Source organism: Streptomyces sp. 71268, assembly GCF_029392895.1.
Lineage (GTDB): Bacteria > Actinomycetota > Actinomycetes > Streptomycetales > Streptomycetaceae > Streptomyces.
The window spans coordinates 5,462,501-5,520,171 of sequence record NZ_CP114200.1 but is presented as its reverse complement, the minus strand read 5'-3'; the positions used below and the strand labels follow the sequence as shown (position 1 = coordinate 5,520,171).

The 57,671-nt window shown below is 72.1% G+C and carries 32 protein-coding genes, 2 rRNA genes, 1 other RNA gene and 3 pseudogenes (1 of these 38 cut by a window edge); 11 read left to right on the top strand and 27 right to left on the bottom strand.

Annotated features, from left to right (window positions below; all coding sequences use genetic code 11):
- From OYE22_RS21785 to ftsE, 10 genes and pseudogenes are all read right to left on the bottom strand, one after another.
- Positions 1–1,319, bottom strand: partial view of an NAD-dependent malic enzyme gene (locus tag OYE22_RS21785; RefSeq protein WP_277321977.1) — the 5' portion only. 103 nt of this gene lie to the left of the window's left edge; the window shows 1,319 of its 1,422 coding nt (coding positions 1–1,319); its start codon is at positions 1,317–1,319; the stop codon falls past the left edge of the window.
- A gap of 427 nt (positions 1,320–1,746) precedes the next feature.
- Positions 1,747–4,236 (bottom strand): UvrD-helicase domain-containing protein, encoded by a 2,490-nt coding sequence (locus tag OYE22_RS21780; protein WP_277324255.1) that lies wholly within the window; start codon positions 4,234–4,236, stop codon positions 1,747–1,749.
- 624 nt (positions 4,237–4,860) lie between these two features.
- A complete protein-coding gene (locus OYE22_RS21775; protein WP_277321976.1) occupies positions 4,861–5,457 on the bottom strand; it encodes an ABATE domain-containing protein in 597 nt (198 codons plus the stop codon).
- 177 nt (positions 5,458–5,634) lie between these two features.
- Positions 5,635–6,888, bottom strand: coding sequence for a uroporphyrinogen-III synthase (locus tag OYE22_RS21770; protein ID WP_277321975.1), 1,254 nt, complete (start codon positions 6,886–6,888; stop codon positions 5,635–5,637).
- 531 nt (positions 6,889–7,419) lie between these two features.
- Positions 7,420–7,790: a transfer-messenger RNA gene (gene ssrA, locus OYE22_RS21765) on the bottom strand.
- Positions 7,791–7,927: 137 nt separating this feature from the next.
- On the bottom strand, positions 7,928–8,407 hold the full coding sequence (gene smpB / locus OYE22_RS21760) for an SsrA-binding protein SmpB (RefSeq protein WP_176161904.1): 480 nt from the start codon (positions 8,405–8,407) through the stop codon (positions 7,928–7,930).
- A gap of 18 nt (positions 8,408–8,425) precedes the next feature.
- Positions 8,426–9,079 (bottom strand): annotated as a pseudogene (locus OYE22_RS33475) (S41 family peptidase); the annotation flags it as partial.
- A gap of 444 nt (positions 9,080–9,523) precedes the next feature.
- A pseudogene (locus OYE22_RS33470) lies at positions 9,524–9,664 on the bottom strand (PDZ domain-containing protein); the annotation flags it as partial.
- A gap of 478 nt (positions 9,665–10,142) precedes the next feature.
- Positions 10,143–11,054: a permease-like cell division protein FtsX gene (gene ftsX, locus OYE22_RS21750; protein WP_277321973.1), complete on the bottom strand. Its 912-nt coding sequence runs from the start codon at positions 11,052–11,054 to the stop codon at positions 10,143–10,145.
- A gap of 9 nt (positions 11,055–11,063) precedes the next feature.
- Positions 11,064–11,753, bottom strand: a complete 690-nt coding sequence (ftsE, locus tag OYE22_RS21745; protein WP_176161906.1) for a cell division ATP-binding protein FtsE — start codon at positions 11,751–11,753, stop codon at positions 11,064–11,066.
- Between the two features lie 312 nt (positions 11,754–12,065).
- Between ftsE and OYE22_RS21740 the strand changes: the two genes are divergently transcribed.
- A complete protein-coding gene (locus tag OYE22_RS21740) occupies positions 12,066–12,254 on the top strand; it encodes a hypothetical protein (protein ID WP_277321972.1) in 189 nt (62 codons plus the stop codon).
- Between the two features lie 248 nt (positions 12,255–12,502).
- Here the strand turns inward: OYE22_RS21740 and OYE22_RS21735 are convergent, their stop codons facing one another.
- The 4 genes from OYE22_RS21735 to OYE22_RS21720 all read right to left on the bottom strand — a co-directional run bounded on the left by OYE22_RS21735 (position 12,503) and on the right by OYE22_RS21720 (position 18,446).
- Positions 12,503–13,294 (bottom strand): hypothetical protein, encoded by a 792-nt coding sequence (locus OYE22_RS21735; protein ID WP_277321971.1) that lies wholly within the window; start codon positions 13,292–13,294, stop codon positions 12,503–12,505.
- A gap of 444 nt (positions 13,295–13,738) precedes the next feature.
- On the bottom strand, positions 13,739–14,845 hold the full coding sequence (gene prfB, locus OYE22_RS21730) for a peptide chain release factor 2 (RefSeq protein ID WP_277321970.1): 1,107 nt from the start codon (positions 14,843–14,845) through the stop codon (positions 13,739–13,741).
- Between the two features lie 190 nt (positions 14,846–15,035).
- A complete protein-coding gene (locus OYE22_RS21725) occupies positions 15,036–16,337 on the bottom strand; it encodes a serine/threonine-protein kinase (protein WP_277321969.1) in 1,302 nt (433 codons plus the stop codon).
- A gap of 390 nt (positions 16,338–16,727) precedes the next feature.
- Positions 16,728–18,446, bottom strand: a complete 1,719-nt coding sequence (locus tag OYE22_RS21720; protein WP_277321968.1) for a serine/threonine-protein kinase — start codon at positions 18,444–18,446, stop codon at positions 16,728–16,730.
- Between the two features lie 607 nt (positions 18,447–19,053).
- On the opposite strand from OYE22_RS21720, the gene OYE22_RS21715 reads away from it, so the two are divergent.
- The 6 genes from OYE22_RS21715 to OYE22_RS21690 all read left to right on the top strand — a co-directional run bounded on the left by OYE22_RS21715 (position 19,054) and on the right by OYE22_RS21690 (position 29,107).
- Complete coding sequence (locus OYE22_RS21715) at positions 19,054–23,016, top strand: FtsK/SpoIIIE domain-containing protein (RefSeq protein ID WP_277321967.1); 3,963 nt, start codon at positions 19,054–19,056, stop codon at positions 23,014–23,016.
- 771 nt (positions 23,017–23,787) lie between these two features.
- Entirely contained in the window at positions 23,788–25,086 is a 1,299-nt protein-coding gene (locus OYE22_RS21710; RefSeq protein ID WP_277321966.1) for an extracellular solute-binding protein, read from the top strand.
- A gap of 21 nt (positions 25,087–25,107) precedes the next feature.
- Positions 25,108–26,592, top strand: coding sequence for a sugar ABC transporter permease (locus tag OYE22_RS21705; RefSeq protein ID WP_277321965.1), 1,485 nt, complete (start codon positions 25,108–25,110; stop codon positions 26,590–26,592).
- Positions 26,589–27,470, top strand: coding sequence for a carbohydrate ABC transporter permease (locus OYE22_RS21700; RefSeq protein WP_277321964.1), 882 nt, complete (start codon positions 26,589–26,591; stop codon positions 27,468–27,470). Before OYE22_RS21705 ends, OYE22_RS21700 begins: the two co-directional genes overlap by 4 nt.
- A 135-nt stretch (positions 27,471–27,605) precedes the next feature.
- Positions 27,606–28,103, top strand: coding sequence for an FBP domain-containing protein (locus OYE22_RS21695; protein ID WP_277321963.1), 498 nt, complete (start codon positions 27,606–27,608; stop codon positions 28,101–28,103).
- A gap of 98 nt (positions 28,104–28,201) precedes the next feature.
- Positions 28,202–29,107: a sigma-70 family RNA polymerase sigma factor gene (locus OYE22_RS21690; RefSeq protein ID WP_277321962.1), complete on the top strand. Its 906-nt coding sequence runs from the start codon at positions 28,202–28,204 to the stop codon at positions 29,105–29,107.
- A 139-nt stretch (positions 29,108–29,246) separates the two neighbouring features.
- Here the strand turns inward: OYE22_RS21690 and OYE22_RS21685 are convergent, their stop codons facing one another.
- On the bottom strand, positions 29,247–34,319 hold the full coding sequence (locus tag OYE22_RS21685) for an NAD-glutamate dehydrogenase (protein ID WP_277321961.1): 5,073 nt from the start codon (positions 34,317–34,319) through the stop codon (positions 29,247–29,249).
- A 491-nt stretch (positions 34,320–34,810) separates the two neighbouring features.
- Between OYE22_RS21685 and OYE22_RS21680 the strand changes: the two genes are divergently transcribed.
- Positions 34,811–35,377, top strand: coding sequence for a DJ-1/PfpI family protein (locus OYE22_RS21680; RefSeq protein WP_277321960.1), 567 nt, complete (start codon positions 34,811–34,813; stop codon positions 35,375–35,377).
- Between the two features lie 68 nt (positions 35,378–35,445).
- Here the strand turns inward: OYE22_RS21680 and OYE22_RS21675 are convergent, their stop codons facing one another.
- Positions 35,446–36,108: an HAD family hydrolase gene (locus tag OYE22_RS21675; RefSeq protein WP_277321959.1), complete on the bottom strand. Its 663-nt coding sequence runs from the start codon at positions 36,106–36,108 to the stop codon at positions 35,446–35,448.
- Positions 36,109–36,286: 178 nt separating this feature from the next.
- The gene (locus OYE22_RS21670) at positions 36,287–36,793 is read right to left on the bottom strand and encodes a hypothetical protein (RefSeq protein ID WP_277321958.1); all 507 of its coding nucleotides are present in this window, start codon (positions 36,791–36,793) and stop codon (positions 36,287–36,289) included.
- 498 nt (positions 36,794–37,291) lie between these two features.
- Between OYE22_RS21670 and OYE22_RS21665 the strand changes: the two genes are divergently transcribed.
- The gene (locus OYE22_RS21665) at positions 37,292–37,795 is read left to right on the top strand and encodes an Rv3235 family protein (RefSeq protein ID WP_277321957.1); all 504 of its coding nucleotides are present in this window, start codon (positions 37,292–37,294) and stop codon (positions 37,793–37,795) included.
- Positions 37,796–38,083: 288 nt separating this feature from the next.
- Here OYE22_RS21665 and secA read toward each other — a convergent pair whose 3' ends face one another.
- A complete protein-coding gene (gene secA, locus OYE22_RS21660; RefSeq protein WP_277321956.1) occupies positions 38,084–40,939 on the bottom strand; it encodes a preprotein translocase subunit SecA in 2,856 nt (951 codons plus the stop codon).
- 624 nt (positions 40,940–41,563) lie between these two features.
- On the opposite strand from secA, the gene OYE22_RS21655 reads away from it, so the two are divergent.
- Positions 41,564–42,154, top strand: a complete 591-nt coding sequence (locus OYE22_RS21655) for a GNAT family protein (protein ID WP_277321955.1) — start codon at positions 41,564–41,566, stop codon at positions 42,152–42,154.
- Positions 42,155–42,584: 430 nt separating this feature from the next.
- A complete protein-coding gene (locus OYE22_RS21650; RefSeq protein ID WP_277321954.1) occupies positions 42,585–43,805 on the top strand; it encodes a crosslink repair DNA glycosylase YcaQ family protein in 1,221 nt (406 codons plus the stop codon).
- Positions 43,806–44,063: 258 nt separating this feature from the next.
- Here the strand turns inward: OYE22_RS21650 and OYE22_RS21645 are convergent, their stop codons facing one another.
- From OYE22_RS21645 to OYE22_RS21600, 9 genes and pseudogenes are all read right to left on the bottom strand, one after another.
- Positions 44,064–44,807, bottom strand: a complete 744-nt coding sequence (locus OYE22_RS21645; RefSeq protein ID WP_277321953.1) for a response regulator transcription factor — start codon at positions 44,805–44,807, stop codon at positions 44,064–44,066.
- Positions 44,808–45,163: 356 nt separating this feature from the next.
- Positions 45,164–45,859: a ribosome-associated translation inhibitor RaiA gene (raiA, locus tag OYE22_RS21640; protein WP_277321952.1), complete on the bottom strand. Its 696-nt coding sequence runs from the start codon at positions 45,857–45,859 to the stop codon at positions 45,164–45,166.
- A 1,289-nt stretch (positions 45,860–47,148) separates the two neighbouring features.
- A pseudogene (locus OYE22_RS21630) lies at positions 47,149–47,430 on the bottom strand (ComF family protein); the annotation flags it as partial.
- A gap of 306 nt (positions 47,431–47,736) precedes the next feature.
- A complete protein-coding gene (locus OYE22_RS21625) occupies positions 47,737–49,536 on the bottom strand; it encodes an LpqB family beta-propeller domain-containing protein (protein ID WP_277321951.1) in 1,800 nt (599 codons plus the stop codon).
- A 312-nt stretch (positions 49,537–49,848) separates the two neighbouring features.
- Positions 49,849–52,008 carry an MtrAB system histidine kinase MtrB gene (mtrB, locus tag OYE22_RS21620; protein ID WP_277324254.1) on the bottom strand — a complete coding sequence of 720 codons (2,160 nt, stop codon included), beginning with the start codon at positions 52,006–52,008 and terminating at the stop codon, positions 49,849–49,851.
- Between the two features lie 134 nt (positions 52,009–52,142).
- Positions 52,143–52,820: a two-component system response regulator MtrA gene (gene mtrA, locus OYE22_RS21615; protein WP_277321950.1), complete on the bottom strand. Its 678-nt coding sequence runs from the start codon at positions 52,818–52,820 to the stop codon at positions 52,143–52,145.
- Positions 52,821–52,883: 63 nt separating this feature from the next.
- Positions 52,884–54,041 carry an S-methyl-5-thioribose-1-phosphate isomerase gene (mtnA, locus tag OYE22_RS21610; RefSeq protein ID WP_277324253.1) on the bottom strand — a complete coding sequence of 386 codons (1,158 nt, stop codon included), beginning with the start codon at positions 54,039–54,041 and terminating at the stop codon, positions 52,884–52,886.
- Positions 54,042–54,210: 169 nt separating this feature from the next.
- Positions 54,211–54,327: ribosomal RNA gene (rrf, locus tag OYE22_RS21605) — 5S ribosomal RNA — on the bottom strand.
- A gap of 72 nt (positions 54,328–54,399) precedes the next feature.
- Positions 54,400–57,525: ribosomal RNA gene (locus OYE22_RS21600) — 23S ribosomal RNA — on the bottom strand.
- Between the last annotated feature and the right edge of the window lie 146 nt (positions 57,526–57,671).

Below are 57,671 nucleotides of genomic sequence, written 5' to 3'. Positions count from 1 at the left end.
GCGTTCAGTTCGTCGTCGAGCACCACGTCGGCCAGGGCCCGGGCGGCGGCCAGCATCATCTTCGTGTTCACCGTGCGTGACTGCGCGTCGAGCAGACCGCGGAAGACGCCCGGGAAGACGAGCACGTTGTTGATCTGGTTCGGGAAGTCCGAGCGGCCCGTGGCGACCACGGACGCGGTCTGCCTGGCCACCGCCGGGTCCACCTCGGGGTCCGGGTTGGCCAGCGCGAAGACGATCGCGCCCTCGGCCATCGCGGCCACGTCCTCGCCGCCGAGCACGTTGGGCGCGCTGACGCCGATGAAGACGTCCGCGCCGACGACGGCCTCCTTGAGGGTGCCGGTGACGTTCTCCGGGTTGGTGTTGTCCGCGATCCAGCGCAGCGGCGAGTCCGGGTCGGCGTCCACGAGGTCGTGCCGCCCGGAGTGCACCACGCCGTGGATGTCGGCGACGACCGCGTGCCGCACGCCGGCCGCGATGAGCAGCTTCAGGATGGCCGTACCGGCCGCGCCCGCGCCGGACATGACGACCCGTACGTCCTCGGTCTTCTTGCCCACCACGCGCAGCGCGTTGGTCAGCGCCGCGAGCACCACGATGGCCGTGCCGTGCTGGTCGTCGTGGAAGACCGGGATATCGAGCGCCTCGCGCAGCCGGGCCTCGATCTCGAAGCAGCGGGGCGCCGAGATGTCCTCCAGGTTGATGCCGGCGAAGCCCGGCGCGACGGCCTTGACGATCTCCACGATGGCGTCGGTGTCCTGGGTGTCCAGGCACAGCGGCCACGCGTCGATCCCGGCGAACCGCTTGAACAGCGCGGCCTTGCCCTCCATGACCGGCAGCGCGGCCTTGGGACCGATGTTGCCGAGGCCGAGCACGGCGGAGCCGTCGGTGACCACGGCGACGCTGTTGCGCTTGATGGTGAGCCGGCGCGCGTCCTCGGGATTCTCGGCGATGGCCTGGCAGACCCGGGCGACGCCGGGTGTGTAGATCATGGAGAGGTCGTCACGGTTGCGGATCGGGTGCTTGGACGACATCTCGATCTTGCCGCCGAGGTGCATGAGGAACGTACGGTCCGAGACCTTGCCCAGGGCCACGCCCTCGATGCCGCGCAGCTTCTCGACGATCTCGTCGGCGTGCGCGGTGGACGTCGCGGCGATGGTGACGTCGATCCGCAGCTTCTCGTGTCCCGAGGCGGTGACGTCGAGGCCGGTGACCGATCCGCCGGAGGACTCCACGGCGGTGGTGAGCTGGCTGACCGCGGTCCCGCTCGCGGGGACCTCCAGCCGGACCGTCATCGAGTACGAGACGCTAGGCGCCGTTGCCATGGCCGACTTCCTCTGCTTTCCCTTGTTCCCTTGGAACGCGGCCACGCCGGGCGGGCCGCGTCTGTTGATGCTCCCACTTACCAGTCGGTACTCGGTAACCACCCCACGTCCAGCAGATGGCGGAAACGGCTTTCCACGATACGAGATCATCTGAACCGCCCGGAAGTCATTTCCGGCCCTCTACGACGGCATCTCCGGACGGGATGGGCTTCCGCGCCGAGTTTGTTAGCCTTGAGGTGACGCCGGCCCGATCCAAGCCCCCGGGCCCAACCATCGTCGCTACGAGCGACCACTTGCCGCGAGGCGAGCATGGCGGGTCGGCGTCACCTAAGCGTTCGGATCGGGCGCCTCACCCAGGTGAGGCGCCCGACGCGCGTTCCGGCCCCGGGCGGACGCCGCCCGGGGCCAAGCGCGGTCCGGTTGGCGGCTAGTCCCGCAGCAGGTCCGGCACGCCCGCGGCGTCGGGCTCGTCCCGCTCGCCGGAGAGCACGGTCAGTCGCTGGGTGGCCCGCGTCAGCGCCACGTACAGCACGCGCAGCCCGGCCGGGGACTCGTCGGCGATCTCCGCCGGCGAGACCACCACCGTGGCGTCGTACTCCAGACCCTTGGCCTCCAGGCTGCCGAGCACCACGACCCGGCCGCGCGGCTCGCCCGCGTCGCCGACGCCCGCGCCGGCGGCGGCACCAGCGTCCGTGTCGCCCCCGGTCAGCTCCGCCAGCCAGGCGCGGGCCTCGCCGCGCCGCTCCATCGCGACCACCACGCCGACCGTGCCGTCCACCTCATCCAACAGCCGCCGCACCTCCGCGCGCAGCACGGCGCCCGGGTCGTCGCCGAGCACCACGAAGCGCGGGGTGAGACCGGTGGAACGGACGGCGGTCGGGGGCACCGTGCCGGGCATCGCGAGGGCCAGCACCCTGGCCGCCAACTCGGCGACCTCGGCCGGGTTGCGGTAGTTCACGGTGAGCTGGAAGCGGCGCCGCGGGCGGGTGCCCAGCGCCTCGTCGCGGGCGGCGGCGGCCTCGTCCGGATCGGACCAGGAACTCTGCGCCGGATCGCCGACCACCGTCCAGGTGGCCTGCCGGCCCCGCCGCCCCACCATGCGCCACTGCATGGGCGTCAGGTCCTGCGCCTCGTCCACGATGATGTGCGCGTAGTCCGTGCGCCCCTCCTCCCGCAGCCGCTCAAGCCGCTCCGCCTGGCTGGGCCGGCTGGCGAACCGGTCGGCGTAGGTGGACAGCTCCTCCAGGCCGGTGAGCTGGTCCAACGGGTCCGCCTCGCGCCTACGGGGCCGGGCCGGGGTGCCGAGCAGCATGTGCAACTCGTCGACGAGGGCCACGTCGTGCACCGACAGCGGGCCGCTGCCGTCGGGGGCCAGGCGCCGCAGCGAGCGGGCGACCAGCCGCACCTCGCGCTGGGTCAGCACCCGGCCCCGGCCGCCACCGCCCGCCCCCGACCAGCGGGCCAGCCGCTTCTCGTCGGCCATCGCGGCCAGCACCCGGCGCGGCGTCAACTCGGGCCACCACGCGGCGAGGAAGTCGGTGAACTCCGTCTCGGTCGCGATGTCCTCGTCGAACGCCTCGCGCGCCTCGGCCGCCAACTCCGGGTCCTGGTAGCGGCGCGGCCCGCCCGAGGCCGACCACAGCGCGTCGAGCAACAGCCGTCTCGCGCGCGGGCGCATCAGGTTCACCGGCGCGGAGCCGCTGAGCACCGCCTGCCGGATCTGCCGCAGCTTCTGCGCGTCCAACTCGATCCGGGCGCCGAACGCCACCACCCGCAGGCGGTCGGGCGGTCCGGCGTCCGCGCGCTGGCCTTCGGCGCCGAGCCCGTCGAAGCTGAGCTGCCCCTCCCCCTCGCCGTCCTCGTCGGCGCCGGTCAGCGGCGTGGGCGCGGGCAGCGTGAGCGCGCCCCTGGCCGCCTTGCGCAGCACCTTCGCCATCCGGATGGAGCCCTTGACCCGGGCCACGGCCGGCTCGTCGTACGCCGGCGCACCACTGCCACCGGCGCCGCCCCGCTCGGACGGCTCGGCCGCCTCGGAGAGGGAGCCGAGCGCCCGGATGGCGACCTGCCCCTCCTCACCGAGCGAGGGCAGCACGCCCTCGGTGTACGCGACGAGCAGCGGGGTCGGGCTGACGATGAGGATGCCGCCCGCGTACCGGCGCCGGTCCTGGTACAGCAGGTAGGCGGCGCGGTGCAGGGCCACGGCGGTCTTGCCGGTGCCGGGCCCGCCCTCGACCTCGGTCACGGAGTTGGCCGGCGCGCGGATCACCAGGTCCTGTTCGGCCTGGATGGAGGAGACGATGTCGCGCATGGTGTGCCCGCGGGCCCGGCCGAGCGCGGCCATCAGGGCACCGTCGCCGATGATCGACAGGGGCTCCCCGTCGAGCGAGGCGGTCAGCTCGGGGCGGAGCAGGTCGTCCTCCACGCTGAGCACCTTGCGCCCCTTGCTGCGGATGACGCGCCGGCGCACCACCCGCCCCGGAGCGACCGGGGTCGCCCGGTAGAACGGCGCGGCCGCCGGCGCGCGCCAGTCGATGACCAGCGGCGTGTACTCGGCGTCGAGCACGCCGAGCCGCCCGATGTGCAGCGTCTCGGCGATGTCGGCGTGCGGCTCGCCGGCGTCGTCGGCGCGTACGGCGTCGTCCGCGGGCTCGACGGAGGTGTACGCGCCGTCCGGGCCGCGCTTGCCGTCCTTGCCGAGCAGCAGGTCGATGCGGCCGAAGAGGAAGTCCTCAAACTCGTTGTTCAACCGGTTCAGGTGAACCCCGGCGCGGAAGACCTGCGCGTCGCGCTCGGCGAGCGCGCCGGGCGTGCCCACCTGACCCCCCTTGGCCGCGTCGTCCATCAGGTACTCGGCCTCGTGGATCTTCTCCTCAAGACGCCGGTAGACCCGGTTGAGATGTCGCTGCTCGACCCGGATCTCCCGGTCACGGGCACCCTCGTTCCCGGGCTCGGCGTGCCGGGACGTGACGGATGCTGCGTGCGTGGCGTTGTGCGCGGCCACCCAGGCCCCCTTCTGTGTGCGTAGGGCAGCCGTCAACCGTACGCGAACCGGGGCACTCCGCGCACGCCTCGGTGCCCGCCCAGTGGAGCACGCGGCCACTCCGCCGCCCTCGCGGCGCCACCCGCACCGGCTCGGCACCGCGCCGCGAGCCGCCCGAGCCGGCACCTGGGGCCGCGCGCGGGCCCCGGGCCTCGGGCTCGGCCTCACGCGCCGACCCGGGCCCAGCCTCGGAGGCGGCCACGCGGGGGCGCACGTCAGGGGGCGGGATCACACCCGGAAGGCCGCCCGGCTGCCGCCCGGGGCGCGGGCGGCCAGGCATGGGGCCGGCCGCCTTCACCTTCCGTTACGCGGCGGTCAGTTCACCACCCGTAGCGGCCAGGACATGAAGGCACCGCAGACCCGCGCACACAGGCCCCGGACCCCCGACCGGGGCCTGTGGCTCCTCCACGTTCTCACATCAACTCCTGTTGTGCGTCCATTAATTGATGACACATCAGGAACGTCCGACTCCGCCTCGCGCACGGCGAACGCCTCACGCGGTCAGCTCCGGGCGGCCACCGCGCGTCTGCGGTGGCGGGCCACCCGCTCCCGGTTGCCGCACACCTCGCTGGAGCACCAACGGCGGCGCCGGCCGCGCGAGGTGTCGAGGTAGATCACCGCACACGCCTCCCCCTCGCAGCGGCGCAACTGCCCGCGCGCCCGCTGGTCGGTGAGCAGGTCCACCGCGTCCCTGGCGATCTGGGCGAGCAGCGCGCCGCAGTCGGGGCGGGCGGCGAGCGTACGCACCAGGGTGCCGTCCGCGGCCCGCACCGCCCGCACGACCGGCGGCGCGGCGCTGGCCAGCGCGTTGACCCGGGCCACGTCGGCGTCGGTGGCCCGCCCGTCGAGTTCGGCGCGCACGACGCGGCCCAGCAGGTCCCGCAGCGCGTGGAAGCGGGCGAGCCAACCGGCGTCCACGGCGTCCAGGCGTACGCCCGGCGGCAGCAGACCCGCGCCGAGCAGCCACTGGCCGAGCCGGCCGGGCTCGTCAAGCCGCTCGACGGGCTCGTCGCCGAGCCGGCCGCCGACCGTGGCCACCAGGTCGAGACAGACCCGTCCGGCATCGAAACGCAGCTCGTAAGAGGCCGAGACCGCCATCCGCCCACCACTCCCTCAGTGCCCGGGCCGCACGGTGCCACCGGACGCCCGCGAGGAACCTCCGCTTCCAGAGTGCCGCCCCCGGCCCCCGGCCGGAACCCTCCCGACACACCCGAGCGCGACACGCCACGGCCCCACCCGGCCACGGGCGGCTTCGGGCCGCGGCGCCCCGGCGCGCTAGGCGTCGCCGAGCCACGCCCCTGCGTCCGGGTCCGGCTCCGGCGCCGCCAGCCGGTACCCACCGTCGGCGACGGCCTCGACCAACCCCGACACGCCGAGCGCGGCGTCCAGCCCGGCCACCGCCGCCCCGACCGCGCCCTCGCCGCCCACCGGGTCGGGCAGCGCGCGCGACAGCTCGGCCGACGCCACCACCTGGCCCGGGCGGCGGGAAAGCGCGCGCAACAGGGCGGCCTGGGCCGGCGTCACCGCACGCGGCTCGCCGTCCACGAGGGCCACCCGCCCCCGCACCGCCACACCGTGCCCCCCGACCCGCAGCACCGGCGCCCGCGCCGGAAGCTCCTGGCACAGCAACTGCACCAGCGGCCCGAGCCGGAACCGCTCGGGCGCCGCGGTGGGCACCTCGTACGCGGCCAGCGGCCGCGCGGTGACCGGGCCGACGCAGGCCGCCAGCACGTCGCGGCGCAGCGCGTCCACCAGCGCGTCACGCAGGCCACGCTGGTGGGCCCGGTCCAGCAGGCTGGTGGCGGCGGGCGCGCTGGTGAAGGTGATCGCGTCCACGGTACGGGCGACCGCGGCGTCGATCAGCCCGTCGAGCGGGCCCGGGTCCTCGGGCGGCAGCCACCGGTAGACGGGCACCCCGACCACGTCGGCGCCCGCGTCCCGCAGCGCCGCCACGAACTCCGTGAGCGGCTCGCCGTGCAACTGCACCGCGATCCGACGCCCGGCCACGCCGTTGGCCAGCAACCGGTCGAGCACCTCGGCCATCGATTCGGAGGCGGGCGACCAGTCCTCGGTCAGGCCGGCGGCCCGGATCGCGCCGCGCACCTTGGGCCCGCGGGCCAACAGCTCCGCGCCGCGGAACCGGTCGAGGAGCGCGTCACCCAGGCCCCAGCCGTCGGCGGCCTCGGCCCAGCCACGGAAGCCGACGGCGGTGGTGGCGATCACCACGTCGGGCGCGCGCTCGACCAACTGCCGGGTGGCGGAACGGAGTTCACCGTCGTCGGCGAGGGGGACGGTACGCATCGCGGGCGCGTGCACCACCGTGGCACCGCGCCGCTCCACGAGCGCGATCAACTCCTCCGCGCGCCGGGCCGCCGTCACGCCGACGGTGAACCCGACGAGCGGCGTCCCCCCGCGCCCCGCACCCCGCTCCTGGTCCCCGTCTTCCCGCACGCCCGCCTCGCCCCCGCCGTGCCGCTCGGGCCCGCTCGCCCCGTCGGCTCCGGTCGGCTGGTCGTGATCCGCCTGCATCTGCCTCGCCCCTACCCGTCGTCCACCGCGCGCCGCCCGGCCCTGGCCGACGCCGAGATCCGAGCCCACCAACGCCTCGGCGGACTCGATCCGCCAGTATTTCCCGCCCGATACGCCACCGGCACCCACCACAACACCCGCCAAAGGCCGACGCCCAAGCATCCACGACCGATGCCCACCCCCACACCGCGACCGCCCCCGCGTAGAACGAAGCTCACGCGCCCCCACCCGCTGGCCTCCCCCGCGTAGGACGAAGTCCACGCGCCCCCGCCTCACCGCGTAGGACGAAGTCCACGCACCCCCACCCCTGGCCACCCCGCGCGTAGGACGAAGTCCACGCCAGCCCAACAAAAAAGCGAGGCCCAAGGACCTCGCCACCAACACCCGCAACCCGACCACCCACCGCAACCACCCACCCACCCCCGGGGGGCCGCGGGTGGCGAAGCCCCCGCCCGCGCGGACGAAGTCCGCGCAGAAACGACGAAGGCGAGGCCGCCTGCGCTTTCCGCAGGCACACCTCGCCTCTCGCCTTCGTGGAGATGGCGGGAATCGAACCCGCGTCCAACGGTGCGGAATCAGGGCTTCTCCGTGTGCAGTTCGCTGCGCTTTTCTCGGCCCCGGAGATCACGCGAACAAGTCTCCGACGGGCCCAGCCACTGTTTGGTTTCCCACCAGACCCCGTGGCCGGATCTGGTGGTTTAGTTCCCTAGCTGATGCCAGGATCCGGGTCGGGAACAGCCCCGGGCTGACACTTCGCGCAGTCGCTACTTAGGCAGCGAGGGCGAAGGAATCGCGCTTGGAATTGGCGATTATTGTTTTCGGCATATGGTTTACGAGATCATTGCCGCTTTCTCGACACGCTTCCCCTGCTTCGACAGCCGCTGTCGAAACCGATCATCCCCATGTGGTGTTTTCAATGCGCTCCCCTTGCGGGGGTGCCCCGACTGAGCGGGGCGAGTGCCATCGTACGTGAACAGCAACCGTACGTGCCAGCCTATTCCCGCGGCCCTCGGGCGGAACGTCGGCCGAACGGTGTGCGTCAGGCCCGCTGGCGGCGGCGTACGGCCGAGATGGCGCGCTGTGCCTCGCGCTGGTCCTGCTTCTCGCGCAGCGTCTGCCGCTTGTCGTACTCCTTCTTGCCCTTGGCCAACGCGATCTCGACCTTGGCCCGGCCGTCCTTGAAGTACAGGGCCAGCGGGACGATGGTGTGGCCCGTCTCCTGGGACTTCGACTCCAGCTTGTCGATCTCCGCCCGGTGGAGCAGCAGCTTGCGCTTGCGCCGGGCCGAGTGGTTGGTCCAGGTGCCCTGGGTGTACTCCGGCACGTGCACGTTGTGCAGCCACGCCTCGTGGCCGTCGATCTGCACGAAGCCGTCCACGAGGGAGGCCCGGCCCTGACGTAGCGACTTGACCTCGGTGCCGGTCAGCACCAGGCCGCACTCGTACGTGTCGAGGATGTGGTAGTCGTGTCGCGCCTTCTTGTGCTGCGCGATCAGCTTGCGTCCCGTCTCTTTAGCCATAGCGCGGCCATTGTCGCACTAGGCCCCGCCCCCGAGGCCACTCAATACTGACTGGGCCCGCTGTTCGGCGTCGTCGCCCACGGTCAGGTCGGGGGTGATGCCCACGCCCTCGACTCCTCGCCCCACGGGGGTGCGGTAGTGGCCCACGGTCTCCTGGGCTACCGAGCCGTCCGGGCGCTCGGTGGGCATCTGGACCGAGCCCTTGCCGAAGGTTCGCGAGCCAATCACGACGGCCCGACCCCGGTCCTGCAACGCCCCGGTCAGCAGCTCACCGGCGCTCATCGTGCCGCCGTCCACCAGCACCACCAGCGGGGTCTGGGTGTCGCCGCCGGGCTCGGCGTTGACCACCCGCTGCTCTCCGCGCACGTCGTAGGTGGCGACGAGGCCGCCGTCGAGGAAGGCGGAGGCCGCGGTCGCGGCCTCGGTGACCAGGCCACCGGAGTTGCCGCGCAGGTCGAGCAGGAGCGCGTCGCCCTCGGGGGCCGCGCGCACCGCCTCGCGGACCTGTTCGCCGGTGTTCTTGGTGAAGGCGTCGACCTTGATCCGGGTCGCGTCGGGTTCGCCGCTGGTGAGCCGGCCCACCGTGACGTTCCTGGTGACGAGCCGGGAGCGGCGCAGGGACTCGGTCCACTGGCGGCCCGCGCGCTCCAGGCCCAGCACCACCCGGCTGCCGGCCGGGCCGCTCGCGGCCTCGGGGCCCGCGTGGTCGCCCGACCTGGTCGCGCGCTGGGCCGTGCCCCGGCGGTCCGCGGCGCCGTCCCCCGTGTCGCGGGGTGGCCGCGCGGCGTCCTCGGTGTCACTGGTCGCGGCGCCCTGGCCCGGCCCGGCGTGGCCTCCCTCGGCGTGCTCCGGAGAGCCCTGCGGCGGCTCGGCCGCCGGGTCGGCGGGGTCGGCCGGGTCCACGTCCGCCGGCGGGGCCGTGTCCTGGGGGGCCGTGGTGTCGCCGCCGGGGGTCGTCCCCGTGGCCCGCTGCGCCGTTCCCGGGGGGGCGGGCCGCTCGGCGTCTTGGGCCGGTTCCCGGTCGGCGCCGGGGGTCGCCGCCCGGCGGGCCAGAGGGGGCTCGCCGTGTTCGGCTTCGGCGGCCGTCGGCTCCTCGGCCGGGAGGTCGCCGCGCAGTCGGGCGACGACCTCGGTGACGGGTCTGCCCGTGACGGGCACGCCGTCGACGGATCTGAGTCGGTCGCCGGGGCGGACCCCGGCTCGGCCCGCCGGGCTGCCGGGCTGGACCCGGTCCACCACGACGGCCCCGTCCGGCATCCGGCGCGCCCACAGCCCGACGCCCACGTACTGGCCTTCGAGGCCGCGCTGGTACCCCTCGTACTCGCGCGGCGAGTAGACGGAACTCCAGCGGTCGCCGCTGCGGCTCACCTCGCGCGTGGCGCCCTCGTGCTCGGGCGGGGACGCCGCGGGGGCGCCGCCGTGCGAGCCGGCGGCGGGGCGGGAGTTGGTGGCGGGGTCCGCGGGGAGGTGGGGGGCGCGCCGCGACTGCTCCGCCGAGGCGGACTCCTCGGTCCAGGTGCCGGTGGCCGCGCCGGTCGCGAGGACGCTGGCGAACACCAGGGACAGGGCGGCCCCGCGATGGGTACGGCGAGGCCGGGGCTCGGCGTCCACGGGCTGTCTGCCAGCCGGAGCGGAGCGGAGCGGACGATTCATCCACAGGCCCGACATGCCGGCGAGTCTAGGCCACGGCCGGGCGCCGCACGGGGTGTTGGCCGTACGGCGCCCTGGGCGTACGTCACACCTTGAGGTACTTGCGCAACGCGAAGAAGGCGGCAAGAGCGGGCATGAGCAGGCCGATCGCGAGCACCAGCGGGAGCTTGGAGACCACCGCGTCCCAGCCGATGAAGTCGATGACGCTGATGTGGTCCGCGAGCCAGCCGTTCACCAGCACCTGCTGTCCGGTGACCAGCAGCACGCAGGCGAGCACCGCGCCGATCAGGCCGGCGATGGCCGCTTCCATGATGAACGGCATCTGGATGTAGAAGCTGGAGGCGCCCACGAGCCGCATGATGCCGGTCTCGCGGCGGCGGCTGAACGCCGAGACGCGCACCGTGTTGACGATCAGGAGCAACGCGACCACGAGCATCAGCGCCATCACCCCGAGCGCCGCGAAGTTCATGCCGCTGAGCAGGTTGAAGAGGGGTTCGAGCACGGCTTTCTGGTCCTGCACCTCCTGGACGCCCGGTCTGGCGGCGAAGGCGCTGGAGATGACCTTGTACTGCTCGGGGTCCTTGAGCTTGACCCGGAACGACTCCTGCATCTGGTCGGCGGTCAGCGAGCTGGCCAGCGGGGAGTCGCCGAACTCCTCCTTGTAGTGCTTGAACGCCTCCTCGCTGCTCTCGAAGTGCACCGTCTCGACGAGGTTCATCCGCTCCAGCTCGGAGCGGATCTCCTTCTTCTGGTCGTCGGTGACGGCGCCCTTCTCACAGTTGGGCGAGGTCTCCTTGTCGTTCTTGTTGCAGAGGAAGATCGATACGTTGACCTTGTCGTACCAGTAGCCCTTCATCGAGTCGACCTGCTCGCTCATCAGCAGGGACGCCCCGAACAACGCCAGGGAGAGGGCCACGGAGACGATCACGGCGAAGGTCATCGTCAGATTGCGGCGGAGACCGACGCCGATCTCCGACAGGACGAACTGGGCGCGCATGGCGTCCTTTCAGTGCTGGTAGCCGTAGACGCCGCGCGACTGGTCGCGTACGAGACGGCCCTTTTCAAGTTCGATCACGCGCTTGCGCATCTGGTCGACGATCTGCTGGTCGTGGGTGGCCATGACCACCGTCGTCCCCGTCCTGTTGATCCGGTCGAGCAGCTTCATGATGCCGACCGAGGTCTGCGGGTCGAGGTTGCCGGTGGGCTCGTCCGCGATCAGGAGCATCGGCCGGTTGACGAACGCGCGGGCGATGGCGACCCGCTGCTGCTCACCACCGGACAGCTCGCCCGGCATCCGGTCCTGCTTGCCGCCGAGGCCGACCAGGTCGAGCACCTCGGGCACCGTCTTGCGGATGGCGCCGCGCGGCTTGCCGATGACTTCGAGCGCGAAGGCGACGTTCTCACCCACGGTCTTGTTGGGCAGCAGTCGGAAGTCCTGGAAGACCGTGCCGAGCTGGCGGCGCATCTGCGGCACCTTCCAGTTGGACAGCCGCGCGAGGTCCTTGCCCAGCACGTGCACGGCGCCGTGGCTGGCCCTCTCCTCGCGCAGCAGCAGCCGCAGGAAGGTGGACTTGCCCGACCCGGAGGAGCCCACCAGGAAGACGAACTCGCCCTTGGCGATCTCCAGCGAGACGTCACGCAACGCGGGGCGGGTCTGCTTGGGATAGGTCTTGGAGACGTTGTCGAATCGGATCACGAATGCACCACGGTCGACCTGTATAGGGGGTACGGGCTGCCGCTGGCGCGGCTCCCGTCGGTGAGCGTGACCATACGCGAACCGCGCGGGGGCGCGCAGTCGGCGTCGGTGGTTGGAGCGTTTATCGCGGGCCGCACCGGGGACAAAACGACGGCAACCCGGACGGTGTACGGCCCGCCCGCTGGGCGATTCGCGCGGAGCGCGCCGAAGTGGGCGGAAGCTGGCACAGTGGGAGAGGAACAAGCGCTCGTACCGAAGCGTTTGCCCAGTGGGAAGACAGCGGCCGCGCCGCACGCGGGAGGAGGAGAGCGCATGACGTACGACAGGCTTGTCTGCGCCAACTGCGCCAGTCCCGTCAGCGAGGGTCGCTGCCCGGTCTGCCGGGCACAGCGGCGCACGCGGCAGGAGGGCCCGCTCGCCGGGCTGACGCCCGCGGCGTTGATCGCCCTGCTCATAGCGCTGATCGCGGTGGCCGCGGTGGCCCACGAGGTGGCCGTCTAGCGCACGACGACGGCCCGCGGTGGACGCCCCGCCGAGCCGACGCACTCGTTCCGTCCAGTACCGCACGCGTTTCGACGCGTACGGGCGTTGACGCCTGCCCGCGCGGCCCTTCGCCGCGCGCGCCGGCGCCCGGAGTGCGACGAGGGGCCCACGGCGCGTAGTGCGTCGTGGACCCCTCGCCGTGGTGCGGTGGTGTGCGCGGGGCGCGCCGGCTCAGCCGGTGTGGCGCGCCCCGCTCACCGCCTCGGTCAGGCCGCGGCGGCGTTGCGGCTGATCAGGCGCGGCATGACGCGGAAGCCGATGCCGCCCGCGATCATGGTGGCCGCGCCGACGACCAGGAAGGTCGTCTCGGAGGCGCCGGTCTCCGCCAGCTCCTCCTTGGGCTTGCTCTGCTGCACCGGCCGCGCGCCCGCGCTGTCGGTGTCGGTGTTGTCGTCCGCGCAGTCGGTGCCGTCGGTGCCGACCGGGCAGGTGCCCGCGTTGTCACCGTTGTCGCCACCGGTGCCACCGGTGCCGCCGCCCGGGGCGGTCGGCTGGGTGGTGGGGCTACCGGTCGGCTGGCCCGTGGGCTGGCCGGTCGGCGGGTCGGTGGGCTCACCCGTGGGCGGGTTCGTCGGACCACCGGTGGGCGGGGTCGTCGGGCCGCCGGTGGGCGGATTGGTCGGCTCACCCGTCGGCGGGTTGGTCGGCGGGTTGGTGGGCGGATTCGTCGGCGGGTTCGTCGGCGGCTTCGTCGGCTCACCCGTGGGCGGGTTCGTCGGCGGGTTGGTCGGCGGGTTCGTGGGCGGGTTCGTCGGCGGCTTCGTGGGCTCGCCGGTCGGGATGCCGGTCGGCTCCTGAGTGGGGGTCGGCGGCGGGTCGTCCACCGCGACGCGCGCCTCCACCCCGTCCTTGTCGGCCTCGGCCGTGACTCCCACCCCGCCCACGTTGACGTCGATGCCGACGGCCGAAGCGGCGCCCGCCGCGGTGAGCGACGCGCCAGCGGCGATCACCGTGCCCGCGACGATCCGCGCAACGCGCAACCGCGTCTTTTTGGTCATCTGCCTGCTACCCCCAGTAGCTGTACTCGTCAATGGAGCAGCTATGCACGGGGCCACGGCCCGGGGCTGCGTCTCGCGGCACGGGCCTTGCAACAGACCAGCCGCGGGCCCCACTCGCACGTGCCCCGATTCATACGCATGCCGCGCGCCAGCCTTCCCACTGAACCCACCACCGTCAAGGTCGTTCCGTGCGAGATGTCCGCCTTGCAGCGAGTTGACGACCACCACGGGACGTAACCGTGACCTAAATGCCGGCCGGGACGGGCCCGTTGACAGACCGTCGGCCGGCGGCCAGGGGGCGACGGGCGGGAAGCGGAAGGGCCCGCCGCGCAGCGGACGGGCCCTTCGTGGGTGGAGCGGGGGCGACGGATTCGCGCCGTACCCCTGGTCGACGCGGCGGCTCGCCGTGACTCGGGGCGGCGGTGGCACCGCGCCGTGGTGGTGCTACTTCTCCTGCTGCTTGCGCCAGCGGATGCCCGCCTCAAGGAAGCCGTCGATCTCGCCGTCGAGGACGGCCTGCGGGTTGCCCACCTCGTGGCTGGTCCGCAGGTCCTTGACCATCTGGTAGGGGTGCAGGACGTACGAACGCATCTGGTTGCCCCAGGAGTTGCCGCCGTCACCCTTGAGCGCGTCCATCTTGGCCTGGTCCTCCTGGCGGCGCCGCTCAAGGAGCTTGGCCTGCAGGACGTTCATCGCGGTCGCCTTGTTCTGGATCTGCGAGCGCTCGTTCTGGCAGGAGACGACGATGCCGGTGGGGATGTGGGTGAGGCGCACCGCCGAGTCGGTGGTGTTGACGCCCTGACCGCCGGGCCCGGACGAGCGGTACACGTCGATCCGCAGGTCGGACTCGTCGATCTCGACGTGGTCGGTCTGCTCCACCACGGGCAGCACCTCGACGCCGGCGAACGACGTCTGGCGGCGGCCCTGGTTGTCGAAGGGCGAGATGCGCACCAGGCGGTGGGTGCCCTGCTCGACGGAGAGCGTGCCGTACGCGTACGGCACCTGGACGGCGAAGGTGGAGGACTTGATGCCCGCCTCCTCGGCGTACGAGGTGTCGTAGACCTCGGTCTTGTAGCCGTGCCGCTCGGCCCAGCGCAGGTACATCCGCTGGAGCTGCTCGGCGAAGTCAGCGGCGTCCACGCCGCCGGCCTCGGCCCGGATGTTGACGAGCGCCTCGCGGGCGTCGTACTCACCGGACAGCAGCGTGCGGACCTCCATCTCGTCCAGCGCCTTGCGGACCGAGGTCAGCTCGGCCTCGGCCTCGGCGCGCGCGTCCGCGTCGTCCTCGGCCTCGGCCAGTTCGAAGAGCACCTCGAGGTCGTCGATCCGGCCGCGCAGTTCCTCGGTGCGGCGGAGCTGCCCCTGGAGGTAGGAGAGCTGGCTGGTCACCTTCTGCGCGTTGTCCGGGTCGTCCCAGAGGGACGGCGCCGCGGCCTGCTCCTCAAGCACGGCGATGTCGGCCCTCATCTTGTCCAGATCGAGGACCGCCTCGATCGACCCCATGGTGGAGGAGAGGGACTTCAGCTCTTCGGATACATCGACGACTGCCACACCCCCAGCCTAACGGTTACCCGGCCTCGCCCCGCCCGGCCGCGTACCAACCCCGGCCCGTACGCCCCTGAGCTGGAACGATGAGCCGGTGGCGACGGTGTGGGGGCGCCGCGTCGGCGGGGTGGCGGGCGTGGCGGGCCGTTCGAGCGCGCCCGGGGCGGGCGCCCGGGCACGCGCGCGGCACGCGCCGTTACGGAGTGCGCTCGGACTGGTGCACGCCGGGGGACTCGGTGTCACCGCCGTCGTCCCCGCCGACCGCGAGGTAGCCGCCCACGCCCGCGGCGATGAGGGCGGCAGCCGCGGCGGCGCCGAGCTTGACCCGGCGGCGGCGCACCGCCTCCAGCTCCGAGCGGTGCCGAGCCGACCCGGCGCGGCGTTGGCCGCTGGCGCGCGGGGCGCGGGCCGTGCCGTGCGCGCCGCCCGCCAACTCGGCCGAGGTCGGGGCGCGCATGCTGGTGTGGGTGTCGCGGCTGGAGTCGGCGACGGCGCCCGGCACCAGCGGCACCGCGCCGCGCCGGCGCGGCTCGCCGACCGGCGGCTGCGGGGCGCCGGCGCCGGCGCCGTCCTCGTAGCTCCCGTACCCGCCCTCGTACTCACCCGGCGACTCGTCGCCCGGCTCGTCGATGTCGAGCGGGGGCATGCCGGCGAGGCTGGGCAGCAGTTCGCGCAGCCGGGCGGCCAGCTCGGCGGCGCGCAGCCGGGAGGCCGGGGCCTTGGCCAGGCACTGGACGGTGAGCTGCCACAGCTCGTCCGGGATGCCGGGCAGCGGGGCCACGGTCTCGGTGACGTGGCGCCGCAGCACCGCGCCGGGGTGGCCGCCGCCGAACGGGGTGAAGCCGGCGAGCAGTTCGTACAACACGGTGGCCAGCGCGTACACGTCCACGCTGGCCCGTGGCGGGAGGCCCTCGATGATCTCGGGGGCGAGGTAGTCGGGGGTGCCGATGACGCTGTTGCCGCTGGTCGCGCGGGCGCCCTCCTTGGCGCGGTGTCGGCCCGGCGCGTCCACCAGGCGGGCCACGCCGAAGTCGGTGAGCAGCGCGGGGTGAGCGCCGCCGGGTCCGAGCGGGCCCTGCATGTCGAGGAGGACGTTCTCGGGCTTGACGTCGCGGTGCACGATCTGCGCGGCGTGGGCGGCGGCGAGCGCGTCGGCGACGTCGGCGACGATCGCGACGGCCGCCTCGGGGGCGAGGCGGCGTTCGTGGTTGAGCCGGGTGCGCAGGTCGGTGCCCCGGATCAGGTCCATGACCAGGGCGAGGTCGTTGCCGTCGATCACCAGGTCGCGCACGCCGACGACGCGCGGGTGGTCCAGGCTCAGCAGCGCGGCGCGCTCGTGCACGAAGCGGGCGACGAGTTCCTGGTCGGCGGCGAGCTCCTCGCGCAGCAGCTTGATGGCGACCGGCCCATCGGGACCCTCGCCCAGCCACACCGTGCCGACGCTGCCGCGCCCCAGGACCTGGCCTGCGGTGTACCGGCTACCGATCTTCCGTGCCAAGGCTGCTCCGACTGTCGTCTGAGGGTGTCCAACGGTCCGGCGGTTGAGCGCTGCGGCGAGCCCCGCCGACCGCCGTTGGGGCTCGGCCGCGCTCATCGCTTCAACGCCGTGCGCGGCGCCAGCCGCGCGCCCCGACGCGCGTGGGCCGGGGCAGCGACAAAGTTACGCGGCCGGTGGCCGATTGCGGGGCCCGGAGCAGCCCAACTGTCCACTACGGGGTGATTTACACCGTTGGGGTGTCGACAAATCGCCACAGTCAGCGCGCGGTTTGGTATACGCGCCCCACGACCCCGCGCGCCTCGCCTCCGACCGGCTCGGGAGCCGGGGAGGCGAGGCGGGCGGGGCGGGTAGGGCAGGTGGGGCGGGACTGCGGGGCGGGCAGGGCGAGGGTCAGCTCGGCCCGCCGAGGTCGGAGATCCAGTCCTTGACCTCCGTGGTCCAGTCCTTGGTCGCCTGCCAGAAGCTCTTCCCGTCCGCGACCCAGTCCTGCAACGGCGTCAGCTCCCAGACCAGCCAGGCGCCGACGACCAGGATGATGATCACGAACAGGCAGCCCTTGAGGCAGCCCAGGCCCGGAATCCGCATCGCGTTGGCGCTGCGCTGGCGCGGCTCGCGGCGCGGCGCCGCGGGCTCGGGGGCCGGCGGCGGGGGCGCGTACCGCTGCGGCTGGGGCTGCTGCTGCCGCCGGCGCGGCTGTTGCGGCTGCGGGTGCTGTGGCTGCTGCGGCGCGTACGGGGCGGGGGCCGGGCCGCGCTGTTGCTGCTGTGGCGGGTAGGGCTGCTGGCCGTACGGCTGCTGCGGGGGCTGCTGCCGCTGCGGTGGCTGCTGCGGGCCTGGGCGGCGCTGGGGGCGGCGGCGCAGCGGGTCCTGACTCGGGTCGAGGTACTGGACCTGGGTCTGGTCGTTGCGGTCGCGGGCCGCGCGCATCTGGTTCTGCCAGGGGTGGTCGCCGTCGGGCTGGCCCGGCTGCCCACCAGGACCCGGCGGCACCGGCGGCATGGCCCGGGTGGCGCCTTCGGCGCCGGCCGGACCGGAGCCGGCGGGCAGCACCTGGGTCGGGTCGGCGTTCGGGCCCGGGGCGCCGGTGTGCGGCAGCACGCTGGTCGGGGCGGCCGGGTCGTAGCCGCCCGCGCCCGCCGACAGGACCTGGGTGGCGTTGTCGTTGCCGCCGGTGTCCGGGACCTGGGCCGGGCTCGGGTCGGGGGCGAGCAGCGCGGCGACGCCGAGCGCGGCCTCGGCCTGGGTGGGCGAGGCGTGCACGCCGACGCCGGCGGCGACGGTGCGCAGCGCGCGGGCCAGGCTCTCCGCGCTGGGCCGCTCCTCGGGCCGCTTGCGCAGGCAGCGCTCTATGCAGATCCACAGCGGCTCGGGCACGGTCGACGGCCGGCGCGGCTCCTCGCTCAGGTGCCGGTGCAGCACTTCGAGGGCGGTGTTGCCGGCGAACGGGGGCCGGCCGGTGACCAGTTCGTACAGCAGGATGCCCGCGCCGTAGATGTCCACGGCGGAGGTCTGCGGCCGGCCCTCGGCGGACTCGGGCGCCACGTACGAGGGGGTGCCGACGAACTCGTGGGTGCGGGTCAGGCCCGGGGAGTCGGCGAGGCGCGCGATACCGAAGTCGGTGAGCATCGGGTGCATCTGCTCGCCGTCCGGGCCCGTGGCGACCAGCACGTTGGCGGGCTTGAGGTCGCGGTGCACGACGCCGTCGGCGTGGCTGGCGGCGAGCGCGTCGGCGATCTGCGCGGTGAGCAGGGCCGCGGCCACGGGCGTGAACGGCCCGTTGGTCTGTAGGTACTTGTGCAGGTCCGGGCCCTCGACCAGGTCCATCACCAGGGCGAGCAGGTCGCCCTCGACGACCAGGTCGCGGGTGCGGACGATGTTCGGGTGGGTGAGCCGCAGCAGCACCGAGCGCTCGCGCAGGAAGCGCATGACGATCTCGGGGTCGTGCGCCAGCTCCTCCTTGAGGACCTTGATCGCAACCGTCTCGCCGGGCTGCCCGGCCACGGCGGCCTCGGCGCCCGCCGCCTCGCGCTGGCGGGCCCGCCAGACGGTGCCAGTGGCTCCGCGCCCGAGCGGCTCCTCTAGCAGGTACTTGCTGCCTACCGGCCGCACGTCATGCGCTCCCTGATCGTGGTCTACCTGATCGTGGTCTGTTTCCCAGCTCCGTGGCCCTGTGCTCGGCCGCCCGCCCACTCTAGTGCCGCGTCGGCGACCACCGGGGAGCCGCTGGCCGCACCCTGGCACGCGGGGCTCCGGGGGAAGACGCGGGAAGTGGCCGGATGGTTGCTGTCCGGACGACCTCTCGCGCGGCGGCCGGCCCCCGGCGGAAGGGGCGACCTGCGGCGGCCCGGCGTTCCCGGGCCGGCCGAGAACGGCGCGATCTGGCCAGCTGACGCCGGTCGCCCCGGACATCGGGGCGGCCGGAGCGACCGGCGGACGCCGGGAGGTCGGGCGGTCGCCGCCGGCCCGCCACGGCGGCCGGACCGGTCGCCGGGCCGTTCGTACGCGGATGGTTTTGGCCAACCGGAGGGCCGATCAAGATCGCGGAGCGGCACTCGCCAGGCGCGTTGTCAGTCGTGGATGCGAGGATGCACGCAGCACATGGGGGGCGGGAGGAGGGGCCCGTGATGTGTGTCCTGTACGTGCTGACGCGCCTGGGCGCGGTGGGGGGAGCAGCTTCCCCGCCGGGCATCCGGGGCAGAAGGGACCGCTGGCGGCGATGCAGATCCGGTTGACCGTCCTCGGGCCGCGCAGCGGCCTCCCCGGCCACCAGGCGCACGCCTGCGACGTCCTCGTGACGGCCCCCGTCGGCACCGCCCTGGCCTCGGTGACCAGCGGCCTCGCGGCAGCGGTCGCGGCGGCCGGCGCCGACGTGGGCAGTGGCACGGTGGCGGTGTACGCGGGGGCCGAGCGGCTCGACGCGCGGCGCTGCGTGCTCGGCGAACCACCGCTCGTGGACGGCGCGGTGCTCGCCCTCCAGGCACCGGCCGCCCCCGAGGAGCAGCCGCACCCCTACCCCGCCCTGTGCTCCACCGCGCCCGCCCGGCTGCACGTGGTCGCGGGCCCGGACGCGGGCGGCGTGCACCTGTTGCACGGCGGGCAGGCGCGGATAGGCCGCTCCAGCAACGCCGACGTGCCGCTGGACGACCCGGACGTCTCCCGCGCGCACTGCGCGGTCTCCGTCTCGGACGACGGCCGGGTGACGGTGGTCGACCTCGGTTCGACGAACGGCACCCACCTCGACGGCATGCCCGTCGGCGACCAGCCCGCCCCGCTGCCGCCCGGCGCGCTGCTGCGCATCGGCGAGTCCGCGCTGCGGCTGCACGCCCCGCCGCCCGGGCTCGCGCCCCACGCCGAGCCGGCCGCCGCCGGTCAGTACGCGGCGCAGGCGCCCGCCGGCGCCGGGGGCCAGCCCTCCGGCTGGGGCGCCGGCCCCGCGCCGCTGGCCACCCACCCGGACGGCGAGGGCCACCTGCGGGTCGCGCCGGGCGGCCGGACGCCCACCGAGCCGACGACCGGCGCGCCCACGACCGACACGGGAGCCGGCACGCGCGCCGGAGCGGGCAGCCCGCCGACGTCACCAGGCGGCACGGCGGCCGACCCGCCCGACACGTACGGGTACGGCGGGCCGGGGCAGCGGAGCGCCGGAGCGGCGCCCGCCCCGGCCCCGAACCGGGGGTACGACACGGCTCCGGGCGGCGCGCGGTCCGAGGCCGGCCACGCCGCGCCGCCGCCGGCGGACCCGAGGGGCCTGCCCGGCGGCGCGGGCCCGACCGGGTACGCGACCGGCGCGGGCGGCCCGGCGTACCCCGCGACCGGCGACCCCGGCGCCACCCGCCGGATGACGCGCCCGGGCGCCCATGGCGCCGAGGGCTTCGACCGCTGGCCGGGCCCCGAAGCCGCCGACGGCTATGACGTACCGACCCACTCCGGTGACCTGCACGCCCCGCGCACCGAGCGGCGGCGCACGGGCCTGGGGGCGTGGGCGCGGCGGCTCGCCGGTGGCGGCCGGGTCGTCGAGCGGGCGGACTCCGGTGAGGGTTGGGGCGCGGACCCAGCCGGGGTCGTGCGGGAGGCCGTCGCGGCGGCCGAGGCGCTCGACCAGCGCTGGCCCGACCCGTCCTCCGTGCTGCTGACCGCGCTCGGCCCCGACGTACGGCTGTGGGAGCGCACGCCGTGCCACCCGGACGCGCTCGTGGTCCGGCTCGGCACGGCGGACCAGCCGCTGGCGGGCGCGCCGGGCGGCCCCACCGTGTTCGCGCCGGTCGCGGTGAGCCTGCGGGAGGCCGGGGCGGTGGGCCTGGCCGGGCCGCGCGCCCGGCTGACCGGGCTGGCCCGCTCGGTGATCGCGCAGTTGGCCGCCGCGCACCCGCCCACCGCCCTGGAGATCGTGCTGATCAGCGCCGAGCGCCAGCGGCCCGTCGAGGAGCGGCTCGCCGACTGGTCGTGGCTGGGCTGGCTGCCCCAGGTGCGCCCGGCGCACGGCCAGGACTGCCGACTGCTGCTCGCCTTCGACCGGGACCAGGCCGCGGCCCGGGTGGGCGAGTTGGTGCGGCGCCTGGACGACGGCCCGCTGGGCCCTGGCTGGATCACCGCGTCGCCCTCGGCCGTGGCCGCCGCCGCCAAGCGGCACACCGGGCCGCACACGGTGGTCATCGTGGACGGCGAGCCCGCCCAGCGTTCGGTGCGCGAGCGGGTGGCCCGCCTCGCGGCGGGCGGCCCCGCCGCCGGCGTCCACCTGCTGTGCCTGGCCGAGGCGCCGCCCGCGGCGACGGGCGCGCCGCTGTCGGCGAGCTACGAGGCGGCGCGCTCGGCCTCCTCGCTCATCGCCGAGTGTGGCGTCGTCGCGCTGCTCAGCGGCGATGTCGCGACCGAGCTGAAGGTGCTGCACCGGGGCTGGGACGGCGATCCGGGGCGCGCGCACGCCCCGAGCCCGCCGCCGCTCGCGCCCCGGCCCGGGGTGCCCAGCAGCGACTGGTTCGCGGCGCACGGCCTGCCCGCGCGGTCCGCCCTCGCCTCCGGCGGCCAGAGCGGCCAAGGCAGCCAGGGCGGCCAGCGGCCAGCGCCGGCCGCCGAGTACGCGGGCGGCGAGTTCGGCGGTGGCGCCGGCACCACGGGCCCCACCGGCATCGCCACCCCGCGCTCCACGCCGACCACCGGGGCGGGCGCGCCCGGCCCGGGCGGCGGGGCGAGCCCCGACGGCGCGGCCGACGCCGGCTCGACCGCGCCCGACGCGACCGGCGTGGTCAGGACGGCCACGGTGGACGCGGTGTCGCTGGCGTGGGCCGAGCGGTTCGCGCGTGCGCTGGCGCCGCTGCGGCCCGTCGACGCCGCGGCCGGCGGCCTCGGCGGACCGGCCCGGGCGAGCGCTCCGCTGCCCGACAGCACCCGGCTCCTCGACGAGCTGGGCCTCGCGCGGGCCACCCCGGCGTCGCTCATGGCGCGCTGGGCCGCCGCCGACGACGAGGGCGTGCTCGGCGGGCGGACGCTGGCGGTGCTCGGCGCCGGCCCGCGCGGGCCGCTCGCCATCGACCTCGCGGCCGACGGCCCGCACCTGCTCATCGACGGCGCCCCCGGCACCGGCAAGACCGAGCTGCTGCGCTCGATCGCCGCCTCGCTGGCCGCCGCCGAGCGCCCGGACCGCATGTCGCTGGTGCTCGTGGACGGCGGCGGCGTGGAGCGCGGCGAGGGGCTGCGGCCGTGTACGGAGCTGCCGCACGTCTCCACGTACCTGGCGGCCTCCGACCCGGTGCGGATGCGCGAGTTCGCCCAGGCGCTCAGCTCCGAACTCAAGCGCCGGGCCGAGTTGCTCGGCCGCGGCGACTTCCTGTCCTGGCACGCGGAGAACGCCGCCGCGCCCCAGATCATCCCGCCGCGCAGACCGATGGACGCGCCGGACCCGGCCGCGGTCGGCCCCGCCGGGTTCGGCGAGCCCGAGCAGCCCGGGCACCCCGATCCCGCCGACCAGCCGGGCCAGCCCGACGGCCGCTGGGGGGCGGGGTACGCGCCCGACGGCGGCCTGGAGAGCCCGGCCGGCGGCACGCTCAAGCTCCGCGCCCAGCCCGTCGACGGTGGTCAGGGCGGCGTCGGCACGGCGGCGGACGCGGGCCAGTCCGGCGGCGAGCAGCCGCAGGACCCGTACGAGCCCGGCGCGATGCCCCGGCTCGTGGTGCTGGTGGACGACTTCGACGCGCTGGTGGCCCCTGCGCTGGGCAGTACGGGCCGGCCGTCGGCCGGATCGGTGGTGCGCGCGCTGGAGGCCGTGGCCCGGGACGGCGCGCGCCTCGGCGTGCACCTGATCGCCGCTTCGGGCCGGCCGGACCGCACGGCGGACACCGTCGCGGTCGAACGCGCGGGCCTTAGGGTGCTGTTGGAGCAGCCGTCGGGCAGCGTCCGCAACGCCGTGGAGGGCCTGCCGAACCCCGGCCGGGGCCGGCTCAAGCGGCCCGACGACGGCGGCGCGACCCCCTTCCAGGCGGGCCGCGTCACCGGCCGTATCCCCCGCACGGCGACGGCCAGGCCGACCGTGGTCCCGCTCGACTGGGAGCGGATGGGCGACCCGCCGACCCGCCGGCCGTTGCGCGAACTCGGTAACGGCCCGACCGATCTGGCCCTGCTGGCCAGCGCCCTGCAACGGGCGGCCCAGTCCACCGGCGCGCCCCCGGCCCCGCCCCTGATCTGAGCCCGACGCCCACTGCCTCGGCCCGCGAGCCGAACCGGGCCGGGCTGGTCGCGCGCGGGCGTGCGTACGGGCGTACGGGCCCGGCGAACGTGGCCCGGCGTACCGGCCCCGGCTCGGCCTGCGTACGCGGTCCGGCCCGGCAAAGGCCGCCCGGCCTGCCGGCCCCGGCTCGGCTCGGCCCGGCGTACGCGCCTGGGCGGGTGCGCCGGCGCGGGGGACTCGGCCACGCGCCCGCCCCGGCAACCAATCAACCACCCCCCATACGCCGAGTGACGAGTCCGGCCGCGACGGCCCGGGGGAAGCGGGTCCCGGCGGGCCGGGGGCGGGATCGGCGCGAGTCGCGCGGGCCCCTCGTCTCACCCGCGCACCAGTGGTTCTCCAGGGCCTCTCCAGCGGCAGACGGCACGTCAACTCCGCTGGTCAGCACGGGATATGGGCTTAACGGGCACGGCGGGCATCGAAGATCACGGCACCATCACGATCAGCCGCCCGACGCCGATGCACGTATTGCGGCCGGCGGTGACACGGCGTAGGACTGTCGACACCGGGCACGGCCGGAGAAGCGGAGCGTGTCGACGCACGACGGCCGTCCGCGGGGGCCGAGCACACCGGGGGCACGGGAGGGACGGCGACATGCGGCTCACACGCCATGCACCACGACACCAGGGGCGCACGGCAGTCAACGGCGAACGCGCGGCGCACGCCACGGCGCGCGGCGCCGGTCGGCGGCGGACGAGGCGCGGCGCGCTGGCGCTGACCACCACGCTCGCGGTGATCACGACACTGCTCGGGGTCGCCGGCTGCGGCGCCGAGGACGAGGACAGCGCGAGCACCGCCCCGATCCCCCAAACGGTGCGACTCCCCCGCCTGGACGGGCAGAAGCTCCAGGTCACCGCCGTGTGGACGGGCACCGAGCAGGAGAACTTCAGCAAGGTGCTGGCGGAGTTCGAGCGGCGCACCGGGGCCGAGGTCTCCTTCGTACCCAGCGGCGACGACATGTCCGCCTACGTCGGCTCGAAGGTCGCGGGCGGCCAGCCGCCCGACATCGCGATGCTGCAACAGGTCGGCGTACTCCGCGAGTTCGCCGCCAAGAAGTGGATCAAGCCGATCGACGAGGCCGGCCAGGCCCAACTGCGGAAGAACTTCGCACGCGGCTGGCAGGAGCTGGGCTCGTACGAGGGGACGCCGTACGGGGTCTACTTCAAGGTCAGCAACAAGTCCCTCATCTGGTACAACACCCGCGCCTTCGACTACGCGGGGGCCAAGGAGCCCGGCACCTGGAAGGAGCTGATCGAGCAGGCGCGCCTGGTGTCGGACTCCGGCGTGCAGCCGGTGTCGGTCGGCGGCGCGGACGGCTGGACGCTCACGGACTGGTTCGAGAACATCTACCTCTCGCAGGCCGGCCCCGAGATGTACGACAAGCTCTCCACGCACGAGATCAAGTGGACGGACCCGTCCGTCACCCGGGCGCTGACGACGCTGGCCGAGCTCTTCGGCGACGAGGACCTGCTGACCGACGGCAAGGAGGGCGCGCTGCGCACGGAGTTCCCGCAGTCGGTGGCCAAGACGTTCGCGGGCGGCGAGCCGCGGGCGGCGATGGTCTTCGAGGCGGACTTCGTCGCCGCCAACGTCGCCGACGCGGGCGCGGAGCTGGGCAAAGACGCGAAGGTCTTCCCGTTCCCGGCCGTCGGGGCCAAGGCCCCGGTGGTCACCGGCGGCGACGTCGCCGTGGCGCTCAAGGACACCAAGGCGGCGCAGGCCCTGCTGGCCTTCCTGGCCTCGCCGGACGCCGCCGCGGTCTGGGCCCGCGAGGGCGGCCTGATCTCCGCCAACACCAAGCTCGACCTGGCCACCTACCCCAACCCCGAGCTGCGCGGCATCGCCGAGGCGCTGGTCAAGGCGGGCAACGACTTCCGCTTCGACATGTCCGACCAGGCGCCGGCGTCGTTCGGCGGCAAACCCGCGCAGGGCGAATGGAAGGCGCTCCAGGACTTCCTCAAGAACCCGAGGAACATCTCGGGCATACAACGCCAGTTGGAGAAGGACGCCGCCAAGGCGTTCTCGGACTGATCCGGCCGAGGGACCCACACCATGCCGACCCCGCCAGCGGGCGGCGCAGCCCAGCCGGGCCCGCGCCGCTCGTCCACCCCGAAGACCCCCGCGGGCGCCGCGGGGACGACGCCGGGCGCCGCCGCGCCCACCCCGGACCCGACCACCGCCGCTCCCTCCGCCACGCGCGCGGGCGGCGGCAAGCCCGCGCCGCGCGGCGGCGTCAGACGATCCGCGCGGCGCGGCGTGGCCGGCAGCAACCCGTGGCTGGCGGCGCTGTTCCTGCTGCCCGCGCTGGTGCTGCTGGGCGCGCTCGTCGTCTACCCGATCGTCTACTCGCTGCGCCGCAGCTTCTTCGACGCGGCGGACAAGGACTTCGTCGGCCTGGACAACTTCCGGGAGATGTTCACCGACGACGCGATACAGCAGGCCGTCACCAACAACGTCATCTGGATCGTGGTCGCGCCGCTGGTGGCGACCGCGCTCGGGCTGATCTTCGCCGTACTGACCGAGCGCGTCCGCTGGGGCACCGCCTTCAAGCTGCTGGTCTTCATGCCGATGGCGATCTCGATGCTCGCGGCGGGCATCATCTTCCGGCTGGTGTACGAGCAGGACCCCGACCGGGGCGTGGCCAACGCGCTGTGGGTCACCGTGCACGACACCTTCTCGGAGCCGGCCCCCTTCGAGCGGGCCAACCCCGGCCGGCAGTCGCCGCTGACCGAGGCGTCCGACGGCACGATCAGCGACCCGAGGACGCTGCGCGCCGGCAGCCCGGTACACGTCCCGCTGGTCGGCATCCCACGCGACCAGGTGGACGGCGCGCCGGAGGCGGCGCGCGCCGAGCGGGTCGACGGCAAGGTCACCGGCACCGTGTGGCGCGACTTCACGCGCGGCGGCAAGGGCACCGCGAACGAGATCGACCCGGGCGAGGAGGGCCTGGCCGGCATCAAGGTGCAGGCGGTCAAGGACGGCTCGGTGGTGGCCACCGCGAAGACCCGCGACGACGGCACGTTCGAACTGTCCGCGGCCGCCGACGGGGCGACGCTGCGGCTGCCCGGCTCCAACTTCCAGGCCCCGTACAACGGCGTCGACTGGCTCGGCCCCACGCTCGTGACCCCGGCGATCATCGGTTCGTACGTGTGGATGTGGGCCGGCTTCGCGATGGTGCTGATCGCCGCCGGCTTGGCCGGACTGCCGCGCGAGCTGCTGGAGGCCGCGCGGATGGACGGCGCGAACGAGTGGCAGGTCTTTCGGCGGATCACGGTGCCGATGCTGGCGCCGGTGCTCGGGGTCGTCCTCGTCACGCTGATGATCAACGTGCTGAAGATCTTCGACCTCGTCTACATCATCGCGCCGGGCGCCAGCCAGGACGAGGCCAACGTGCTGGCGCTCCAGCTCTACAAGTCCTCCTTCGGCACCGACGTCAACCAGGGCGTCGGCAGCGCCATCGCCATCTTCCTGCTGTTGCTGGTGCTGCCGCTGATGTACGTCAATGTCCGCCGCATCCGAAGGGAGCGCCGTCGATGACCAGTACGGAATCCGTCGTACGGGCCAAGCAGTCGCTCGCCACCCGCGTCGCGGCCCGGGCCGGGGGCGCGGGGATGCGGTTCTTCCTCGTCGTCGTCGGGCTGCTGTGGCTCACGCCCACCGCCGGGCTGCTGCTGTCCTCGCTGCGCGACCCGGCGGAGGCGGACCTGACCGGCTGGTGGAAGGTCTTCACCGACCCCTCGCAGCTCACCCTGGACGGCTACGACCAGCTCCTGCACAACGAGGTGGTCACCGACTCGCTGCTGACCACCGCGCTGATCACCATCCCGGCCACCGCCCTGGTGGTGCTCGTCGGCGCGCTGGCCGGTTACGCCTTCGCGTGCATGGACTTCCCCGGCCGCGACTGGTGGTTCCTGGTCGTGGTGGGGCTGCTGGTGGTGCCGGTGCAGGTGGCGCTGATCCCGGTGTCCAAGCTGTTCGGCGAGATCGGCATCTTCCAGACCACCACCGGCGTGGTGCTCTTCCACACCGCCTTCGGGCTGCCGTTCGCGGTCTTCCTGCTGCACAACTTCTTCGCGGAGATCCCCCGCGAGCTGCTTGAGGCGGCCCGCCTGGACGGCGCCGGCGAGCTGCGGCTGTTCTTCCGCGTGGTGCTGCCGCTGGCCGGCCCGGCCGTCGCCTCGCTGGCCATCTTCCAGTTCCTGTGGGTGTGGAACGACATGCTGGTGGCCCTGATCTTCGCCGACAGCGGCAACCCGCCCATCACGGTCGCCCTCCAGCAGCAGGCCCGCCAGTTCAGCAACAACCTGGACGTGCTCGGGCCCGGCGCCTTCATCTCGATGGTCATCCCGCTGGCCGTGTTCTTCGCCTTCCAGCGACAGTTCGTCTCGGGCGTCATGGCGGGGGCCGTGAAGTAGCCGGCGAACGCGGTTCCCGGGCGCCCTCGCGCGGCGCCACGCGGCCCCGGGCGGCAGCGCCCGGGGCCGGCCCGCGCCTGGTCAGGGGCGTAAATGGTGCGACAGTGCGACTGGGCCGCTGTTAGTTTCGCGTACATGCTTGCGGTCGGTGAAAAAGAGATTCGAGCCTCCTTCGTCAACTGTTCCAAGGGAGAGGCCAGCCGGCTGAACCTGCCCCGGAACCTGGCCGAGCAGCCCTGGGAAGACCTGGACTTCCTGGGCTGGCGCGACCCGGGCGCCCCGGACCGCAGCTACCTGGTCATGCCGTACGAGGGCCGGCTCACCGGGGTCACGCTGCGCGTCCCGCAGGGCCCGCGCAAGAGCCTGACCAAGACCAACCTGTGCACCCTGTGCCTGACCTCGCACCCCGGCTCCGGGGTCACCCTGCTGGCCGCCCGCAAGGCCGGCGCGGCCGGCCGCCAGGGGAACACGGTGGGCGCGTACATCTGCGGCGACCTGGCCTGCTCGCTGTACGTGCGGGGCAAGAAGAAGCTGGAGCTCGCCCAGCGCTTCGAGGAGTCGCTCACCCTCCAGGAGCAGATCGACCGCCTGGTCGGCAACACCGAGGCGTTCCTGGCCCAGGTCTTCAGCTAGCCCTGGCGGCCCGAGCCGGCGCGGGCGGGCGCGCCCTGTCACACTCGCCGCGCCGATTCCGTCATACCCCTGACGGAACGGGACGGGAGATGTGACCGATGGACGAACGTGAACGCCTGGCGCGGCGCTTCGAGGCCGAGCGGCCCCGGCTGCGGGCGGTGGCCTACCGGATGCTGGGCTCGCTCAGCGAGTCGGACGACGCCGTGCAGGAGACCTGGCTGCGGCTCCAGCGGTCCGGGGCGGACGGGGTGGACAACCTCGGTGGCTGGCTGACGACCGTGGTGGCCCGGGTCTGCCTCGACATGCTGCGGGCCCGCACGGCGCGGCGCGAGCAGCCGTTGGAGGGGCAGTCCGCCCCCGATCCGGTGGTGGACGGCGCGGGCGGCATCGACCCGGAGCACGAGGCGCTGCTCGCGGACGCGGTGGGGCTCGCGCTGCTCGTCGTCCTGGACACGCTGGCCCCGGCCGAGCGGCTGGCGTTCGTGCTGCACGACATGTTCGGGGTGCCGTTCGACGAGATCGCGCCGCTGGTGGAGCGTACGCCGGCGGCCGCGCGGCAGCTCGCGAGCCGGGCCAGGCGCCGGGTGCGCGGCAGCGACCTCGCGCCCGAACCTGACCTGACCCGGCAGCGCACGGTGGTGGACGCCTTCCTCGCCGCCGCGCGCGGCGGCGAGTTCGACGCGCTGGTGGCGCTGCTCGCGCCGGACACCGTGCTCCGCGTCGACCTCGGCGCCACGGCCGGCGTCCGCGAGACGCACGGCGCGGCGGCGGTCGCCGGGCAGGCCCTCACGTTCTCGCGCGCCGCGGGGTACGCGGTACCGGTGCTGGTCAACGGGTTGGCGGGGACGGTCTCGCTGGTCGACGGCGTGCCGCGCTCGCTGCTCAGCTTCACCGTCCGGGACGGCCTGGTGCGGCGCATCGACATCCTCGCGGACCCGGCCCGCCTCCAGCACCTGGACGTGGCGGCGCTGCGCGTCGACCGGCCCGAGGCGCCGGAGGCGTAGCACCGGCGGTACGGGCCCGCGGGCGCGGGCGGAACGCGCCGAGGGGCGGTACGGGAATCCCGTACCGCCCCTCGGCCACCGCTTGCCGTGGCGCTTACCGCCTACTGGCTACCGCCGACCGTCAGCCTCAGCCTCAGCCTCAGCCGTGCGAACGCAGCAGCGTGCGCATGGTCCGCATGGCCACCGACAGGTTGGCCAGGTCGAACGCGTCCGACCCGTGGATCTCCTCAAGCGTGGAGCGCGCCCGGCCGAGCAGCGCCGCGTTCTTCTCCTCCCACGCCTTGAACCGCTGCTCCGGCGTGGAGTTGCCGTCGCCCACCGAGAGGATGTCGGAGGTGAGCGCCGCGTGCGCCGCGTACAGGTCCTCGCGGATGGAGGCGCGGGCCATGGACTGCCAGCGGTCGGCCCGCGGCAGCTCGATGATCCGGTCCATGAGCTGGGTGATCCGCAGCCGGTCCCCGAGGTCGTAGTAGACCTCCGCGACGGCCAGCGGGTCCTTGCCGGTGCGGTCCGCGATGGCGACGATGTCCAGCGTCGGGAAGGCGGACGAGAAGCTCGCCACCCGCGACGCCAGCTCCTCCGGCACGCCCGCCTGGATGAGTTCCTCGTTGATGCCCTGGTACCACTCCAGGTCGGCGCCGCGCAGCAGCTTCGGCAGGGCGGCCCAGACGGTGGCGACCCGCTCGCTGAAGAAGGCGATGGTCTCGGCCAGCTCCAGCGGCTGCGGCCGGTTGTTGAGCAGCCAGCGGGTGCCGCGCTCGACCAGCCGGCGCGAGTGCAGTCGGACGCGGGTCTGCACGTCGGCCGCGACCACGTTGTCCAGCGCCTCGACCTCGTCCCACACCCCGGCGAGCCCGAAGATCTCCCGGCCCGCGGTCTGCGCGCGGACGACTTCCTCGGTGGAGGCGCCGGTCTCCTCGCGCATCCGGTGCAGGAAGGTCGAGCCACCCGTGTTGACCGTGTCGTTGACCAGCACGGTCGTGATGATCTCGCGGCGCAGCGCGTGCGCGTCGATCTGCTCGGCGAACCGCTCGCGCAGCGGCTGCGGGAAGTAGGCGTGCAGCAGCCGTTGCAGGTACGGGTCGTCCGGCAGGTCGGTGGAGACCAGCTCGTCGGCCACCGTGATCTTGATGTACGCGAGGATCACGGCCAGCTCGGGCTGGGTCAGGCCACGCGAGGAGGCCAGCCGCTCGCGGATCTGCCGGTCGCTCGGCAGGAACTCGAGCTGCCGGTCGAGCTGGCCCTCGCGGCCGAGCCGGCGCATGAAGCGCTGGTGCGCGTGGAGCAGGCTGGGCGCCTGGGCGACGGCGTTGGCCAGCGCGGTGTTCTGCGCGTAGTTGTTCCGCAGCACCAGGGCGCCGACCTCGTCGGTCATCTCGGCGAGCAGCTTGTTGCGCTGCTTGACGGTCAGGTCGCCGTCGGCCACCACCGAGTTGAGCAGGATCTTGATGTTGACCTCGTGGTCCGAGGTGTCCACACCGGCGCTGTTGTCGATCGCGTCGGTGTTGATCCGGCCGCCGGTGCCCTGGCCGTCGGCGTCGCGGGGTCCGCCGACGCTGGCGAACTCGATCCGGCCGAGCTGGGTCAGACCCAGGTTGCCGCCCTCGCCGACGACCTTGGCCCGCAGGTCCTGGCCGTCCACCCGGATCGCGTCGTTGGCCTTGTCGCCCACGTCCGCGTGCGATTCGAGCGAGGACTTCACGTACGTGCCGATGCCACCGTTCCACAGCAGGTCGACGGGGGCCTGCAGGATCGCCTTCATCAGCTCGGCCGGGGTCAGCTTGGTGACACCGGCCGCGATGCCGAGGGCCGCCCGCACCTGGGCGTTGATCGGGATCGACTTGGCGCTGCGCGGGTGGATGCCGCCGCCCGTGGAAAGCAGCGAGCTGTCGTAGTCGGCCCACGAGGAGCGCGGCAGCTCGAACAGGCGGCGGCGCTCGGCGTAGGAGACGGCCGCGTCCGGGTTCGGGTCGAGGAAGATGTGCCGGTGGTCGAAGGCGGCCACCAGTCGGATGTGCTCGCTGAGCAGCATGCCGTTGCCGAAGACGTCGCCGGACATGTCGCCGACGCCGACGACGGTGAAGTCCTCGGTCTGGGTGTCGTGGCCCAGCTCGCGGAAGTGCCGCTTGACCGACTCCCAGGCGCCGCGCGCGGTGATGCCCATGCCCTTGTGGTCGTAGCCGGCCGAACCGCCGGAGGCGAAGGCGTCGCCGAGCCAGAAGCCGTAGTCGACGGCGACCTCGTTGGCGATGTCGGAGAACGTCGCGGTGCCCTTGTCGGCCGCGACCACCAGGTACGTGTCGTCCTCGTCGTGCCGTACGACGCCCTCGGGGTGCACGACCTGCCCGCCGACCAGGTTGTCGGTGATGTCGAGCAGCCCGGAGATGAAGATCTTGTAGCAGGCGATGCCCTCGGCCAGCCACGCGTCGCGGTCCACCGACGGATCGGGCAGCCGCTTGCCGACGAAGCCACCCTTGGCGCCGACCGGCACGATGACGGTGTTCTTGACCATCTGCGCCTTGACCAGGCCGAGGATCTCCGTACGGAAGTCCTCACGCCGGTCGGACCAGCGCAGCCCGCCGCGCGCGACCTTGCCGAACCGCAGGTGGACGCCCTCGACGCGGGGCGAGTACACCCAGACCTCGTACGCCGGGCGCGGCGCGGGCAGGTCGGGGATGGCCTGCGGGTCGAGCTTGATCGACAGGTAGCTGTGCGGCTCACCCGAGGTGGTCCGCTGGAAGTGGTTGGTCCGCAGCGTCGCCTTGATGAGGGTGAGGAAGGCGCGCAGGATGCGGTCCTCGTCCAGGCTGGCGACCAGGTCGAGCGCGGCGTCCAGCTCCTCCAGCAGCGCGTCGGTCAGCTCCAGGCCGGCCCGCTGCCGGTGCGGGGCCATCCGGGCCTCGAAGAGGTTCACCAGGAGCCGGGTGGTGTGCACGTTGTTGCGGAGGGTGTCCTCCATGTACGACTGGCTGAAGGTGGAGCCGGCCTGCCGCAGGTACTTGGCGTAGGCGCGCAGCACCATCGCCTGCCGCCAGTCGAGCCCGGCGCTGAGCACCAGCTCGTTGAAGTTGTCGTTCTCGGCCTGGCCGGTCCACACGGCGGCGAAGGCGTTCTGGAAGCGCTCGCGCGCGTCGTCGCCCTCGACCCGGTCGGGCATCCGCAACCCGAAGTCGTAGATCCAGGCGGTGGACCCGTCGGAGCTGCGCAGCTCGTACGGGCGCTCGTCGACGACCTCGACGCCGAGCCGCTGGAGCACGGGCAGCACGGCCGACAGGGAGACCTGGCCGCCGCTGCGGTAGATCTTGAACCGGCGCTCGCCTGGGCCGGCGCCGACCGGCTCGTACAGGCTGAGCGCGAACTCGCGCTCGCCGCCCGGCGCGGTCAGCCGCTCCAGGTGCTGGAGGTCGGAGACGGCGGCGCGCGGGGTGTGGTCGGCCTTGTAGCCCTCGGGGAAGGCGTTGGCGTAGCGGCGCAGGAGTTCGGCGGCGTGCTCCTCGCCGACCTCGGCGCTCAGCGCCTCGGCGAAGCCGTCGGCCCAGGAGCGGGCGGCCTCCACGAGCCGGGCCTCGATGCGGTCGGCGTCGGCGTCGGTCAGGTCGGCCAGCGTGGCGCCGGGCGCGACGCGGATGACGAAGTGCAGCCGGGAGAGGATCGACTCGGTGTTCCAGGCCGTGAAGTCGACGCTGGTGCCGCCCAGCTCCTCCTTGAGGATGTCGATCAGCCGCAGCCGGACGCCGGTGGTGTAGCGGTCGCGCGGCAGGTAGACCAGGGCCGAGTAGTAGCGGCCGTACTCGTCCTGGCGCAGGAACAGCCGCAGCCGGCGCCGCTCCTGGAGGTAGAGGACCGAGGTGGTGATGGAGCGGAGCTGGTCGACCGGGGTCTGGAACAGCTCGTCGCGCGGGTAGGTCTCCAGGATCTGGAGCAGGTCGCGGCCGTCGTGGCTCTGCGGCGTGAAGCCGGCGGTGGACAGCACCTCGGCGACCTTGCGCCGGATGACCGGCACCCGGCGCACCGACTCGGTGTACGCGGCCGACGAGAACAGGCCGAGGAAGCGGCGCTCACCGACCACGTTGCCGTCCGCGTCGAACTTCTTGACGCCGACGTAGTCGAGATAGGAGGGCCGGTGCACGGTAGCGCGGCTGTTGGCCTTGGTGAGGATGAGCAGCTTGTGCTCGCGGGCCTTGGCGCGGGCGTCGGCGGGCAGCCGGTTGAACGAGGGCGAGCCGGGACGGCCGTCGCCGGGCGCGGCGTGGTTGCCGTCGGCGGCGTGCGTGGGGTCGGAGCGCAGGATGCCGAGGCCGGTGCCGGGGATGGCGGTGAGGACGTCCTCGTCGACGCCCTCGTCGCCGGGCGCGGCCGTCAGCTCGTACTCGCGGTAGCCCAGGAACGTGAAGTGGTCGGCGGCCAGCCAGCGCAGCAGCTCCTGCGCCTCCTCCACCTCCTGCTCGCGCAGGTCGCTCGCGGTGGGCTCGTCCGGCAGCTCGTCGGCGATGCGCAGCGCGGAGTCGCGCATCTTCGTCCAGTCCTCGACGGCCTCGCGCACGTCGGACAGGACGCGCCGCAGGTCGGCGGTCATCTGCTTGAGGTCGCCGCGGTCGGTCTCGCGGTCGATCTCCACGTGGATCCACGACTCGGTGACCGCGTCGTGCGGCAGGTCACCGGGGGGCAGCGTCATGGTGGCGGCGGCCATGCCGGCGGCCGTCCCGCCGACCACGTTGGGCCCGGTGGCCAGCGTGATGCCGGGCGCCTCGCGCTGCGAGCCGAGCACCTCGAGGAGCTTGCCGGTCACATCGCGGCGCACCACGATCTGCGGGTGGATGACGACGTGGATGCCGCGTCCCTGCCGGGACAGCTCGTTGGTGACGGAGTCCACCAGGAACGGCATGTCGTCCGTGACGACCTCCACCACGGAGTGGCTGCACGTCCAGCCGTTCTCCTCGACGGTGGGCGTGTGCACGCGCACGTTCGCGGTGCCCTGCGGGCGCGTCTGCGCCAGCCGGTAGTGGGAGAGCGCGGCACCGAAGACGTCGACCGGGTCCCGGCCACTGAGGTCCTCGGGCGCCGTATGCAGGTAGTAGCGCTGGAGGTACGCGCGAAGGGTCTTTGGATCGAGCCCTCGCTCCGGTTGCTGTGTATGGGCAGGGCTCTGCTCAGCGACCCGGGCGGCCCGTTCGAGCAGCTCGGCCTTGGCTTCGTCCAGCTTGGTCTGCATTTCCTCTGCTCCTGTCGCGCGCCGTTGCGTGACATCGATGTGCGGTGGCATGACGTCGAGACGCGGGATCGCCGGTCACTGTCGACGTTATGCGGGAATGAGCGACAGCCGGGTCGGTCTTGACCAAATGTGGCCAACAACCCTGCGGAAGGGAATCAGCGGCGGCCCGGGCACTATGGTGCTCCGGGCGCTGGGGTCCCGCCTGACGAAGGCCAGGTGAGAGGGCAGCTCCGCCCTCGTGGGATATCGCGCTGATCACGGCGTAAGGCTATCGCTCCCCACCCGCTCGCCGTCATCGGCCGGATATGTACAAATCTGGACCCCGGACTTTGACGAAACGGACCAAGGCGCGCCACGCGCGGCAGGAAGTCGCCGAGCGGGCCCGGAGGGGTTGGCAAACGGCGCGCGGCGATGCACGGTGAACAAAACGGACAGTTCGGAGCTAGCGCCGCCCGGGCCAGCCCCGTCGGCGCACCGCGGAGGTGGGCGGCATGACGGCGAGGATCCTCATCGTGACGGGCGACGCGGCGGAGTCCCTGGAGGTGCTCTACCCCTACCAGCGGCTGCGCGAGGAGGGCTACGAGGTGCACATCGCGGCGCCGGCCCGCAGGACGCTGCGCTTCGTCGTCCACGACTTCGAGGACGGCTTCGACACCTACACCGAGAAGCCCGGCTACACCTGGCCCGCCGACCTGTCCTTCGCCGAGGTCGAGCCGGGCGAGTACGCCGCCCTGGTGATCCCGGGCGGCCGGGCGCCGGAGTACCTGCGCAACGACGGCGAGCTGCGGAAGGTGGTCAAGGCGTTCTTCGACGCGGACAAGCCCGTGGCCCAGATCTGCCACGGCCCGCAGTTGACCGCCGCCACCGACAGCCTGCGCGGGCGCCGCGTCACCGCCTACCCGGCCCTCGAACTCGACATGCAGGCGGCGGGGGCCACCTTCCAGGACGCCGAGGTCGTCGTGGACGGGGCGCTGGTCTCCGCGCGCGGCTGGTCGGACCACCCGGCGTGGATGCGCGCGTTCCTGACGGTGCTTCGGGACAAGGCCCCGGTGAGCTGAGGGCGCGCGGGCCGCGGGCACCGCGCGGCGGGCGCGGTGCCGTGGCACGGGCGGCGGGCGGGACGTCATCAGGCCGTCAGCTCCTCGGCCAGCTCGATGGCCTCGGCCAACGTGTCGGCGATGGGCACCCCGGCCGCCGCGAGGCTGGCCCGGCTGTGCGAGCCGCCGGAGTAGAGCACGGCGTGCGCCCCGACCTGCCGCGCGGCCAGCGCGTCGTCGAGCGCGTCGCCGATCACCACGGTCCGGCCCGCCCGCACCCCGTCGAGCCGCGCGAGGTGGCGCACCATGTCCTCCGCCTTGCCGCCGCCGGACGGCCCCGTACGCCCCTGCACGTGGACGAAGCGCGACTCGATGCCGAAGCCGCGCACCAGGGGCACCAGGTTGTCGTGCTCGTACAGGGAGAGCAGGGACTGCGTGCGCCCCGTGGTCTGCCAGCGTTCGAGCAGCGCCTCCGCGCCTGCGGCGAGCCGGCAGGCGGCCCGCCGCGCCGCGTACTGGCGCTGGAACGCCACGTCCATCTGCTCCCACTCCCGCGGCGTCGGCAGTCGGCCCATGAGGCGCTCGTAGAAGCGCGGGATGGGCACGCAGTACAGCTCGCGATAGCGCTCAAGGGTGATGGGGTCGAGGCCGATCTCGGCGAACGCGGCGTTGGTGGCCGCGATCACGGCGTCGATGTCGTGGAAGAGGGTGCCGTTCCAGTCCCAGATGATGTGCGTCTCGCGCTTACCCATGCCTTCGACGGTACCCGGCACCTCTGACAGCCGACCCACGCGTTCGCCAACTCCCGCCGAACCGCCGGCGGGGACCCGCGCCGGGCACCCCCGGCGGTCGGGCAGACCAGGGACCGGGCAACCCCGGGGCCGCGCGGACCCGGGCGGGCCAGGGCCCGAGGGCCCGAGGGCCCGGGGCTCAGTCGATGAGGTTGGGGATCTCCTGGGTCGCGTACCACAGCAGCTCGTGGTCCTCGGCCCCGTCCACCGTGAACTGGGCGTCGTCGTCGCCCTGGTCGGCCGCGCCGAGCGCGGCGGCCGCGGCGCTCACGTCCGCCTCCGCGTCCGGCCCGTCCATGTGCACCGCGGCGGCCTTGCTCAGCGGGATGGCGGTGGCGACGCGCACTTCCCCAAGGGCCGACTGGTCGAGGCCACGGTCCGGGTCGGCGACGGCCTGGCCGTCCGCCACGTCTACCGCCACGACCACGCGACGGCGGGGCGCCGAGGGGGTGCCGGCGAGCTGGCGCAGCGAGGCCGCCGCGGCCCGGTTGAGCGCCGCGTACTCCAGCTCCTCGATGTCGTCCGAGACGTACCACTCGCGCAGCGCCGGCGTCACCGCGTAGGCGTCCAGCGGGGCCGGGCCCAGCTCGCCCGCCTGGAGCGCCTCGGCGAGGCCGGGGAGGGTCAGGGGGACGTACACGCGCATGTTCGCCGCTTTCGTAAAGACATGTCCGTCACGGCACGCGGAGCCGTGCCGCCCGCAAGCATAAGCGCGCCGGTCCCCCTTCGGAGGAGGGGCTCCGGCCCGTGCCGTACCGCGTGCACCACCTCGCCCCGGGCGCAAGAGCTGTCCCGCTCCCCTTCTCGGGATTCACCCAGATAGGTGGTCACACACAGCGAGGCTCCCACCCCCACTTCGGCGTTGCCCGGACCCGAACCCCGCCGGTAGAAGTCACGCAACGAAAGCTACTGCCCGGTATCGACGCCGGGCCGGGACGACGGGGGCGCGTGACGGATGGAGCGACGGAGCAACGGGACAGCCACGCGAGGGGCCGCGAGCACCACCACACACGCCCGCCCCGCGCCGCCTCGTACGGAGCCGGCCGCCCTGCCACGCACCGGGACGCGGGCCGACGGCGCGCCGGGAGCGGTGGGAGCGGTGGGCCCCGGGGCCGCGATCGGAGCCGGCCCCGGCGGGCACCGGGTGCCGAGGCAGCACAGCGGCCCGCCACGCCGGCGCGACCAGCGGTGCCCCGGCGGCGCGGACCTGGCCGCCCGGCACCGCGCCCGCGAACGGCTGCCCCGCTACTGGTTCGCCAACCGGCTGCTGCTGACCCTCAGCGGTCAGCGCCCGGTGCACTGGATGCTCGGCCACACCCAGGGCGCCGCGTACGACCAGTTGACCCGCCTCGCCCCGCACCCGAGCCTGTGCCCGCCCACGAACACGAGCGCCGCGACCACGAGCGTCACGGCCCGCGCCGCGGCCCGCACGCACCCGGCCGGGCTGGGCCCACGGGTGTGGCCGCCGGTCGTGCGGCACTGCGACGAGTTCCGCCCCGAGCCCTGGGTCATCGAGGCGTTCGCCCGCATCGCGGCCGGCGACCGGCTGCGGGCGCTGGCCTTCCGGCTTGAGGAGGGCGCCGACGGCCGCTGGCGCTGCGCCGCGATCGACCTCGGCCACCCACCGGGCCACCCCGGGCCGCCGTGACCGCCGCCACCGCCCTGACCGTCGTGACCGCCGAGCCAGGCAGGCCACCGGCGTGACAGCGGGCCCGACACGAGCCCGGCGACGCGGGGAAGACCGACCGAGGCCGGCCGTGTGGGGGCCCACTACTCAACCCGTACCACCGCGGGAGCGACCCTGGTCCGGCCGGGCCCGGCGCGGCCCAGGCCAGCCCTGGGCACCCGCGACCGAACGCGCCGAGGGCCCGGCATCGCGACGATGCCGGGCCCTCGGTCCGGAGCGGCTCACACCGCCCCGGTGGGTCATGACGTCCTACTTCTTGCGGCGACGGCCGCCCTTCTGCGCCTTGCGACGCTCGGCGCGGGTCTGGCCGCCGGCGGCGGGCACCGCCGCCGAGCCGCTGTCCCCGTCCCCGGTCGCGGTGGCGAAGTCGCCCTCGACCACGCCGCCCTCGCCGTCCACGGTGGGCGCCGAGAAGTGCAGCCGGTCCGGGCGCTGCGGCGCGTCCAGGCCCTTGGCGTGGATCTCAGGACGGGCCGCGCCCGCGGCGACGGGCTCGCGCTCGCCCTTCTCCAGGGAGGGCGCCGCATCCTGTACCGGCACCTCCTCGACCTGCTGCTCGACCTGGACCTCCAGGTTGAACAGGTAGCCGACGGACTCCTCCTTGATGCCCTCCATCATGGCGGTGAACATGTCGAAGCCCTCGCGCTGGTACTCGACCAGCGGGTCCTTCTGGGCCATCGCGCGCAGCCCGATGCCCTCCTGGAGGTAGTCCATCTCGTAGAGGTGCTCGCGCCACTTGCGGTCCAGCACCGAGAGCACCACGCGGCGCTCCAGCTCACGCATGATCTCCGAGCCGAGCTGCTCCTCACGCGCCGCGTACTGCGCGTGGATGTCTTCCTTGATCGCGTCGGTGATGAACTCCGCGGTGAGCCCGGCACGGTCGCCGCCGACCTCGTCCTCAAGCTGCTCGATGGTCACCTGCACCGGGTAGAGCTGCTTGAACGCGCCCCACAGTCGGTCCAGGTCCCACTCCTCGGCGAACCCCTCGACGGTCTCGGCCTGTACGTAGGCGTCGATCGTGTCGTCCATGAAGTGGAGGATCTGCTCGTGCAGGTCCTCGCCCTCCAGGACGCGGCGGCGCTCGCCGTAGATGACCTCGCGCTGCCGGTTGAGCACCTCGTCGTACTTGAGGACGTTCTTACGCGTCTCGAAGTTCTGCTGCTCGACCTGCGACTGGGCGGAGGCGATGGCGCGGGTGACCATCTTGTTCTCGATCGGCACGTCGTCGGGCACGTTGGCCATCGACATCACGCGCTCGACCATCTGGGCCTTGAACAGGCGCATCAGGTCGTCGCCGAGCGAGAGGTAGAAGCGGGACTCGCCCGGGTCGCCCTGACGACCGGAACGACCGCGGAGCTGGTTGTCGATGCGCCGCGACTCGTGCCGCTCGGTGCCCAGGACGTAGAGCCCGCCGAGCTCCTTGACCTCCTCGTGCTCCGCCTTGACCGCGGCCTTCGCCCGCTCCAGGGCGGCGGGCAGCGCGGCGGCCCACTCCTCGACGTGCTCGACCGGGTCCAGGCCCTTACCGCGCAGCTCGGTCTCGGCCAGGTCGTCCGGGTTGCCGCCGAGCTGGATGTCCGTACCACGGCCGGCCATGTTGGTCGCCACCGTGACCGCGCCCTTGCGGCCGGCCTGGGCGACGATCGTCGCCTCCCGGTCGTGCTGCTTGGCGTTGAGCACCTCGTGCCGCACGCCGCGCTTGTTCAGCTGCTGCGAGAGGTACTCGGACTTCTCCACCGAGGTCGTGCCGACCAGGACCGGCTGGCCCTTCTCGTGCTTCTCGACGATGTCCTCGACCACCGCTGCGAACTTCGCGGGCTCGGTGCGGTAGATCAGGTCGGGCTGGTCGATGCGGACCATCGGCCGGTTGGTCGGGATGGGGACCACGCCGAGCTTGTAGATCTGGTGGAACTCGGCCGCCTCGGTCATGGCCGTACCGGTCATGCCCGAGAGGGTGCCGTAGAGGCGGAAGAAGTTCTGCAGGGTGATCGTGGCGAGGGTCTGGTTCTCGTCCTTGATGTCCACCCCTTCCTTCGCCTCGATCGCCTGGTGCATGCCCTCGTTGTAGCGGCGGCCGGCGAGGATACGGCCGGTGTGCTCGTCGACGATCATGACCTCGCCGTCGATGACGACGTAGTCCTTGTCCTTCTTGAACAGTTCCTTCGCCTTGATGGCGTTGTTCAGATAGCCGACGAGCGGGGTGTTGACCGACTCGTAGAGGTTGTCGATCCCGAGCCAGTTCTCGACCTTGGTGACGCCGGACTCGTGGATGCCGACGGTCCGCTTCTTCTCGTCGACCTCGTAGTCGCCGGTCTCCTGCTGCGGGTTGCCGTCCTCGTCCCGCTTGGTCGGGTTGGCGGCCTCGCCACGGGTCAGCCGCTTCACGAGCTTCGCGAAGTCGCCGTACCACTTGGTGGCCTGGTCGGCGGGGCCGGAGATGATCAGCGGCGTACGGGCCTCGTCCACGAGGATGGAGTCGACCTCGTCCACGATCGCGAAGTTGTGCCCGCGCTGCACCAGTTCGTCCTGCGACCACGCCATGTTGTCGCGCAGGTAGTCGAAGCCGAACTCGTTGTTGGTGCCGTACGTGATGTCGCAGTTGTACTGCTCGCGCCGCTGGGCGGGCGTCATGTTGGCGAGGATGCAGCCGACGGACAGGCCCAGGAACTTGTGGACCCGGCCCATCATCTCGGAGTCACGCTCGGCCAGGTAGTCGTTGACCGTGATCAGGTGCACGCCCTTGCCGGACAACCCGTTGAGGTAGGCCGGCAGCGTGCCGACGAGGGTCTTGCCCTCACCGGTCTTCATCTCGGCGACGTAGCCCAGGTGCAGCGCGGCGCCACCCATGATCTGTACGTCGTAGTGGCGCTGACCGAGGACGCGCTTGGCAGCCTCACGGACCGTGGCGAACGCCTCGGGCAGGAGGTCATCGAGACTCTCGCCGTCCGCGTACCGCTCCTTGTACTCGTCCGTGAGAGCGCGCAGCTCTGCGTCGGAGAGGTTCAGGAAGTCCTCTTCGATGGAGTTGACCTGGCCCGCGATGCGGTGCAGCTTGCGCAGGATCTTTCCTTCGCCTGCACGCATGAGCTTGTTGAGGACGGACACGTAGGCTGGCTCCTTGCCGGTCGGACCTGGCACGGTTCGGGTGCGCTAGCGCGGCATTATCGGGGGCCACGGGGCCTGCCGCAACGGCCATCGTAAGTCAGGACCAGCCTGCCCCGGGAGGTCCGTCGGCACGAAGGCTCGCTATCGCCCTCTGTTCCCAACGCGCGAACCCCGCCGAAGGTGCCTGGAGACCCCCCGGAAGGGCGGGACCACCACCGCCTCTCCAGCCCCACGAGACACGGCCGGTCCCGTTCCCCACTCGCCCGCCCACGCGTGGCAATTACGCATCGTGACCACGCGAACCGCCGCCGGCGCCCGCTCCCCCCGCCCCTTCGCGCGCGACAGACCCACGTCATCCGTACGGGAGGCGGCGCCACACCCTTCGTACGGGGAACGGCACCCCGCCATCCGCACGACGCCCCCTCCGGCCGCGCGGAGCCCGGCGCGCCGCCCGCCCCGGCCGCACACCTCGCCTCCGCCCCGGAGCCGTACACCGCCCGGCCCCGCACCGTCCGGCCCCGCATCGCCGGCCTGGCCGGTGAGGTGCGAGGGACTCGGGCCGTCCCCCCACGCCGGAGTACAAAATGGTTTTCGCACACCGGGTGGAGCGACCACACTCGATCCATGGAGCCCCTGATACTCACCACCCCTCGCCTGGTCCTGCGCCCGTTCGAGGCGTCCGACGTGGACGCCGTCTTCGCCGCCTGCCAGGACCCGGACATTCCGCGCTGGACGAACGTGCCCTCGCCCTACCTGCGCGAGCACGCCGAGAACTTCGTCACCGAGATGGTCCCGAACGGCTGGCGTGACAACACCTCGTACAGCCTCGCCGTGGTCACGAAGGACGACGGCGTGCTCGTGGGCGCCATGGGCCTGGTCCGCCTGGAGCTGGCCGGCCCGGAGCGGCAGGCGGAGATCGGCTACTGGACGGTTAAGGAACACCGTGGCCGCGGCTACACCGTCGAAGCCGCCCGCCGCATGATCGACTGGGCCTTCGGCGAGCTGGGCGTGGAGCGCATGGAGTGGTACGCCGAGGTCGGCAACGAGGGCTCCTGGGCCGTCGCGCGCTCGCTCGGCTTCCAACGGGAGGGCACCCTGCGCGCCCGCATCCCGCACGCGGGCACCCGCCGCGACTCCTGGATCGGCTCCCTCCTCCCCAGCGACCTCAACCTCCCGAGCCCGACCCCGTACCTGCCTGGCCCGCAACCGTCCTGACTCACGGGCGGCACGGGGCGGGGCGGTCGCCGGGCGGCACGGGGCGGGGCGGTCGCCCGGGTGGAGTGGTGCGGTCGCCGGACGGGTAGCGGGGGGCGGTCGCCGGTCGGGCAGCGGGGGCGGCTGGGCGGCGCGGGGGCGGGTGCCGGTTTCGTCCCCGGCGTCCGGCTCGGTAGGCGGACCGGCCGTGGGGCCCGCCCGGCGTGGTGAATGAGGTCCCGGCGGACTCGGGCGAGGCTCGGGCGGGGTCCCAGCGGGGTTCGGGCCAGGGTCGAGCGGGGCTCTGGCGGGCCCGGGCGAGGCTTGGGCGGGGCGCTGGGCTCACTCGATCGTGGGACAACGCCGGCTCCGTGGGCCCGCCATCGGCCCCGCGCCACGGCGGGCCGCGCGCCCGACGGCGTTGTCAGTGCCACCGTTTACTGTGTCCGGCATGACAACTCCCCTGTCAGCGAGCCGCGTCGCACGCGCTACCGACGCGGCGACGCCACCCGCGCGCCCCGAGGTCACCCTGTCCGCCGACGAGGCCCGCCGCATCGCGCTGCGCGCCCAGGGGCTGCTGGGCGCGCGGGACCAACGGGCGGGCGTGCGCGGGGTGTTGCGCTCGCTGGGAGCGGTGCAGTTGGACACCATCTCCGTCCTGGCCAGGTCCCACGAACTGGTCCCGTACGCCCGGCTCGGCGCCGTCGGCCGCGACACCGTGGAGGCCGCGTACTGGACGGAGACGCACAGCTTCGAGTACTGGTCCCACGCCGCCTGCATCCTGCCGGTCGAGGAGTGGCCGCACTTCGCCTTCCGGCGCCGCGCGTACCGCGACCGCCCCCAGTGGCACCACGACCTGCCGGCCGGTGTCTACGAGAAGGTCATCGCCCAGTTGCGCGCCGAGGGCCCGCTGACCGCCACCGAACTGGGCGGCGCGAAGAACGGCGGCGAGTGGTGGGACTGGTCGGCGACGAAGGTCGCCGTCGAGCGCGCCCTGATGTACGGCGAGGTCGTCTGCACCGAGCGGCGCGGCTGGAAGCGGGTCTACGACCTGGCCGAGCGCGCGATCCCGGGGGACCTGCTGCACGACGACCTGCCGGACGCGGAGTGCCTGCGGCGGCTGGTCGCACAGGCCGGCGCGGCGATGGGCGTGGCCACACGCGCGGACCTCGCCGACTACCACCGGATCAGGAACGAGCAGGTGGACGCCGTCATCGCCAGTACGGGGCTGACGCCGGTCGAGGTCAAGGGATGGGACAAGCCGGCCTGGGCCGACCCGGCCGCGCTCGCCGCGGAGTCCGCGGGGCGCCGGGAGCGACACCGGACGACGCTGCTGTCGCCGTTCGACTCGCTGGTCTGGGACCGGCCGCGCACCCAGCGCCTCTTCGACTTCACCCACCGGCTTGAGGCGTATGTGCCGAAGCCCAAGCGGATACACGGCTACTTCGCGATGCCCCTGCTCACCGGCGGCAAGCTGGTGGGCCGCGTGGACCCGGCCCGGGAGGGCACGACGCTGGTGGCCCGACAGCTCTCGCTCCGGGGCGCGAAGGACGTGGCCCCCATGGCCCGCGCCCTGCGCGAGGCCGCCGAGTGGGTGGGCTGCGATGCCGTACGGATCGAGCGCGTGAACCACCCCGACCTGGCCGCCCCACTCACCGCCGCCCTCGCCTGACGGCTTCCCGACCCTGGTGCGCGCCCCGGGGCAGGGGCACCTCGGGGTCGGGGGTGTCTCGGGGCAGGGGCGCCTCGGCCGGGAGGGGCGCTCCGCCCCGCCTGGCCACTGGTACCCCACGGTGTCCCCGGCCGTCCGCCGTGCGCCGTGCGCCGTGCGTCGTTGGCCAGGCTCCGATCAACCACCACCGGTCAGCCGCCGCCGCACGGTCGCGTTCGGCTCCGCGACGGCCGCCTCAGGTGCGGCCGTCGCGACCCGTCACCTGATTTCGAGGATCTTCTCGCGCATCGCGTACACCACCGCTTCCATGCGCGAATGGAGCTGCAGCTTCTCCAGGATGTTGCGGACGTGGTTCTTGACCGTGTTCTCGCTGATGAACAACTCCTTCGCGATATCGCGGTTGTTCATCCCGGTGGCGACGAGCTTGAGCACCTCAAGCTCGCGGTCGGTCAGTCGAGGCGCGGGCACAAGGCGCCGCTCGTCGGTGCGCTGGATCATCGACTTGAACTCGGTCAGCAGCTTGGACGCCATGGACGGGCTGATCTGCGACTGTCCGTCGGCAACGGCCCGGATCGCGGTCGCCACCTCGTCGGTGGAGATCTCCTTGAGCAGGTATCCGGTGGCGCCGGCCTTGATCGCGTCGTAGAGATCGGCCTCCTCGTCGCTGATCGTCAGCATGATGATCTTGGCGCTGGGGGCCACCTCCTTGATGGCGGTACACGCCTCGATCCCGCCCCGCTTGGGCATGCGGACATCCATCAACACGATGTCGGGAAGCAGGTCCGCCGCCTTCTCGACGGCCTCAGCCCCATCCCCGGCCTCGCCAATGACCTGGATGTCCACTTCCTGCGCGAGTACGATCTCCAGTCCTCGGCGGAAGAGCGCGTGATCGTCCACAACGAGGACCCGGATCGGCTCCTTGCGCGACTCGCCCCTGTCCGTTCCGACGTCGACGCCGTCACCGTCGTCATCGTCGGGCACGGGCCCGAAGCTGTCCGCCATCGTTCCTCCCCCATGAAGGCCGTGGCCTTGCGGTTTCACCTAGCTCTGCACGCCAACCAGTCCCCACCGAGCGCCGATTGACCACGCCGCCATGATTCCATGCCCGCGGGGTGGCCCGGTGCTCCCGCCATCCGCACCGTAGTGCCCCGGAGGGCCAACTCGGCCCTCCCGGGGCACCACCTACACCGTCGTACGGGACACGGCCGTCACCGCGCCTCGTACATCAATTCAGTCAGCTCTCATCGGTTCACCACGTTGATCCCCAACTTCGCGTGCCGCGCCCTGCGGCGCCGACGCCGGGCCGGGCTCGCCATCGACCGTGGTCAGCCGAGGGTCAGACGCGGAACAGGCGGGGATCAGCCGCCGAGCGCGCCGCCGGCGCCACCCGGCTCCTCGCCGACGAACGCCTCCGTCTTGAGGTGGATCACGCCATAGTCGTAGCCGTGTCGCCGGTACACCACGCTCGGGTGGTTGGTGTCCGAGTCGACGAACAAGTAGAAGTCATGGCCGACCAACTCCATTTCGTACAGGGCCTGGTCGAGCGTCATCGGTGCCGCCGCGTGCGTCTTCTCGCGGACGATGAGCGGGCCCTCGCCGCGCACCTCAAGCGGCCCCATCCTCGTGGTGGGCACGCCGTCCGCAGCGCCGGCCTCGGCCTCGCCGCCCTCGCCGGACCCGTTGATCCGGGCGGCCTCCGGCACGGCCACCGCGACGTCACTCGCCGGGATGCGGCCGTTGCCACGCCGGGTGTGACGCTTGTCGTTCTGCTTGCGCAGGCGCTGCTCCAGCTTGCCCGTGGCGAGGTCGAGCGCCACGTACGGATCGGCGGCGGCGGCCTCTGCCCGGATCACCGGCCCCCGGGAGCGGAGCGTGATCTCCACTCGGTCGGAACGGTCGGCCTGGCGCGGGTTGTGCTCCTTGGACACCTCGACGTCGAGGCTGATCACCTTGCCGTCGAGCTTCTGGATCTTCTCCAGCTTCAGCTTCTCGGCCACGTGCTTGCGGAACCGCTCCGGCACCTCTGTCTTGCGGCCCTTCACGACGATGTCCACGCAGAACTCCGTTCCCGGATTGCTCCGTTGGCTGTTCGAAGCACATCCGTTTCGCACTGGGCCCGAGAGAATTCCAGGGCCCCCGACTCGGCGGCTTTCACCTCCTCCTCCCCCGCCATTGGGCTGTACACCCCACCGTCTTCACTTTTCTATGGAACACGGAAAGGCACGAAGCACGCTAAGCGGATATCAGCGCCATAGCGGCACCTAGTCCTCACAACCGAACATAGCTCGCTCGGTCCGGAGTCGGCACCCCCTACTGGCACGTACCTCCGTTCAGGTGCTTTTTCGCTGTTACTAGCTGCAACGTCGCACGTTCGTCATCAGTTCCGATTCGCACCGAATGCGCTGTGGGAGGCGGCCACCACCGCGGCTCCCGCCAGCCCTTCCCGTGCTGGGCCCACGCCAGGCGCCCCAGCCGCGGCCGCCGGCCCGACACCTGAAACACCGAGTGCCCCGGGAACCCCGCTCCAATCAGCGCCAGCCGACACCCGTATTCCCGTCCGTCCGGCAACCGCGGCACCGCTCGCCTGCCCGGGCCACACGCCCGACGCCTTCCCCGCCGCGTCCCGACCACCGCTCCCGTCGTCAGCACGGCCGGTCGCACTCCGCCCCATCGCGACACGCACCGCCCGCGCCGCCTCCGCGAGCGTCGCCCCGGTGGTCATGAGGTCGTCCACCAGCACCACGGGACCGCCGCTCAGCAGCCGCTCCGCACCCGGGTCGGCCCACAGCGCCCCGCTCACGTTCGCCACCCGCTGCGCGGCGCCCAGCCCCGCCTGATCCATCACCGTCCGCCGCTGCCGCAACACCGAGAGCACCCGGGCAGGCACCCCCTGCCCCCGTAGGACCCGCGCCGCGGCGAGGGCTATCCGCCTCGTGGGGTCGTGCCCACGCGCGGCCACCGCTCGACGCGCCGACGGCACCGGAACCAGCAGGATCGGTCGCAGGACTCCCTCACCACCGGCCGCGACCGCGGCCACCAGAGCGGAACAACCCTCCTCCACACCGCCCCCACGCCCCGCCGACCGCCCGGGCCCGACACCCAGGTCAGCGGGCTCTCCCCGGACGCGGGCCCGCTCGGCTGCCCCGCCGCTCCACGCATCCGGTGGCGAGTGCCCGGCTGGAGCGGGCGCCTGGGCCGGAGCTGCCCACGCGCCTACCGGCCACGGCCCCCACCCCGGCCCGCTCACGCCAGGCGGCCCCATACGCCCCCGAGCGGAGTGCACAGCCGCCGGCCACACCTCCGTCGCCCCGACACCCCGTAACCACGCCTGTCGCCACACCACCGCGCAGACCGCCAGCGCCAGTGCGGTCCCCAGCGGCCCGGCCAGCCGTAACGCCCCCCGCTCCTTGTGGGCGAGCAGGATCGATCTGCACGCCCCGGCATACGCCGCTGCCGCGTACACCACGGGCAGTCCCCGTGGCGTCGGACTCGGCCGCACCCGACACGCGCTCCCGCCGAGCAGCACCGCGCGGCACCGCTCGCACAGCACGACCCGAGGCGCCCCGCACCCCGCGCACTCGACCGGCAGAACCAGCCCCGTCGCCTCTCGCCACCATCCCCGCATGCCTCCACTGTCCCGCCGCGACCGCGGGCCCGCCACCCCTGTGGATAACTCTGCTCGCACCGTGCGCCGCCCACTGGAGAGAGCGCCGAAACCGCAGGTCAGCGAGGTAGGAACGGGCACTGCGGACACACGCGACCCTCGCCGGCTCGCACCGCCGCCGGAGGCGCACCCCGGCGTGCGCCGCCCCCACGGTCGCGCTCCCGCCGACGCTCCAGAACGCGGCGGGGCCGGCGCGAAGGGCGACCCGACGACACGACTACGTACAAGGCACGACGCGGCCCCCGAGACCGACCGCACCGGCCCTCACTAGCCCGGGTAAACGGGCGCCGTTCCCTTCTTGACGACGGTCTTCCAGTTCGCGTCCGGAGGCAGTCGGACGATGCCGTCCGACGCCTTGGCGATCAGTGGCCGGTTCTCGTCCTCCGACGCCGCGATCTGCTCGACCTTGCCGGGGCCGGGCAGCGTCGGACTGTTCCCTGGCGAACCGTCGGTCTCCATGTAACGCAGTTCCTGTACGCCGCCCGACTCGGTGCCGGCCACCACGAGTCGGCTGCCGCCGGCCCACGACACGGCGTCCACCTCGTCCAGTTGCGGGGCGAGCGAACGCAGCCCCTTGACGGACAGCGGTGGCTCCGCCGAGGTCTTGGCCCGTTCGAGCCGGCCGAGCCACAGCGACGTATGGCCATCGCGCTCGATCAGCAGGGCGATCCGTGTGCTGTCGGCGGCCACCCGCAACGACACGATCCGGCCGCCGTCGAGCCCGGTGACGTTGACCTCCTCGGGCTCCCCCACCCCGCTGGCCAACCTCAACAGCCGCGGCCTGTCCGGGCTGCGGTCGGCCACCCACAGGTCGCCGAGGCCGTCCCAGCTCGGCACGGTCAGTCCACCCTGTCGGCCGCCGCTCGCACTGTGCAGCCGCGAGCCGCCCCGCTCCACGCCCGGCTTGAGGTCGGCCACGTACAGGTCCCGGCCATTCTGGGACACCCCGGCCGCGGTCCGCTCGTCCCGCGCCACGGCGATCGAACCGAGACTCGCCGTAGGCTCACCGAACGGCCCCGGCACGTGCTCCGGTTCCTCTCCGGTGTCGTCGAGCTGGACCATGCGGCGTTCCTCGTCGATGAAGTACTGGTTGTCCGCCTTGCCGTTGATCCGGTCCGGCGCGTACCCCTCGGCCTGGTCGCGCGTCAACGAGCACAGCTCGGCGCCGGCGGCTCTCTCCAGCACCACCTTGCTGACCTTGGACGTCGACAGGTCCTGCACCGTGAACAGCACCTGAGCCGCCATCTCGTGGCAACGCAACTGGTCGACGCCGGTCGCGTCCTTGCTCAGCGCGATACGCAACTCGTTCGAGTCATCGAGGCGCAGGTGCTTGCTGTCGAGCTGGGTGCCGCTCGGGAAGGACGTACGAACGACCGGTTCCAGCCAGTTGGTGGGTCCGCCCAGCAGCGCCCGCACGGTCGAGGTGACGGGGTCCACCCAACGCCGCAGGTAGACGGGGTCGGCGACCAGGACGTCCTTGCCGACGGCCGACTTGTCGCCGTCGGGGCCCAACTCCGCGAAGTAGTACTTGTTGACGGAGCGGTAGATGCGCTGGAAGTCCGACTCGCCCAGGACCAGGCCCGCCGGAAGCGAGTCGATCCGCCACTGCGAGCCCGACTTCGCCACGTGCAACCGTTCCTCGTACGGCTTCTCGTCGGGCTCGTACGCGTGGTTGGCGTCGACCGTGGCGAGCTGCTTCCCGGACAGCACGATGTCGTACCCCGAGGGGTCCCGGTTGGCACCGCCCTCCACGCGCACCTTGGGCGCCTGCGCGAGCACGGTCGTCTCCGCCAGGGGGTTCCACTCGCCCCGGGCGCGTTTGGTCAGGTACTCGCGCGCCGTCTCAAAGCGGGCCTCATCGCTCGTCGTCGCCTCCAGGAAACCGAGCACCAACTCCCGTGGCTGCTCATCGTTCCCCGGGCGCACCCCGTATACCCGAACGGGTGAATCCGCGTCGGCGCGCGGCGTCGAACCGACCTGTCGTACGTCCCCGCTGTCGGGCATCGACGCACAACCGGCCAGCAACAGCCCGCTGGCCGCGAGGGTGGCGCAGGCCCGTCGCGACATGCCGAGCGTTCCGCCACCGCTCTTCTGTCCGCGACGGCGGATCATGCCGGCAGATAGCGGCACTCCAGGGCGCCCACCACGGTCGCGCGCGCCGGCGCCGACGAGCCCGAGGAGGCTGACGAACAGGCCGGCGGAGTGAGGAGCGCCGCTGGCTCCGCCGTCAGCCCCACGCCCCTCGGCGGCACTCCGACCAGCGCCGACCGCCTCACGACCAACCGCTTCGCGGACGTCCGCCTCATAGCCAGGTACCTCGCGGCCCGTCACCTCATGGTCAGCGCCCACGAGCGCGGCTCCCTCGTTCGCCGGTCACCATCACTCCGCTGTCCCCTCTCGATCCGCGCGTGCGGCGTCCTCCCCCCGCCCGGCGTCACCGATCTCGCCGTCCTCGGCCACGTCCCCGCCGGCTACGTCCTCACCAGCTACGCCCCCGCTGGACGTGCCCCCGTCGCCGTCGCGGCCACGCGAGGCCGCGTCCCGGGGCGCGGCCTCGCCCGACCGGTCACCCGTCGCCGACCCACCCGCCGGCGCGCTTGGCCCCGACACCTGCTGCCCCGGCCGCTTCGACGCGAGAACGGAGGTAGTGGCCCCGGACACCCGATGCGCTCCCGTACCTCCCGTGCCTCCCGTACCCCCCACGCCATCCGCCCGCGCAGCCCCGCCCGAATCACCAGGGCCAGCACCAGCGCCCGCCCCAGCAGCACCAGCACTGCCACCACCAGCACCCGACGTCGCCCCACGTCCACCGGCGGCCGACGCGCCGCTCGCGGCCTTGGCCGCGCGCAGCGCGCGCTTACGGCGCGAGTCCTCCGGTTCGAGCGGTATCGGCGAGCCACGCAACGCGTCGCCCGCCGTGCGCGGGAGCGTCAACCGGAACTGTGAGCCCCCACCAGGCTCCCCCCACGCCTGGAGCCAGCCCCCGTGCAACCGCGCGTCCTCTTCCGCGATCGACAGCCCAAGGCCGGTCCCGCCCGTGGTCCGGGCCCGTGCGGGGTCGGCGCGCCAGAAGCGGTTGAAGACCCGGGTCGCCTCACCGGGCTTGAGCCCGACCCCGTAGTCCCGTACGGCCACGGCGACGGCGCCGCTCTTCGCGGCCAGCCGCACGATCACGTCCTCGCCCTCGCCGTGCTCGACGGCGTTGACCACGAGGTTGCGCAGCACGCGCTCCACGCGACGCGCGTCCGCCTCCGCGATCACCGGCCGGGCGGCGCCACGGATGATGATGCGGCTGCCCTTGCGCTCCGCGAGCGGCTCGGCCCCGTCCACCACCCGCTTGACCACGTCGCGCAGGTCGATCGGCTCCGCCTCCAGCGCCGCCGCGCCCGCGTCGAACCGGCTGATCTCCAGCAGGTCGGCGAGGAGCGACTCGAACCGGTCGAGCTGGCCGCCCAGCAACTCCGCCGATCGCGCGGTCGCCGGGTCGAACTCGTCCCGCGCCTCGTAGATCACGTCGGCGGCCATCCGTACGGTCGTCAACGGCGTCCGCAGCTCGTGCGAGACGTCGGACACGAACCGCCGCTGCATCCGGGAAAGATCCTCCAACTGCTGGATCTTGACCTGGAGGTTGTGCGCCATCTTGTTGAACGCCTCGCCGAGCCGCGCGATGTCGTCCTCGCCGGTGACCTTCATCCGCTCCTGGAGCAGCCCGGCCGCCAGCCGCTCGGAGATGCCGGCGGCCATCCGTACGGGCGTCACGACCTGCCGCACCACCAGCCACGCGATGGCGCCAAGCAGCACCACCACGAACACGCCGGCCGTGGCCAGCGTGCCCTTCACCAGGCTCAGCGACTTCTCCTCCTGCGAGAACGGGAAGAGGTAGTAGAGCTGGTACGGATCGCCGTTGATGTCGTTGAGCCGCTTCCCGATCACCAGCGCGGGCTCGCGCTCGTGGCCGGGGGCGTCGTGCTCGATGTTCGTGTACTGCTCGTACGGGCCCGTGCCGCTGTCGACGCGGTCCCGCAGCTCCCTGCTGATGCTCTCCTCGGGCTTGACGCCACCCGACGCACGCGGCCCGCGCGTGCTGGCGAACAGCTCCTTGTCGGCGTCCGAGCTGAGCGCCACCACCGAGTACACGCCCTGGCCGCCGCTCGCGAGCTGCTGCACCAGCGCGGTGAGCCATGCGCCGGGGTCCCGGTTGCCGCGCGCGCCAGGCCCGTCCTCGCCACGCGAGTCCTCGTTGTTCTCGGCGGCGTCGTCGGCCGCGTTGAACCCGCCCACGGCCTGGCTCTGAGCGGCGTGCCGCTTGGCGTCCAGCAGCCCGTTGCGCACCTGGCCGATGACGACCACACCGAGGATCAACACCACGCCGAGCGACATGAGCAGCGTGGTGGCGACGACGCGGAGCTGGATGTTCCGCCGGTAGAGCCGCGCGGCCGGCAACAGCGGACGCCGTACCCACCGTACGAACAACCGCAGCACCGGATGCACCGGCGCCCCGGAAGCCCCGTCGGGCAACAGGTTCCCGCCCCGCCACAGCCGACCGAAAAGCGATATGTCGCTTCCCGAATCGACGGGCCGCCCCGCGCCAGGGCCGCCGTCCACCGGGCCCCCCGCGGCCGGGGCGCCCTGCCCCGGCTCCGGAGTGGTCCCACTTCCCGACATCTCAGAACTCAGCTCGGCCCGGCCTTGTAACCCACTCCGCGCACGGTCACGACGATCTCGGGCCGCTCCGGGTCCTTCTCGACCTTGGAGCGCAGTCGCTGTACGTGCACGTTCACCAGTCGGGTGTCCGCGGCGTGCCGGTAACCCCACACCTGCTCAAGCAGCACCTCGCGGGTGAACACCTGCCACGGCTTACGGGCCAGCGCGACCAGCAGATCGAACTCCAGCGGGGTCAGCGCGATCGACTGCCCCTCCCGCTTCACCGAGTGCCCGGCCACGTCGATCACCAGATCGCCGATGACCAACTGCTCCGGCACGGGCTCCTCGGAGCGCCGCAGCCGCGCCCTTATCCGCGCGACCAGCTCCTTGGGCTTGAACGGCTTCACGATGTAGTCGTCGGCGCCGGACTCCAGCCCGACCACCACATCCACGGTGTCGCTCTTGGCCGTGAGCATCACGATCGGCACCCCGGACTCGGCGCGGATCAGCCGGCACACCTCGATGCCATCACGCCCGGGCAACATCAAATCGAGCAGCACCAGATCAGGCTTGGTCTCGCGGAATGCGGCGAGCGCCTTGTCCCCATCGAAAACGAACGACGGTTCAAAGCCTTCGCCGCGCAGCACGATGCCGAGCATCTCTGCCAGTGCGGTGTCGTCGTCGACGACAAGGACGCGTCCCTTCATGTCGTCATCATCCCATTGTCGGACCCGGTGGCTAGACGCGGGCGATCACTCGTCCGCAGCATGTCAGCGCTCCGCTGCCGTACGACCCGGCTGGGACCGACCGACCAGCTCAGCGAGCCCCACCGCCGTCACGGGCGACACGGCTCCCTCCTCCGTCACGATGGCCGTCACGAGATCCGGCGGCGTGACGTCGAAGGCCGGGTTGTACGCCTGGGTGCCCACGGGCGCCAGCGGCGCGCTCGCCGACGCCCCGCGCCTGCCCGCAGAGGCACCCGGACGAGGGACCATCGTCACCTCGTGCGCCGGACGCTGCTCGATCTCGATCGCCGCGCCGTCGGCCGTCGCCAGGTCCACGGTGGTACTGGGCGCCACGACGATGAACGGCACATGGTGGTACTTGGCCAGAACGGCCAGCGGATAACTGCCGACCTTGTTGGCGACCGAACCGTCCGCGGCGATCCGATCGGCCCCGATCAGAACGGCATCCACCTCACCCGCGGCAAAGAGCGAACCCGCCGCGTTGTCGGTCAGCAGCGTGTACGCCATGCCCGCTCGGGCCGCCTCGTACGCGGTCAGCCGCGCCCCCTGCAACAACGGCCGCGTCTCGTCCACCCACAACCGCCGAAGCTGCCCCTTCTGATGCGCCTCCACCGCCACGGCCAACGCCGTTCCGGCGCCACCCGACACCAGCGCGCCCGTATTGCAGTGGGTGAGAACGCGGAAGCCGCCGCCCGGCAGCAGTTCCTCAAGCAGCGCCAGGCCATGCGCGGCCATCCGCGAACTGGCCTCGGCGTCCTCGCGATGCAGCGCACGCGCCTCGGCGAGCGCGGCCGCGGCCGCCTGCTCAGTGTCGTCGCCCGCCGCGAGAGCCGCGGCATGCGCGCCCGCGGCGCGCCGAACCCCGTACCCGAGGTTGACCGCCGTCGGTCGGGCCTGCGCCAGGAGATTCGCGGCCTCGGTCACGTCGTATCCACGAGCCGCCGCGAGTGCCACGCCATACGCCCCGACGATTCCGAGTACGGGAGCACCACGAACGGCGAGCGTACGAATAGCCTCCACGAGGGCCGGCACGTCCGTGCACACCAGCTCGACTTCCTCAACGGGTAGCCGCCGCTGGTCGAGAAGGACCACCACCGGCCCGTCCGACGACGCTTCCCACCGCAGCGTCTGCACACCGTGCGATACGTAGCCGTCCGGTGCTTCCGCATTCTGATCAGCCATCCGCCCAGTCTGCCGCCTGCCGCACCACTTACTGAAGGGCGACAACCCGCCTAGCTGACCATCGACCGGCCGTATGGCAGCAACCACGGACCAGAAGCCCATCCGGCCCGTAAACGCAGAAGAGCCTTGTTACGGATCGAAATCCGTAACAAGGCTCTTCTCAAAAGGAGTTCGGCGGCGTCCTACTCTCCCACAGGGTCCCCCCTGCAGTACCATCGGCGCTGAAAGGCTTAGCTTCCGGGTTCGGAATGTAACCGGGCGTTTCCCTAACGCAATAACCACCGAAACACTATGAAACAAACAACCGGACAACAACACAGTCGTTATTTCAGAACCAACACAGTGAACGCGAGCAACTGAGGACAAGCCCTCGGCCTATTAGTACCAGTCAACTCCACCCCTTACGAGGCTTCCATATCTGGCCTATCAACCCAGTCGTCTACTGGGAGCCTTACCCCATCAAGTGGGTGGGAGCCCTCATCTCGAAGCAGGCTTCCCGCTTAGATGCTTTCAGCGGTTATCCCTCCCGAACGTAGCCAACCAGCCATGCCCTTGGCAGAACAACTGGCACACCAGAGGTTCGTCCGTCCCGGTCCTCTCGTACTAGGGACAGCCCTTCTCAAGACTCCTACGCGCACAGCGGATAGGGACCGAACTGTCTCACGACGTTCTAAACCCAGCTCGCGTACCGCTTTAATGGGCGAACAGCCCAACCCTTGGGACCGACTCCAGCCCCAGGATGCGACGAGCCGACATCGAGGTGCCAAACCATCCCGTCGATATGGACTCTTGGGGAAGATCAGCCTGTTATCCCCGGGGTACCTTTTATCCGTTGAGCGACGGCGCTTCCACAAGCCACCGCCGGATCACTAGTCCCGACTTTCGTCCCTGCTCGACCCGTCAGTCTCACAGTCAAGCTCCCTTGTGCACTTACACTCAACACCTGATTGCCAACCAGGCTGAGGGAACCTTTGGGCGCCTCCGTTACCCTTTAGGAGGCAACCGCCCCAGTTAAACTACCCACCAGACACTGTCCCTGATCCGGATCACGGACCCAGGTTAGACATCCAGCACGACCAGAGTGGTATTTCAACAACGACTCCACACACACTGGCGTGCATGCTTCACAGTCTCCCACCTATCCTACACAAGCCGAACCGAACACCAATATCAAGCTATAGTAAAGGTCCCGGGGTCTTTCCGTCCTGCTGCGCGAAACGAGCATCTTTACTCGTAATGCAATTTCACCGGGCCTATGGTTGAGACAGTCGAGAAGTCGTTACGCCATTCGTGCAGGTCGGAACTTACCCGACAAGGAATTTCGCTACCTTAGGATGGTTATAGTTACCACCGCCGTTTACTGGCGCTTAAGTTCTCAGCTTCGCCAACCCGAAAGTCAGCTAACCGGTCCCCTTAACGTTCCAGCACCGGGCAGGCGTCAGTCCGTATACATCGCCTTACGGCTTCGCACGGACCTGTGTTTTTAGTAAACAGTCGCTTCTCGCTGGTCTCTGCGGCCACCCCCAGCTCACACTGTAAAAGTGATCACCAGAAATGGCCCCCCTTCTCCCGAAGTTACGGGGGCATTTTGCCGAGTTCCTTAACCATAGTTCACCCGAACGCCTCGGTATTCTCTACCTGACCACCTGAGTCGGTTTAGGGTACGGGCCGCCATGAAACTCGCTAGAGGCTTTTCTCGACAGCATAGGATCATCCACTTCACCACAATCGGCTCGGCATCAGGTCTCACCCTCATGTCATCCGGATTTACCTAGACGACGGGCTACACCCTTACCCCGGGACAACCACCGCCCGGGCTGGACTACCTTCCTGCGTCACCCCATCACTTACCTACTACTACCTTGGGTCAGCGGCTCCACCACTCCCCTCAACTCCGAAGAGATCAGGGCGGCTTCACGGCCTTAGCATCAGAAGATTCAGTATTGGGCGCTTCAAAGCGGGTACCGGAATATCAACCGGTTGTCCATCGACTACGCCTGTCGGCCTCGCCTTAGGTCCCGACTTACCCTGGGCAGATCAGCTTGACCCAGGAACCCTTAGTCAATCGGCGCACACGTTTCCCACGTGTGAATCGCTACTCATGCCTGCATTCTCACTCGTGAACCATCCACAACTCGCTTACGCGGCTGCTTCACCCGGCACACGACGCTCCCCTACCCAACCCAACCTCCGTTAGGAGTACATGCTGGATTGACACGACTTCGGCGGTACGCTTGAGCCCCGCTACATTGTCGGCGCGGAATCACTTGACCAGTGAGCTATTACGCACTCTTTCAAGGGTGGCTGCTTCTAAGCCAACCTCCTGGTTGTCTCTGCGACTCCACATCCTTTCCCACTTAGCGTACGCTTAGGGGCCTTAGTCGATGCTCTGGGCTGTTTCCCTCTCGACCATGGAGCTTATCCCCCACAGTCTCACTGCCGCGCTCTCACTTACCGGCATTCGGAGTTTGGCTAAGGTCAGTAACCCGGTAGGGCCCATCGCCTATCCAGTGCTCTACCTCCGGCAAGAAACACACGACGCTGCACCTAAATGCATTTCGGGGAGAACCAGCTATCACGGAGTTTGATTGGCCTTTCACCCCTAACCACAGGTCATCCCCCAGGTTTTCAACCCTGGTGGGTTCGGTCCTCCACACGGTCTTACCCGCGCTTCAACCTGCCCATGGCTAGATCACTCCGCTTCGGGTCTTGAGCGTGCTACTCCAACGCCCTATTCGGACTCGCTTTCGCTACGGCTCCCCCACACGGGTTAACCTCGCAACACACCGCAAACTCGCAGGCTCATTCTTCAAAAGGCACGCAGTCACGACCACCAAGAACAAGTCTCGATGGCGACGCTCCCACGGCTTGTAGGCACACGGTTTCAGGTACTATTTCACTCCGCTCCCGCGGTACTTTTCACCATTCCCTCACGGTACTATCCGCTATCGGTCACCAGGGAATATTTAGGCTTAGCGGGTGGTCCCGCCAGATTCACACGGGATTTCTCGGGCCCCGTGCTACTTGGGAGTCGTACAAGCAAGCCATAGATGTTTCAGCTACGGGGGTCTTACCCTCTACGCCGGGCCTTTCGCATGCCCTTCGCCTACACCTACGGTTTCTGACTCACCCGACGACCGGCAGATCATCGAAGTACGATCCCACAACCCCAACCACGCAACCCCTGCCGGGTATCACACATGACTGGTTTAGCCTCATCCAGTTTCGCTCGCCACTACTCCCGGAATCACGGTTGTTTTCTCTTCCTGCGGGTACTGAGATGTTTCACTTCCCCGCGTTCCCTCCACATACCCTATATATTCAGGTACGGGTGACAGCCCATGACGACTGCCGGGTTTCCCCATTCGGACACCCCCCGGATCAAAGCTCGGTTGACAGCTCCCCGGGGCCTATCGCGGCCTCCCACGTCCTTCATCGGTTCCTGGTGCCAAGGCATCCACCGTGCGCCCTTAAAAACTTGGCCACAGATGCTCGCGTTCACTGTGCAGTTCTCAAACAACGACCAGCCACCCGTCACACACCACAACCGTGATGCTGCACCGGGGCCGGCAACCGAAGACACAACCTCACGGCCGTACCCTCAGACACCCAACAGCGCGCCCAATCCTG

What these genes read in the sequence shown, in the direction of transcription:
- OYE22_RS21775 (WP_277321976.1), bottom strand. Translation starts at nt 5,457, where the DNA reads ATGGCGGTCTCGGCCTCTTACGAGCTGCGTTTCGATGCCGGACGGGTC.
- OYE22_RS21770 (WP_277321975.1), bottom strand. Translation starts at nt 6,888, where the DNA reads ATGCAGGCGGATCACGACCAGCCGACCGGAGCCGACGGGGCGAGCGGG.
- smpB (WP_176161904.1), bottom strand. Translation starts at nt 8,407, where the DNA reads ATGGCTAAAGAGACGGGACGCAAGCTGATCGCGCAGCACAAGAAGGCG.
- ftsX (WP_277321973.1), bottom strand. Translation starts at nt 11,054, where the DNA reads ATGCGCGCCCAGTTCGTCCTGTCGGAGATCGGCGTCGGTCTCCGCCGC.
- OYE22_RS21740 (WP_277321972.1), top strand. Translation starts at nt 12,066, where the DNA reads ATGACGTACGACAGGCTTGTCTGCGCCAACTGCGCCAGTCCCGTCAGC.
- OYE22_RS21735 (WP_277321971.1), bottom strand. Translation starts at nt 13,294, where the DNA reads ATGACCAAAAAGACGCGGTTGCGCGTTGCGCGGATCGTCGCGGGCACG.
- OYE22_RS21715 (WP_277321967.1), top strand. Translation starts at nt 19,054, where the DNA reads ATGCAGATCCGGTTGACCGTCCTCGGGCCGCGCAGCGGCCTCCCCGGC.
- OYE22_RS21705 (WP_277321965.1), top strand. Translation starts at nt 25,108, where the DNA reads ATGCCGACCCCGCCAGCGGGCGGCGCAGCCCAGCCGGGCCCGCGCCGC.
- OYE22_RS21700 (WP_277321964.1), top strand. Translation starts at nt 26,589, where the DNA reads ATGACCAGTACGGAATCCGTCGTACGGGCCAAGCAGTCGCTCGCCACC.
- OYE22_RS21695 (WP_277321963.1), top strand. Translation starts at nt 27,606, where the DNA reads ATGCTTGCGGTCGGTGAAAAAGAGATTCGAGCCTCCTTCGTCAACTGT.
- OYE22_RS21690 (WP_277321962.1), top strand. Translation starts at nt 28,202, where the DNA reads ATGGACGAACGTGAACGCCTGGCGCGGCGCTTCGAGGCCGAGCGGCCC.
- OYE22_RS21685 (WP_277321961.1), bottom strand. Translation starts at nt 34,319, where the DNA reads ATGCAGACCAAGCTGGACGAAGCCAAGGCCGAGCTGCTCGAACGGGCC.
- OYE22_RS21680 (WP_277321960.1), top strand. Translation starts at nt 34,811, where the DNA reads ATGACGGCGAGGATCCTCATCGTGACGGGCGACGCGGCGGAGTCCCTG.
- OYE22_RS21675 (WP_277321959.1), bottom strand. Translation starts at nt 36,108, where the DNA reads ATGGGTAAGCGCGAGACGCACATCATCTGGGACTGGAACGGCACCCTC.
- OYE22_RS21670 (WP_277321958.1), bottom strand. Translation starts at nt 36,793, where the DNA reads ATGCGCGTGTACGTCCCCCTGACCCTCCCCGGCCTCGCCGAGGCGCTC.
- OYE22_RS21655 (WP_277321955.1), top strand. Translation starts at nt 41,564, where the DNA reads ATGGAGCCCCTGATACTCACCACCCCTCGCCTGGTCCTGCGCCCGTTC.
- OYE22_RS21650 (WP_277321954.1), top strand. Translation starts at nt 42,585, where the DNA reads ATGACAACTCCCCTGTCAGCGAGCCGCGTCGCACGCGCTACCGACGCG.
- OYE22_RS21645 (WP_277321953.1), bottom strand. Translation starts at nt 44,807, where the DNA reads ATGGCGGACAGCTTCGGGCCCGTGCCCGACGATGACGACGGTGACGGC.
- OYE22_RS21625 (WP_277321951.1), bottom strand. Translation starts at nt 49,536, where the DNA reads ATGTCGCGACGGGCCTGCGCCACCCTCGCGGCCAGCGGGCTGTTGCTG.
- mtrA (WP_277321950.1), bottom strand. Translation starts at nt 52,820, where the DNA reads ATGAAGGGACGCGTCCTTGTCGTCGACGACGACACCGCACTGGCAGAG.
- mtnA (WP_277324253.1), bottom strand. Translation starts at nt 54,041, where the DNA reads ATGGCTGATCAGAATGCGGAAGCACCGGACGGCTACGTATCGCACGGT.